The organism is Thiohalobacter thiocyanaticus (assembly GCF_002356355.1).
In the GTDB taxonomy this organism is placed as follows: domain Bacteria; phylum Pseudomonadota; class Gammaproteobacteria; order Thiohalobacterales; family Thiohalobacteraceae; genus Thiohalobacter; species Thiohalobacter thiocyanaticus_A.
Genome location: NZ_AP018052.1, coordinates 452875 through 508579, shown reverse-complemented (window position 1 = coordinate 508579; position 55705 = coordinate 452875). Strand labels below are relative to the sequence as shown.

The 55705-nt window shown below is 66.0% G+C and carries 56 protein-coding genes (2 of these 56 running past the window's edge); 24 read left to right on the top strand and 32 right to left on the bottom strand.

The genetic code is table 11. The annotated features are described in order from the left end of the window. On the bottom strand, window positions 1-768 hold the 5' portion of the coding sequence (locus tag CFK21_RS02405; protein ID WP_096364384.1) for a form I ribulose bisphosphate carboxylase large subunit. Its footprint begins 654 nt before the window's first position; 768 of the gene's 1422 nt are visible here — the first part of the coding sequence; its start codon is at window positions 766-768; its stop codon lies beyond the left edge, outside the window. A gap of 388 nt (window positions 769-1156) precedes the next feature. Here CFK21_RS02405 and CFK21_RS02400 point away from each other — a divergent pair, with 388 nt between their 5' ends. From CFK21_RS02400 to CFK21_RS02355, 10 genes are all read left to right on the top strand, one after another. Further along, the gene (locus tag CFK21_RS02400) at window positions 1157-2056 is read left to right on the top strand and encodes a phosphate ABC transporter substrate-binding protein (protein ID WP_096364382.1); all 900 of its coding nucleotides are present in this window, start codon (window positions 1157-1159) and stop codon (window positions 2054-2056) included. A 390-nt stretch (window positions 2057-2446) separates the two neighbouring features. Further along, window positions 2447-5278, top strand: coding sequence for a molybdopterin oxidoreductase family protein (locus tag CFK21_RS02395; RefSeq protein WP_231971581.1), 2832 nt, complete (start codon window positions 2447-2449; stop codon window positions 5276-5278). Window positions 5279-5478: 200 nt separating this feature from the next. Next, entirely contained in the window at window positions 5479-6210 is a 732-nt protein-coding gene (locus CFK21_RS02390; RefSeq protein ID WP_096364378.1) for a 4Fe-4S dicluster domain-containing protein, read from the top strand. Between the two features lie 322 nt (window positions 6211-6532). Beyond that, window positions 6533-7522, top strand: coding sequence for a dimethyl sulfoxide reductase anchor subunit family protein (locus CFK21_RS02385; RefSeq protein ID WP_096364376.1), 990 nt, complete (start codon window positions 6533-6535; stop codon window positions 7520-7522). 181 nt (window positions 7523-7703) lie between these two features. Continuing rightward, window positions 7704-8687 carry a GTP 3',8-cyclase MoaA gene (moaA, locus tag CFK21_RS02380; RefSeq protein ID WP_096364374.1) on the top strand — a complete coding sequence of 328 codons (984 nt, stop codon included), beginning with the start codon at window positions 7704-7706 and terminating at the stop codon, window positions 8685-8687. A gap of 258 nt (window positions 8688-8945) precedes the next feature. Beyond that, the gene (gene pdxS / locus CFK21_RS02375) at window positions 8946-9851 is read left to right on the top strand and encodes a pyridoxal 5'-phosphate synthase lyase subunit PdxS (RefSeq protein ID WP_096364372.1); all 906 of its coding nucleotides are present in this window, start codon (window positions 8946-8948) and stop codon (window positions 9849-9851) included. Beyond that, on the top strand, window positions 9841-10404 hold the full coding sequence (gene pdxT / locus CFK21_RS02370; RefSeq protein WP_197702980.1) for a pyridoxal 5'-phosphate synthase glutaminase subunit PdxT: 564 nt from the start codon (window positions 9841-9843) through the stop codon (window positions 10402-10404). The genes pdxS and pdxT overlap by 11 nt, the downstream gene beginning before the upstream one ends. Then, window positions 10401-10877, top strand: a complete 477-nt coding sequence (gene ubiT / locus CFK21_RS02365; protein ID WP_096364370.1) for a ubiquinone anaerobic biosynthesis accessory factor UbiT — start codon at window positions 10401-10403, stop codon at window positions 10875-10877. The genes pdxT and ubiT overlap by 4 nt, the downstream gene beginning before the upstream one ends. 120 nt (window positions 10878-10997) lie before the next feature. Then, the gene (locus CFK21_RS02360; RefSeq protein ID WP_096364368.1) at window positions 10998-11381 is read left to right on the top strand and encodes a PA2779 family protein; all 384 of its coding nucleotides are present in this window, start codon (window positions 10998-11000) and stop codon (window positions 11379-11381) included. After that, window positions 11381-12352: a PA2778 family cysteine peptidase gene (locus CFK21_RS02355; protein WP_096364366.1), complete on the top strand. Its 972-nt coding sequence runs from the start codon at window positions 11381-11383 to the stop codon at window positions 12350-12352. Before CFK21_RS02360 ends, CFK21_RS02355 begins: the two co-directional genes overlap by 1 nt. 83 nt (window positions 12353-12435) lie before the next feature. On the opposite strand, the gene CFK21_RS02350 is transcribed toward CFK21_RS02355, so the two are convergent. Genes CFK21_RS02350 through CFK21_RS02335 form a run of 4 tightly spaced genes read right to left on the bottom strand, consistent with a single transcriptional unit; the run spans window position 12436 to window position 15727 of the window. Next, window positions 12436-12897: a cytochrome c gene (locus tag CFK21_RS02350; protein ID WP_096364364.1), complete on the bottom strand. Its 462-nt coding sequence runs from the start codon at window positions 12895-12897 to the stop codon at window positions 12436-12438. 5 nt (window positions 12898-12902) lie between these two features. After that, window positions 12903-13802 (bottom strand): ubiquinone anaerobic biosynthesis protein UbiV, encoded by a 900-nt coding sequence (gene ubiV / locus CFK21_RS02345; protein ID WP_096364362.1) that lies wholly within the window; start codon window positions 13800-13802, stop codon window positions 12903-12905. A 7-nt stretch (window positions 13803-13809) separates the two neighbouring features. Next, the gene (gene ubiU / locus CFK21_RS02340; RefSeq protein WP_096364360.1) at window positions 13810-14805 is read right to left on the bottom strand and encodes a ubiquinone anaerobic biosynthesis protein UbiU; all 996 of its coding nucleotides are present in this window, start codon (window positions 14803-14805) and stop codon (window positions 13810-13812) included. After that, window positions 14780-15727, bottom strand: a complete 948-nt coding sequence (locus tag CFK21_RS02335) for a TIGR01212 family radical SAM protein (RefSeq protein ID WP_096364358.1) — start codon at window positions 15725-15727, stop codon at window positions 14780-14782. Before CFK21_RS02335 ends, ubiU begins: the two co-directional genes overlap by 26 nt. Before the next feature lie 346 nt (window positions 15728-16073). On the opposite strand from CFK21_RS02335, the gene CFK21_RS02330 reads away from it, so the two are divergent. Further along, on the top strand, window positions 16074-17270 hold the full coding sequence (locus tag CFK21_RS02330) for an NnrS family protein (protein ID WP_096364356.1): 1197 nt from the start codon (window positions 16074-16076) through the stop codon (window positions 17268-17270). 199 nt (window positions 17271-17469) lie between these two features. Here CFK21_RS02330 and CFK21_RS02325 read toward each other — a convergent pair whose 3' ends face one another. From CFK21_RS02325 to CFK21_RS02290, 8 genes are all read right to left on the bottom strand, one after another. Beyond that, a complete protein-coding gene (locus CFK21_RS02325; protein ID WP_096367449.1) occupies window positions 17470-19305 on the bottom strand; it encodes a nitric oxide reductase activation protein NorD in 1836 nt (611 codons plus the stop codon). Window positions 19306-19573: 268 nt separating this feature from the next. Then, window positions 19574-20590, bottom strand: coding sequence for a 4Fe-4S binding protein (locus tag CFK21_RS02320; RefSeq protein ID WP_172844229.1), 1017 nt, complete (start codon window positions 20588-20590; stop codon window positions 19574-19576). A gap of 47 nt (window positions 20591-20637) precedes the next feature. Continuing rightward, window positions 20638-21009 (bottom strand): hypothetical protein, encoded by a 372-nt coding sequence (locus CFK21_RS02315; protein WP_096364354.1) that lies wholly within the window; start codon window positions 21007-21009, stop codon window positions 20638-20640. A gap of 244 nt (window positions 21010-21253) precedes the next feature. Beyond that, entirely contained in the window at window positions 21254-22069 is an 816-nt protein-coding gene (locus tag CFK21_RS02310; protein ID WP_096364352.1) for a CbbQ/NirQ/NorQ/GpvN family protein, read from the bottom strand. A gap of 33 nt (window positions 22070-22102) precedes the next feature. Further along, complete coding sequence (locus CFK21_RS02305; RefSeq protein ID WP_096364350.1) at window positions 22103-22366, bottom strand: cytochrome C oxidase subunit IV family protein; 264 nt, start codon at window positions 22364-22366, stop codon at window positions 22103-22105. Window positions 22367-22376: 10 nt separating this feature from the next. Beyond that, entirely contained in the window at window positions 22377-23006 is a 630-nt protein-coding gene (locus CFK21_RS02300; RefSeq protein ID WP_096367447.1) for a cytochrome c oxidase subunit 3 family protein, read from the bottom strand. A 36-nt stretch (window positions 23007-23042) separates the two neighbouring features. Next, a complete protein-coding gene (locus CFK21_RS02295) occupies window positions 23043-24458 on the bottom strand; it encodes a cbb3-type cytochrome c oxidase subunit I (RefSeq protein WP_096364347.1) in 1416 nt (471 codons plus the stop codon). Window positions 24459-24478: 20 nt separating this feature from the next. Then, window positions 24479-24913, bottom strand: coding sequence for a c-type cytochrome (locus tag CFK21_RS02290; RefSeq protein ID WP_096364345.1), 435 nt, complete (start codon window positions 24911-24913; stop codon window positions 24479-24481). A 112-nt stretch (window positions 24914-25025) separates the two neighbouring features. Here CFK21_RS02290 and CFK21_RS02285 point away from each other — a divergent pair, with 112 nt between their 5' ends. Further along, a complete protein-coding gene (locus CFK21_RS02285; protein ID WP_096364343.1) occupies window positions 25026-25706 on the top strand; it encodes a Crp/Fnr family transcriptional regulator in 681 nt (226 codons plus the stop codon). A 14-nt stretch (window positions 25707-25720) separates the two neighbouring features. Here the strand turns inward: CFK21_RS02285 and CFK21_RS02280 are convergent, their stop codons facing one another. The 13 genes from CFK21_RS02280 to CFK21_RS02220 all read right to left on the bottom strand — a co-directional run bounded on the left by CFK21_RS02280 (window position 25721) and on the right by CFK21_RS02220 (window position 39170). Then, entirely contained in the window at window positions 25721-27049 is a 1329-nt protein-coding gene (locus CFK21_RS02280; protein ID WP_096364341.1) for an ATP-grasp domain-containing protein, read from the bottom strand. A 313-nt stretch (window positions 27050-27362) separates the two neighbouring features. Then, window positions 27363-28949: a cytochrome D1 domain-containing protein gene (locus tag CFK21_RS02275; RefSeq protein ID WP_096364339.1), complete on the bottom strand. Its 1587-nt coding sequence runs from the start codon at window positions 28947-28949 to the stop codon at window positions 27363-27365. Between the two features lie 207 nt (window positions 28950-29156). Then, window positions 29157-30413 carry a heme d1 biosynthesis radical SAM protein NirJ gene (gene nirJ / locus CFK21_RS02270; RefSeq protein ID WP_096364337.1) on the bottom strand — a complete coding sequence of 419 codons (1257 nt, stop codon included), beginning with the start codon at window positions 30411-30413 and terminating at the stop codon, window positions 29157-29159. A gap of 70 nt (window positions 30414-30483) precedes the next feature. Beyond that, window positions 30484-31026: a siroheme decarboxylase subunit beta gene (gene ahbB / locus CFK21_RS02265; protein WP_096364335.1), complete on the bottom strand. Its 543-nt coding sequence runs from the start codon at window positions 31024-31026 to the stop codon at window positions 30484-30486. After that, window positions 31019-31483, bottom strand: coding sequence for an Lrp/AsnC family transcriptional regulator (locus CFK21_RS02260; protein ID WP_197702979.1), 465 nt, complete (start codon window positions 31481-31483; stop codon window positions 31019-31021). Before CFK21_RS02260 ends, ahbB (CFK21_RS02265) begins: the two co-directional genes overlap by 8 nt. After that, window positions 31480-32022: a siroheme decarboxylase subunit beta gene (gene ahbB, locus CFK21_RS02255; RefSeq protein ID WP_197702978.1), complete on the bottom strand. Its 543-nt coding sequence runs from the start codon at window positions 32020-32022 to the stop codon at window positions 31480-31482. The genes CFK21_RS02260 and ahbB (CFK21_RS02255) overlap by 4 nt, the downstream gene beginning before the upstream one ends. Then, the gene (locus CFK21_RS02250; RefSeq protein WP_096364333.1) at window positions 32019-32507 is read right to left on the bottom strand and encodes an Lrp/AsnC family transcriptional regulator; all 489 of its coding nucleotides are present in this window, start codon (window positions 32505-32507) and stop codon (window positions 32019-32021) included. Before CFK21_RS02250 ends, ahbB (CFK21_RS02255) begins: the two co-directional genes overlap by 4 nt. 8 nt (window positions 32508-32515) lie before the next feature. Continuing rightward, the gene (locus tag CFK21_RS02245) at window positions 32516-33646 is read right to left on the bottom strand and encodes a cytochrome D1 domain-containing protein (protein WP_096364331.1); all 1131 of its coding nucleotides are present in this window, start codon (window positions 33644-33646) and stop codon (window positions 32516-32518) included. A gap of 228 nt (window positions 33647-33874) precedes the next feature. Next, window positions 33875-34189: a c-type cytochrome gene (locus CFK21_RS02240; RefSeq protein ID WP_096364327.1), complete on the bottom strand. Its 315-nt coding sequence runs from the start codon at window positions 34187-34189 to the stop codon at window positions 33875-33877. Then, complete coding sequence (gene cobA / locus CFK21_RS02235) at window positions 34176-34973, bottom strand: uroporphyrinogen-III C-methyltransferase (RefSeq protein ID WP_096364325.1); 798 nt, start codon at window positions 34971-34973, stop codon at window positions 34176-34178. Before cobA ends, CFK21_RS02240 begins: the two co-directional genes overlap by 14 nt. Window positions 34974-35030: 57 nt before the next feature. Further along, the gene (locus tag CFK21_RS02230) at window positions 35031-36764 is read right to left on the bottom strand and encodes a nitrite reductase (protein WP_096364323.1); all 1734 of its coding nucleotides are present in this window, start codon (window positions 36762-36764) and stop codon (window positions 35031-35033) included. A 240-nt stretch (window positions 36765-37004) separates the two neighbouring features. Continuing rightward, on the bottom strand, window positions 37005-37796 hold the full coding sequence (locus CFK21_RS02225) for a sulfite exporter TauE/SafE family protein (RefSeq protein ID WP_197702977.1): 792 nt from the start codon (window positions 37794-37796) through the stop codon (window positions 37005-37007). Window positions 37797-37805: 9 nt separating this feature from the next. Further along, window positions 37806-39170, bottom strand: coding sequence for an NAD-dependent succinate-semialdehyde dehydrogenase (locus tag CFK21_RS02220; RefSeq protein ID WP_096364321.1), 1365 nt, complete (start codon window positions 39168-39170; stop codon window positions 37806-37808). 220 nt (window positions 39171-39390) lie between these two features. Between CFK21_RS02220 and CFK21_RS02215 the strand changes: the two genes are divergently transcribed. The 11 genes from CFK21_RS02215 to CFK21_RS02165 all read left to right on the top strand — a co-directional run bounded on the left by CFK21_RS02215 (window position 39391) and on the right by CFK21_RS02165 (window position 50555). Then, window positions 39391-41337 carry a transglycosylase SLT domain-containing protein gene (locus tag CFK21_RS02215; RefSeq protein ID WP_096364319.1) on the top strand — a complete coding sequence of 649 codons (1947 nt, stop codon included), beginning with the start codon at window positions 39391-39393 and terminating at the stop codon, window positions 41335-41337. A gap of 178 nt (window positions 41338-41515) precedes the next feature. Then, a complete protein-coding gene (locus tag CFK21_RS02210; RefSeq protein WP_096364317.1) occupies window positions 41516-41998 on the top strand; it encodes a Na+/H+ antiporter subunit E in 483 nt (160 codons plus the stop codon). Window positions 41999-42018: 20 nt separating this feature from the next. Then, window positions 42019-42297, top strand: coding sequence for a monovalent cation/H+ antiporter complex subunit F (locus tag CFK21_RS02205; RefSeq protein ID WP_096364315.1), 279 nt, complete (start codon window positions 42019-42021; stop codon window positions 42295-42297). Further along, window positions 42284-42583, top strand: coding sequence for a monovalent cation/H(+) antiporter subunit G (gene mnhG / locus CFK21_RS02200; protein WP_096364313.1), 300 nt, complete (start codon window positions 42284-42286; stop codon window positions 42581-42583). Before CFK21_RS02205 ends, mnhG begins: the two co-directional genes overlap by 14 nt. Then, window positions 42580-43512: a Na(+)/H(+) antiporter subunit B gene (locus CFK21_RS02195; protein WP_096364311.1), complete on the top strand. Its 933-nt coding sequence runs from the start codon at window positions 42580-42582 to the stop codon at window positions 43510-43512. The genes mnhG and CFK21_RS02195 overlap by 4 nt, the downstream gene beginning before the upstream one ends. Further along, complete coding sequence (locus CFK21_RS02190) at window positions 43509-43829, top strand: cation:proton antiporter subunit C (RefSeq protein WP_096364309.1); 321 nt, start codon at window positions 43509-43511, stop codon at window positions 43827-43829. Before CFK21_RS02195 ends, CFK21_RS02190 begins: the two co-directional genes overlap by 4 nt. Beyond that, a complete protein-coding gene (locus CFK21_RS02185; RefSeq protein WP_096364307.1) occupies window positions 43826-45307 on the top strand; it encodes a complex I subunit 5 family protein in 1482 nt (493 codons plus the stop codon). The genes CFK21_RS02190 and CFK21_RS02185 overlap by 4 nt, the downstream gene beginning before the upstream one ends. Then, a complete protein-coding gene (locus CFK21_RS02180) occupies window positions 45304-46803 on the top strand; it encodes a complex I subunit 5 family protein (protein WP_096364306.1) in 1500 nt (499 codons plus the stop codon). The genes CFK21_RS02185 and CFK21_RS02180 overlap by 4 nt, the downstream gene beginning before the upstream one ends. Beyond that, window positions 46796-48043 (top strand): proton-conducting transporter transmembrane domain-containing protein, encoded by a 1248-nt coding sequence (locus CFK21_RS02175; RefSeq protein ID WP_096364304.1) that lies wholly within the window; start codon window positions 46796-46798, stop codon window positions 48041-48043. Before CFK21_RS02180 ends, CFK21_RS02175 begins: the two co-directional genes overlap by 8 nt. Window positions 48044-48175: 132 nt before the next feature. Continuing rightward, on the top strand, window positions 48176-49144 hold the full coding sequence (locus tag CFK21_RS02170; protein ID WP_096364302.1) for a complex I NDUFA9 subunit family protein: 969 nt from the start codon (window positions 48176-48178) through the stop codon (window positions 49142-49144). 184 nt (window positions 49145-49328) lie between these two features. Then, window positions 49329-50555 (top strand): multifunctional CCA addition/repair protein, encoded by a 1227-nt coding sequence (locus tag CFK21_RS02165; protein ID WP_096364300.1) that lies wholly within the window; start codon window positions 49329-49331, stop codon window positions 50553-50555. Between the two features lie 24 nt (window positions 50556-50579). Here CFK21_RS02165 and CFK21_RS02160 read toward each other — a convergent pair whose 3' ends face one another. The 5 genes from CFK21_RS02160 to folB all read right to left on the bottom strand — a co-directional run bounded on the left by CFK21_RS02160 (window position 50580) and on the right by folB (window position 53998). After that, the gene (locus CFK21_RS02160; protein ID WP_096364298.1) at window positions 50580-50822 is read right to left on the bottom strand and encodes a hypothetical protein; all 243 of its coding nucleotides are present in this window, start codon (window positions 50820-50822) and stop codon (window positions 50580-50582) included. 225 nt (window positions 50823-51047) lie between these two features. Next, window positions 51048-51845, bottom strand: a complete 798-nt coding sequence (locus CFK21_RS02155) for an undecaprenyl-diphosphate phosphatase (RefSeq protein WP_096364296.1) — start codon at window positions 51843-51845, stop codon at window positions 51048-51050. Between the two features lie 85 nt (window positions 51846-51930). Further along, window positions 51931-53130, bottom strand: coding sequence for a class I SAM-dependent methyltransferase (locus tag CFK21_RS02150; RefSeq protein ID WP_096364294.1), 1200 nt, complete (start codon window positions 53128-53130; stop codon window positions 51931-51933). Between the two features lie 15 nt (window positions 53131-53145). Beyond that, a complete protein-coding gene (folK, locus tag CFK21_RS02145) occupies window positions 53146-53634 on the bottom strand; it encodes a 2-amino-4-hydroxy-6-hydroxymethyldihydropteridine diphosphokinase (protein WP_096364292.1) in 489 nt (162 codons plus the stop codon). Continuing rightward, window positions 53627-53998, bottom strand: coding sequence for a dihydroneopterin aldolase (folB, locus tag CFK21_RS02140; RefSeq protein WP_096364289.1), 372 nt, complete (start codon window positions 53996-53998; stop codon window positions 53627-53629). The genes folK and folB overlap by 8 nt, the downstream gene beginning before the upstream one ends. A gap of 214 nt (window positions 53999-54212) precedes the next feature. Here folB and plsY point away from each other — a divergent pair, with 214 nt between their 5' ends. Further along, a complete protein-coding gene (plsY, locus tag CFK21_RS02135) occupies window positions 54213-54812 on the top strand; it encodes a glycerol-3-phosphate 1-O-acyltransferase PlsY (RefSeq protein ID WP_096364287.1) in 600 nt (199 codons plus the stop codon). Between the two features lie 188 nt (window positions 54813-55000). On the opposite strand, the gene tsaD is transcribed toward plsY, so the two are convergent. After that, on the bottom strand, window positions 55001-55705 hold the 3' portion of the coding sequence (gene tsaD / locus CFK21_RS02130; protein ID WP_096364285.1) for a tRNA (adenosine(37)-N6)-threonylcarbamoyltransferase complex transferase subunit TsaD. 309 nt of this gene lie beyond the right edge of the window; 705 of the gene's 1014 nt are visible here — the last part of the coding sequence; the start codon falls outside the window, past its right edge; the stop codon is at window positions 55001-55003.

Below are 55705 nucleotides of genomic sequence, written 5' to 3'. Positions count from 1 at the left end.
CGGTGCGCCGATTTCCTTGGCGTATTCGGCGCGCTTGAACATCTCGTCCGGGGTCGGGGCGGTAACGTTCAGGTAGTGACCCTTGCGCTCGCCGGTTTCGGCCTCGGCCTTGTGGATGGCCTCCATGACGAAATCGAACCGCTGACGCCAGCGCATGAAGGGCTGGGAGTTGACGTTCTCGTCATCCTTGGTGAAGTCCAGACCGCCGCGCAGACCTTCGTAGCAGGCGCGGCCGTAATTCTTGGCGGACAGGCCCAGCTTGGGCTTGATGGTGCAGCCCAGCAGCGGACGCCCGTACTTGTTCATGATGTCGCGCTCGACCTGGATGCCGTGCGGCGGACCGTTGCAGGTCATGACGTAGGCGATCGGGAAGCGAACGTCTTCCAGACGCAGGGCGCGTACAGCCTTGAAGCCGAACACGTTGCCCACCAGGGAGGTGAAGACGTTGACCACAGAGCCTTCCTCGAACAGATCGATCGGGTAGGCAATGAAGGCGTAGAAGGCTTCGTCGTCACCGGGCACGTCCTCGATGGCATAGGCACGGCCCTTGTAGTGATCCAGATCGGTCAGCAGATCGGTCCAGACCGTGGTCCAGGTCCCGGTGGAGGACTCGGCGGCCACGGCGGCGGCGGCCTCTTCACGCGGCACGCCCGGCTGCGGAGTGATCTTGAAGCAAGCCAGCAGATCGGTGTCCTTGATCGGGTAATCCGGTTCCCAGTAAGTCTCGCGGTAGTCCTTGACGCCCGCGCTGTAGGTTTTTCCAGCCATGCCCTAACTCCTCTTTGAAAAATTGCCAGTCGTTGTGCCGTCCCCGCCACGCCTGATGGACGTGGACAGCGAAATTCGTCTGTGCGACGCACCCGGATCAGCCATCCGGACGGGCAATATAGCGCCGGCAACCCATCGATAAAATTCAATAATTATGATGGGAACAATAAGGAACGCTTATCGTCACAATGACTAGACTAAGTCTTGATTATTATAAAACCGTTTCCATCACTCATATATATAGTTCGGATCTGTGTCGGTTTCTGTGACCGGGGGAATAGTTCGCAGTCCAGCAACATCCTTATAGTCAGGGCATACACAATCACAACAGCCCGCCTTTCGGCGTCGCCGGAGACAACTATCTGATTTTTAACGAGGGAGCCATACCATGATCCGATTACTGTACCGCCCTTTGGGGCAGGCCCTTGGTCTGTGCCTGTTTGCCGCCTCTGCCCTTGCCGCATCTGGCGGCCAGAGCCTCAGCCTGAATTGGGTCGGCTGCGGCATCAGCAAGAAGGCCTACATGCAGGAAATTGCCACGCTTTACGAGAAAAAGACGGGAATTCATATTGATATCGCCGGCGGCGGCGCCACCAAGGGGATCCGGGAAATTTCCGCCAACAAGGTCGACATCGGCGGCTCGTGCCGCTTCCGGCTGCCGAACAACAGCGCCGAGAGCGACGCCGTGATGGTACCCGTGGCCTGGGATGCCCTGGTCATCATCACCCATCCCGACAACCCTGTCGGCGATCTCACTCTGGATCAGCTGCGGCTGATCTACACCGGCAAACTCACCAACTGGAATGCGCTCGGCGGCCCTGACGCACCGATCAATGTCTATGTCCGCCAGGGCAACCTTTCCGGGGTTGGCTACAAGCTGCGCGAACTGGTCTTCGCCAATCCCGATCAGACATTTGCGGCAACCGAGGTCTTCCCTTCTTCCGGCCCGCTGGAGCAGGCCGTTGAGACCGACGTCCATGCCATCGCGGTCAGCGGCATCAGCAGCGCCCGCAAGCGCAACGTCAAGCTGATGCAACTGGAGGGCAAGGACCCGACCTATGAAAACATCCGCGACGGCGAATATCTGCTGTATCGGCCGTTGTACCTGGCCTACAACCGGGACGGCGAGAATGCCGAGGAGGTCAAGAAGTTCATCCAGTTCGTCCACGGACACGAGGGTCAGGCCGTGCTGCGGCACAACGGCACTGTGCCCTACCTGGAGGCGATTCACCTGGTACGCAAGAAGCTGGAACAGTCGAAGCGGGCCCGGGAGAATGCGGGACTCTGAGGCCGCCCTACCTTAATATACAGACATCAGATCAGGGCATTCCCCTCGCCCAACCATTGACAGGGCCGGCGCTGGAGCCGCCGGCCCTGCCGCCCGCCAGTCCTGACCCGCCAGCCTCCATAAAATAAATTTATTATCTTTCTTAAAACCAACCCATTGATTTTCAAGTGTCATAAAATTTATGATTATTAGAATATTATAATATTTTATGACAATTTCAGAAAAGCTAATTGGCAAAAAGCAGGCTATTCTAATACATTCGCTCGTCCCCGAATTGACATGCATCAACCACGGCCAGCAACCATGCGCGAAGACAACGTTATCCACAATCCGCTGGACAAGTCCACGGACCAGAACGCCCGCATCGAGACCAAAAACACCACCTGCTACATGTGTGCCTGCCGCTGCGGCATCCGCGTGACCCTGCGTGACGGTGAGGTCCGCTACATCCAGGGTAATCCGGACCATCCGCTGAACAAGGGCGTGATCTGCGCCAAGGGCGCCTCCGGCATCATGAAGCAGTACTCCCCGGCCCGGCTGACCAAGCCCCTGAAGCGCAAGGAAGGTGCCGACCGCGGCGACGCCCAGTTCGAGGAGATCTCCTGGGACGAGGCCTTCGCCGTGATGGAGGAGCGCCTGAAGAAGATCCGCGCCACCGACCCGAAGAAATTCGCGCTGTTCACCGGCCGTGACCAGATGCAGGCCCTGACCGGTCTGTTCGCCAAGCAGTACGGCACCCCGAACTATGCCGCTCACGGCGGCTTCTGTTCGGTGAACATGGCCGCAGGCATGATCTACACCATCGGCGGCTCCTTCTGGGAGTTCGGCGGCCCCGATCTGGAGCGGGCCAAACTGTTCGTGATGATCGGCACCGCCGAAGACCATCACTCCAACCCGCTCAAGATGGCGATTTCCAAGTTCAAGCGCCAGGGCGGCAAGTTCATCTCCATCAACCCGGTGCGCACCGGCTACTCGGCCATCGCCGACGAATGGGTGCCGATCAAGCCCGGCACCGACGGCGCCCTGATGCTGGCGCTGACCCACGAGATCATCAACCAGGGCCTGTACGACCGCGAATTCCTGGTCCAGTACACCAACGCCGCCCAGCTGGTGAACATGGACGAGAACAGCACCGAGTACGGCATGCTGGTACGCTTCGAGGTACCGCCCGAGGAAGGCTGCTTCGATCCGCAGAACAAGCTGTGGTGGGATCGGGAGTTGAACCGCCCCATCTCCACCCACACCCCCGGCGCCGACCCCTACCTGCTGGGCGAGTTCAAGCTCGACGACGGTACGCCCGTGAAGCCCTCGTTCCAGCTGCTGGTGGACCGGGTCAAGGACTACACCCCCGAGTGGGCCGCCGAGATCACCGGCATCCCGGTCGAAACCATCAAACGCCTGGCGTATGAAATGGGCGTGACCGCGCGCGATCAGAAGATCGAGCTGCCCATCGCCTGGACCGACACCTGGGGCAACGAGCACGAGTCCGTGACCGGCAACCCGGTGGCCTTCCACGCCATGCGCGGCCTGGCGGCGCATTCCAACGGCTTCCAGACCATCCGTGCGATGTCGATCCTGATGTCCATCCTGGGCACCATCGACCGCCCCGGCGGTTTCCGTCACAAGGCGCCTTTCCCGCGCCCCATCCCGCCCTGCGCCAAGACCCCGAAGGGGCCCGGGGACGTCAAGCCCAACACCCCGCTGGGCGGCATGCCGCTCGGCTGGCCGGCCGAGCCGGACGACCTGTTCGTCGACGACCAGGGCAAGCCGGTGCGCCTGGACAAGGCGTTTTCCTGGGAGCATCCGCTGGCCGTGCACGGCCTGATGCACAATGCCATCACCAACGCCTGGCGCCAGGATCCGTATCCGATCGACACCCTGCTCATCTTCATGGCCAACATGGCCTGGAACTCGTCCATGAACACGGCCGAGGTCCGCAAGATGCTCAACGACAAGGACGACAACGGCGAGTACAAGATCCCGTTTCTCATCGTCGCCGACGCCTTCGAGTCCGAGATGGTCGCCTATGCCGACCTGGTGCTGCCGGACACCACCTACCTGGAGCGCCACGACTGCATGTCCATGCTGGACCGCCCGATCTCCGAATTCGACGGCCCGGTGGATTCGGTGCGTATCCCGGTGGTGCCGCCCAAGGGCGAGTGCAAGCCGTTCCAGGAGGTCATCGTGGAGCTGGGTTCACGCCTGAAGCTGCCCGCCTTCGTACGCGAGGACGGCAGCCGCAAGTTCCGCGACTATCCCGACTTCGTGGTCAACTACGAGACCGAGCCCGGCTCCGGCATCGGCTTCCTGTCCGGCTGGCGCGGCAAGGGCGGGGAGAAGTTCCTCAAGGGCGAGCCCAATCCGAAACAGTGGGAGATGTACGAGAAGAACAACTGCGTCTTCCAGTACCATCTGCCCAAGTCGTACCAGTACATGCGCAACTGGAACCAGGGCTATCTGGAGTGGGCGCAGGACAACCGCCTGACCCGCTATGCCGAGCCGATCCTGATTCACATCTATTCCGAGGTGCTGCAGAAGTTCCGCCTCGCGGCCCAGGGCAAGTGGGACGGCAAGCAGCCGCCGGATCACCTGCGCAAGCGCATCGAGACCTACTTCGATCCGCTGCCCTTCCATTACGAGCCGCTGGAATCGCAGCAGACCGACCTGCACACCTATCCGCTCAACGCGGTCACCCAGCGTCCGATGGCGATGTACCACTCCTGGGATTCGCAGAACGCCTGGCTGCGCCAGATTCACACCTACAACTATCTGTACGTGAATCCGGTCACCGCCCGCGCCCAGGGCATCGAGGACGAGGACTGGATGTGGGTCGAGTCCCAGTGGGGCCGGGTGCGCTGCCTGTGCCGCTACTCCGAGGCGGTCGAACCCGGCACCGTCTGGACCTGGAACGCCATCGGCAAGGCCTCCGGCGCCTGGGGCCTGGACGCCGATGCCAACGAGTCGCGCAAGGGCTTCCTGCTCAACCACGTCATCAGCGAGGAGTTGCCGGCCAGCGAGTACGGCGAGCACCTGTCCAACTCCGACCCGGTCACCGGCCAGGCCGGCTGGTACGACGTGCGGGTGCGCATCTACAAGGCCGCCGAGGGCGAGCCCGAAATCAGCTACCCGCAGTTCGACCCGATGCCGACCCTGCCCGGGCAGGACACCTCGCGCAAGAGCAAGTGGCTGAAATTCTTCGCCGGCGGCAAGAAGGCGGGCTGAGCCGTGAGAGATTAAACGCAAAGGCGTTTATGCCCTTCGGGTGCAGAAACGCAGAGGACGCAAAGGGATAAATAGTCCGTAGGTCGGGTTAGCGCAGCGTAACCCGACATGCCACGGCCGCGTCGGGTTACACCTTTCAGGCTAACCCGACCTACATCACTTGGCGTCTTGGTGGTCAACGAAATACTAAGGTTATAGCAATGACACAGTTAGCACTGGTAATCGATCTGAACGTCTGCGTGGGCTGCCATGCCTGCGTGACCAGCTGCAAGGAGTGGAACACCTCCGGCACGGCGGGCTACATGTCCGACGAGAACCCCTATGGACAGGACCCGACCGGCACCTTCTTCAACCGGGTGCAGACCTTCGAGGTGGGCGTATACCCGAACACCGAGACGGTGCACTTCCCCAAGAGCTGCCTGCACTGCGAGGATCCGCCCTGCGTGCCGGTCTGCCCGACCGGGGCCAGCTACAAGCGCGATTCCGACGGCATCGTGCTGGTGGACTATGACAAGTGCATCGGCTGCAAGTACTGCTCCTGGGCCTGCCCCTACGGCGTGCGCGAGATCGACGAGCAGCAGAAGGTGATGAAGAAGTGCACCCTGTGCGTGGACCGTATCTACGACGAGTCGCTGCCCGAGGCCGAACGCCAGCCGGCCTGCGTGATGGCCTGCCCGACCAACGCCCGACTGTTCGGCGACGTGCATGACGCCGAATCCGAGGTCTCGGTGGCCATCCGCGAGCGCGGCGGCTACCAGCTGATGCCCGAGTGGGGCACCAAGCCGGCCAACCACTATCTGCCGCGCCGCAAGGCCCGTATCCAGATCCACGAGGACGAGCTCGAGCGCGTCGACAACCCGCTGAAGAAGGAAGGCATCCACAAGGGCCGCGTCATCGACGAACCGACCCTGGATGACGTCACCAGCTGGTAAACCCCGTTTGCCGCCGACTGCCGGACCTGGGCTGCCGGTGGAACCCTCCGGGTTCGCGCAACGCACCGAATGCGCACCCGGCAGCCGGCGGCACCTTTATTTTTGAAGATCAAGGTCAAGAGCGCCACGGAATACACGGAAAGCACGGACAATACAAATTGAGAACAAAGCCAGCAGGCCGGGTTGGCGCAGCGTAACCCGGCATTGCCCTGGCATGTTGGGTTACGGCGCGAAGCGCCTAACCCAACCTACATTCATTCCGTGTTTTCCGTGTATTCCGTGGCGCATTTGAATTTTGTAGTTACAAATCGGAGCGAAATACATGCATCCCGCATTTTCCGTCATCTTCCTCACCACCCTGAGCGGCGTCGGCCAGGGGCTGTTCCTGGCGCTGTACACCGGCCAGGTCTATGCCGTGGCCAAGGTACTGCCGGGACATGCCGACACCGCGGCCTTCTATGGTTTGGGCAGCCTGATCGCCCTGCTGTTCCTGGGCGCCGGCCTGCTCGCCTCCTTCTTCCACCTGGGCCACCCGGAACGCGGCTGGCGCGCCATCGCCCAGTGGCGCACCTCCTGGCTGTCGCGCGAGGTCATCATCCTGCCGGCCTTCATGGGTCTGGTGTTCCTCTACGGCCTGGTTCACTACACCGGCTGGAATCCGGTCTTCTTCGAGATCGGCCAGCAGGCCAACATCGCCATCGACCTGTCCATGATCGTGGGCGCGATCACCACCGTGTTCGCCTTTGCCCTGTTCATCGCCACCGGCATGATCTACGCCTGCATCAAGTTCCTGCAGGAATGGGCCTCGCCGCTGACCGTGATCAACTACACCCTGCTGGGCAGCGCCTCCGGCTTCACCCTGGCGACCGGTTATGCCGCCTACCAGGGCGCTCCGGGCCTGCTCAAGTTCTACGGTGCCTGGGCCATCATCCTGACCGTGGCCTCGCTGATCACCCGCGGCGCCTCGCTGATCCGCAACGCCCGCATCAAGTACAAGTCCACCCTGCAGACCGCCATCGGTGTGCGCCACAGCAACATCCAGCAGAAATCGCAGGGCTTCATGGCCGGCTCCTTCAACACCCGCGAGTTCTTCCACCACAAGACCGCGGCCTTCATGAAGAGCATCAAGTGGATCTTCCTGGTGCTGGTGTTCCCGGTCCCGGTCGCGCTGCTGGCCCTGGGCCTGTCCTCGGCCGCGCTGGGTCTGCTGGCCGCCGCCTTCGTGGTGCAGTACCTCGGCCTGATCGCCGAGCGCTGGTTCTTCTTCGCCCAGGCGAACCACCCGCAGAACCTGTACTATCAGACGATCTGACTTCTGCGGCGTTAACACAAGGGTTATCCGTCATTGCGAGGCGCGAAGCGCCGTGGCAATCTCCAGACAAAATCCGGTTGCTTTACGAGATTGCCACGCTTCGCTCGCAATGACGGGGTGACCCAAAACCCCACATCCCGCGGCATTGCCGACCGCCGCAACTCCTTCTATAGTCATTCCCATGTCCAATCAGCTCACAGACCGCTTCGGCCGCAATATCGAGTACGTCCGCCTGTCGGTGACGGATCGCTGCGACCTGCGCTGTTTCTATTGCATGCCGAAGGGCTTCCGGGATTTCGAGGAGCCGGCGGAGTGGCTCACCTTCGATGAGATCGAGCGCCTGATCGGCGCCTTTGCCCGTCTGGGCACGCGCCGGGTGCGCCTGACCGGCGGCGAGCCGCTGGTACGGCGCAACCTGCCGGAACTGGCCGGGCGCCTGACCCGGGTCGCCGGCATTGAGGACCTGTCCATGTCGACCAATGCCACCCGGCTGGACAAACACGCCGAGGCGCTGCGCGCCGCCGGCGTATCGCGGATCAATGTCAGCCTGGACACCCTGAAACCGGAGGTGTTCAAGCAGATCACCGGCGGCAAGCTGGAGAAGGTCATGGGCGGCCTGATGGCCGCGAAGGCCGCCGGCTACCATCCCATCAAGATCAACATGGTGGTGATGAAGGGCGTGAACGAGGACGAGGTCGAGGACATGGTCGACTTCTGCATCGAGCACGATTTCACCCTGCGCTTCATCGAGACCATGCCGGTGGGCGATACCGGCCGCGAGGCCAGTGGCCAGTATGTCGACCTGCAGGAGGTCAAGGCGCGCCTGAGTGAGCGCTTCGAACTGCTGCCCGGCGTGATGCCCGGCGGCGGCCCGGCCCGCTATGTCCAGGTCGCCGGCACCGATCTGCGTATCGGCTTCATCACCCCCATCTCCCAGCACTTCTGCGAAACCTGCAACCGCGTGCGCCTGGCCGTGGACGGCACCCTGTACATGTGCCTGGGCCAGGAGCACAGCTATGACTTCAAGCCCCTGCTGCGCAACGGCGCCGGCGAGGCGGAGCTCGAAGCCGCCATCCGCGCGGCCATCGAACTCAAGCCCGAGCGGCACGAATTCCGCGAAAAGCCCGACCAGGTGATCCGGTTCATGTCCATGACCGGCGGATAAACCTTATTACGGCGACATTAACGCAGAGGGCGCAGAGGCGCGGAGACGCAAAGGGAATAAATTATTCAAACACCTTTTGCTTGAACAACCCGGCTTGACGACATCCATCTCAACATTCTTTTCGATATTGGTATTTCTCTGCGCCCTCTGCGTTCCCAGCGCCGAACGTCACCCCCTCCCGCTTGACCAATATCAAACCATTCCCGCCCGCAGCGCCGATAATGGCTGATTGAATCAGTCCATTTACGGGTATATCCGATGACCTGGAACCTGGCCTCACGCTTCGAGGCCGATGACTTTCAACTCAAGCGCGGCCTGGCAGAGATGCTCCGCGGCGGCGTGATCATGGACGTCACCGATGCCGAACAGGCGCGTATCGCCGAGGCCGCCGGCGCGGTGGCAGTGATGGCGCTGGAGCGCATTCCGGCCGACATCCGTCGCGATGGCGGGGTGGCGCGCATGTCCGATCCAGCCCTGATCCAGTCCATCCAGGCGGCGGTGTCCATCCCGGTCATGGCCAAGTGCCGCATCGGCCATTTCGCCGAGGCTCAGATACTGCAGGCCCTGGCGGTGGATTTCATCGACGAAAGCGAAGTGCTCACGCCGGCCGATGAGGAACACCATATCCACAAGTGGGATTACGCCATTCCCTTCGTCTGCGGCGCCACCGACCTGGGCGAGGCGTTGCGCCGCATCGGCGAGGGTGCGGCCATGATCCGCACCAAGGGCGAGGCCGGCAGCGGCAACATCGTCGAGGCGGTACGTCACCAGCGTCGCATCCAGACCCAGATACGTGAACTCACTCAACTCGACCCGGGCCAGCTGATGAGCCGGGCCAAGGCGCTGGGGGCGCCCTACGAACTGATCTGCCAGGTGGCCGAACAGGACGCACTGCCCGTCCCCAACTTCTCCGCCGGCGGCGTGGCCACGCCGGCCGACGCCGCGCTGGTCCGCCAACTGGGGGCAGAAGCGGTCTTCGTCGGCTCCGGCATCTTCCGCTCCGAGGATCCCGCCGCGCGGGCCGCGGCCATCGTCCGCGCCACCACCCACCACCAGGATCCGGCCGTGCTGGCGGCGGTCTCCCGCGGCCTCAAGGGCGCCATGCCCGGGCTGGAGCTCGGCGGACTGCCGGACGCTCAGCGCCTGGCCAAGCGTGGCTGGTAGCCCGCCCATCGGCGTCCTCGCGCTGCAGGGCAATGTGCAGGCGCACGCCCGCATGCTGACACAACTCGGCCGTGCGGCCCGCCCGGTGTTCCGACCCGCCGATCTGGACGGCCTGGCCGGGCTGATCCTGCCCGGCGGCGAGTCCACCACCCTCAGCCAGCTGCTGCAGCACGCGGGCCTGGACCGCGCCATTGCCTGTTTCGCCCAGCGACACCCGCTGCTCGGCACCTGCGCCGGTCTCATCCTCATGTGCACCCATACGAATGACGCCCGCGTCAGCCCACTGAGACTGCTGACGGCCGAGGTCGATCGCAATCACTACGGCCGCCAGCGCGAGAGCTTCATTGCCAGTCTGGAAGGCGGGCAATTCTCCGGCATGCGCGCGGCTTTCATCCGCGCCCCGGCCATCCATGCCCGCGCGCCCCTGGAGGTGCTGGCAACGCATGCGGGACGGCCGGTGGCGGTACGCCAGGGGCGCCACGTGGGCTGCGCCTTCCATCCCGAACTGGGGCGGGACGCCCGGGTGCACGAATACTGGCTGAGGCTGGCATGAGCCGCCCCCCGCTGCCGGTCATCGCCTTGAGCCGACTGCCGCGGCCGCTGTGGACCCGGCCGAGCCTGGCCGTCCTGAACCTGGCCTTCGCCAACGCATTGCACCGGGGCGAACTCGATTTCATGCAGGGTCGGATGGTGGTCATTGCCCTGGCCGAAACGCCGCTGCGGCTCGCACTCAGCGGTGACCGGAGGCGACTGGTCAGCCCGGGCTCGCCGCGCCGGCCGGATCTGCTGATCGAGGCCGACCTGGCGACCTATGTCACGCTGTTGCAGCGCGAGACCGACCCCGACACCCTCTTCTTCCAGCGCCGCTTGCGGCTGCGCGGCGACACCGAACTGGGCCTGGAGGTGAAGAACTTCCTGGCCGGGTGGGAGCCGGACCCGAGCCTGCAGCGGCTGCTCGAGCTGGCGCGACGCGGTCTGCCGCAGATGTTCAATCCCGCCCCTGAACCGCGGAATTTCCGGCAATAAGCCTTCGCTTTGTCTATAGTTACGGATGATCCATGCGGGTTTCGTGAAGTCGCGCACATACCGCCCGCATGCCAGCCAATAGGATAGGCTCAAACCAACAATAGTGACTGGAGGTACCCCATGGATACGACGCGCTGGAAACGTGCGGGCATTCTCGCCCTGATCCTGAATTTCCTTTTCGCCACCTTTCCCGCTGCGGCTCAGACCGGGCTGGTGGGCACCGGGGAGATGCTTGCGGCCGAGGCCCGTGCCCTGCACCTGGCCGAGGTCCGGGCCGGACTGAATCGCGCGGATGTCCGCCAGCAGATGCTGGAACTCGGGGTCGATCCCGCCAAGGTCGAGCAACGGCTGGGCGGGCTGACCGCTGCCGAGTTGCAGCGGCTGGCAGCCAATATGAAGCAGCTGCCCGCCGGCGCCGGCGTCATCGAAGTGGTCGGTATCGTATTCGTGGTCCTGCTCATCCTCGAACTGCTCGATGTCACGGACATCTTCACCGGCATCTGATGCCGCGCCGCCCCGTCTGGCTGGCCGCCGCCCTGCTGCTGGCGGGCTGCGCCGGCCAGCCGTCCCTCACTGAACGGCCGGGGCCGACTCCGGTCGAGGTCGAACTCGCCGCGGTCCCCTTTCATCCCCAGCAGGCCTATCAATGCGGCCCCGCCGCACTGGCCACGGTGCTCAACAGCGCCGGGGTGGAGACCGGGCCGGGGGAATTGACGCCGGAAGTCTACCTGCCGGGCCGGCACGGCAGTCTGCAGGCCGAACTGGTGGCCGCGGTACGGCGCCACGAACGCCTGCCCTATCAGCCCGACCCCGACATCGAGGCGCTGATCCGGCAGCTGCAGGCCGGCCATCCGGTACTGGTGCTGCAGAACCTGGGGGTCGCGGCACTGCCGCGCTGGCACTATGCGGTGGTGGTCGGCTACAGCGGCGAACGGGACAGCTTCATCCTGCGTTCCGGCACCGAGCGGCGCAAACTCGTGGACCGCGACCTGTTCCTGCGCACCTGGCGCCGCGCCGGGCACTGGGCCCTGGTCGTCCTGCCGCCCGAGCGCCTGCCCGCCGACCCCGACCCGGACCGCTACCTCCAGGCCGCCGCCGACCTGGAGTCCACCGGCCGGATCGACACCGCCCGTCGGGCCTACGCCACCGCCAGCCGGCACTGGCCGCAGCGCCCCGCGGCCTGGTACGGCCTGGGCAATACGCACTATCTCGCCGGCGAGTATGAGGCTGCGGAAGCGGCCTATCGCCAGGCGCTGGAACTCGATCCCGACAACGCCGCCGCCCACAACAATCTGGCCCGGGCGCTGCTGGCGCAGGGCTGCGCGGATGCCGCCCGGCAGGTGGTTGAGACAGGCCTGCGACTGAAGGGCGTCACGCCCGGCATTCGCGAGGCATTGCAGACGACGCGGAGGGAAATCGGTAGGAATAATCAGTCTGATCAGGAAGAATGCGGACCAGGGATTATCCAGCAATGAATCGAGCAGGCTGCTGTGAATTCATCCGGCATCGCCATGACGGCTAATGTACACTGCGCAGATTGATTGCATCCGCCCCGGACTCACTCCCCCACCTCCAGCCGATAGGTCGCATGGCAGGCGACGCAGTTCTGCATCAACCGGCCCAGCTGCTGCAGGCTGTGGGCCGGATCGCCCAGTTGTTCGGCATCCAGCGCCAGCTGGTCGAACTGCTGGTGGGTTTCCAGGCCCAGCTGCTTGAAGGCCAGCGGCAGCTTGCCCATGAGCGGGGCGGGCACCTGCTGCTGGGCCGCGCGGCCCGATTTGCGCGCGGCCTGCACCACCGCCTCCATGTCCTCGCGTCCCAGGCCCTCGGTGATCTGCTGGATGCTGTCGACGAAGCCGCGCATCTCGGTCAGGATCAGTGCCCGCTCGCCGGGCGCGAGCACGATGGCGGTGCGGCCATCCGCCGCCGGCCGCACACTGCCCTGCCAGACGAAGACATATGCCATACCCCCGGTCAGCAGCAGCAACAGCACCACCAGTCCCCAGCAGAATCTACACATCGTCCTCACACCTCATGCCCAATAATCATCTCCATCCCCGCCCCGCCCCGGTAAAAGCCGTTGCACAGCCCGATCGGCGCCAGATGCGCCAGCCGCCGGCGGGCCTCGGTGGCGTCCAGGTCACTCCGCCGGACCCGGTCGAACAGGCCGATCACCTCGCCCATGCCCTGTGCCTGGGGTATCAACCGCAACACATCCACGTCCAGGGCCTCCAGCGCGGGCAGTTCGCCGATCAGACACTGACTCAAGGCCGACTGGGTCTGGATACCGTTGAGGTTGAGAAAGGGCTCCCCTTCCCGGGTCTTGAGCAGCAGACCATCGGGATAGTCCCGGCAGCGGAACCGGCAGTCATCCTTGGGCAGGCCATGGGCGCGGGCGGTGAAGCAGCGGGCGGCGTGCGCCAGCGGCAGCCTGCCCCAGGCCAGCACCTCGGTCTCGACCCCGGCCGGGCGCAGTCGCTGCAGATCGGCCAGGGCCTGGTGATCCAGTTCCACCGGCAGCACCCAGCGCCGCAGCCCCAGCCGGGCCAGCCGCGACAGGGCCAGATGATTGTAGACATTGATCCCGGTGCCGGCCACGAAGTCGCGGCCCTGCAGCAGCTGGATGGCGGCCATGTCATTGGCCTCGACCATGAAGGGGGCGTCGGCACACAGCCGGCGCAGCGCGCCGAGCTCGGACTCGGCCTCGATCAGGGTCAGGGTGGACAGCACCACCTGCTTGCCCGCCGCCGCCAGGCCTTCGCACAGCATCAGCCAGTCTTCGAGGGCAAGCTGGCGACGCTTGGCGCACACGGTCTCGCCCAGGTAGATGATCTCGGCCGGGGCCTGTGCCATCTCCTCGTAGAAGCGCAGGACCTCGTTGCGCGGCCAGAAATAGGGGACGGGACCCAGCGCGAGCTTCAGCATGCCGACCTCACTGCCAGGGCCGGTGGTAGGCACCGGGGGTGGTGCGCGCCCCCTCGGCCACCTCGTCGAGGGCGGCCATCCATTCCGGACGCGGCCGGTAGCCGGCCGGGTCGCGCCGGCAGGCATCGATGGCCTCGCGCCAGACCCGGCTGATCCGGGCCACATAGGCCGGGCTGCGCTGACGGCCCTCGAGTTTCACCGCCGCCACGCCGGCGCCGAGCAGGCGCGGCAGCAGGTCCAGGGTATTGAGGCTGGTGGGGGACTCGATGGCATAGCCGACCCGGCCGCAGACATCGAAGCGCCCCTTGCACAGGGTCGGGTAGCCGGCCTGTTCCTCGGGCAGGAAGCGGTCGATCAGGATGCCGTTGAGACGGGTATGCAGCCCGTCGGCCTGCTCCTGCCAGTCCACGAAGCGGGCCGGCGAACAGGCGCCGCAGGTATTGGGCGACTCGCCGGTGACGTAGGAGGACAGATAGCAGCGGCCCTCGACCATCACGCACAGGCTGCCGAAGCCGAACACCTCGATTTCCACCGGACTCTTCTCCACCAGTGTCTCGACCTGGCGCAGCGACAGCACCCGCGGCAGGACGGCACGGCGTACGCCGAACTGTTCATGATAGAAGCGCAGCGCCTCGACACTGGTCGCCGAGGCCTGTACCGACAGGTGCAGCCGTTGTTCGGGATAGCGCTGCGTGGCGTACTCCAGTACCCCCATGTCGGCGATGATCAGCGCATCCACCCCCAGCGCCACCGCGCGATCCACGGCCTGCTGCCAGCGCATCCAGCCGTCCGGGCGGGCATAGGTGTTGATCGCCAGCAGCACCTGGCGGCCGCGGGCATGGGCATAATCCACCCCCTCGCGCAGCTGTTCATGGCTGAAATTCAGACCGGCGAAGTGGCGGGCGTTGGTGTCGTCGCGAAAACCCAGGTAGACGGCATCGGCGCCGGCATCCACGGCCGCCTTGAGCGAGGGCAGGTTACCCGCCGGACAGACCAGTTCCATGTTCCACCTCATCAGATATTGCCGGGACCCGGCAGCGGTCTGCCAGGGCGGCTTCGATGGCATTGAGGACCCGCCACTTGCGCGCACACCAGTCCGGCGCCAGCAGGATGCGCGTTGCGGCCGTGGCGGTGACCCGGTGATAAACCACCTCGGGCGGGGTGACCCTGATCAGGTCGGCGGCAATGTCCACGTATTCGGCCTGCGTCAGCGGCCGGTATTCGCCGCGGCGCCATTCGTTGGCCAGCCGCGTGCCCTTGACCACGTGCAGCGGATGCAGCTTGAGCCCGTCCACGCCGAGCGCCAGTACCCGCAGCAGGCTCTGGCGCGCATGCCAGCGCGCTTCGCCGGGCAGCCCGATGATCAGATGGGTGCAGACCGCCAGGCCGCGACTGCGGGCGGCCCGCAGGGTGGCGGCGTATTCGGCCCAGCCATGGCCGCGATTGACCCGCTCCAGGGTGGTGTCGAAGGCCGACTGCAGGCCCAGTTCCAGCCAGACTTCATGCCCCTGGTCGCGGTAGTCCGCCAGCAGATCCAACACGGCGTCGGGGACGCAGTCCGGTCGGGTGCCGATGGCCAGGCCGATCACGTCCGGCTCGGCCAGGGCCTCGTCATACAGGGCCTTCAGACGTTCGAGTTCGCCGTAGGTATTGGTATAGGCCTGGAAATAGGCAATATATTTGCGCGCCCCGGTGCGGCGACGGATCACCCGCCGGCCGGAGGCGATCTGCTCGCGCACCGCGGCGCGTTCCCGCGCCATGGGCGCGAAGGAGACATTGTTGCAAAAACTGCAGCCGCCGATCCCCTTGCTGCCGTCGCGGTTGGGGCAGGTGAAACCGGCGTGCAGGCTGAGCTTGTGCACCCGCTCACCGTGGCGGCGCAGCAGATCCCGGCCCAGGGTGTTGACGTAATCGGACAGTGCCATGGCGCCTCTTCCAGTGAAGCGGCAGGATGGCACAGCCCCGGGGCGGCCGGCTTGATCAAAGTCAATGCCGGCCGGCCCGGCCCGGGGCATGCTGATCCGCGTCCAGAGGCATATCGTGCCATGGTCACCTCGCTATGGTGTCGTCACGACACCTTGATGCCGGCGCAACTGTCGGCATCGGCAATGTTGCCGGGGGCGGGATCTCCCCATCCCGCCCCTTTTTTTCCTTCTGCCCTGCCAACATCCCGCGCAGAACGCGTGGTCGCCCTTGACCCACATCAAGGTCGCGGCCAGACTCGATACCGCAGGATGGCGCTCAGGTAATATTGCCCGCAAGGACACCCCGATGGCATTGACGCAGCTTCACGATCACAGCCGCGACACCCGGCAGCCCGTCTACGCCCCCTTCGCGCTGGGCTTTCGCCCCTTCTTTCTCGCCGCGGGCCTGGCCGGACTGGCACTGATGGCACTGTGGCTCGGCATCTGGACCGGTGTCCTGACACCTGCGCCCTACTTCGATGTTATCAACTGGCATGCGCACGAGATGCTGTTCGGCTACACCGCCGCCGTGATCGCCGGCTTCCTGCTGACCGCGGTGCGCAACTGGAGCGGGGTGGACACCCTCAACGGCGCTCCGCTGGCGGCCCTGGCCGGACTGTGGCTGCTGGGCAGGACCCTGTTCTTCGTTCCCGCCCTGCCCGCCTGGACCATCGCCGCCGTGGATCTCGTCTTTCTGCCGGCCCTGGCCCTGAGCCTGGCCGGCCCCATCTTTGCCAGCCCCAACAAGGCCAACCGGGTACTGCTGCTACTGCTCGGAGTGATGTTCACCGCCAACGCCCTGATGCACCTCCAGGCCCTGGGCCTGACCGCGACCACGGCCCGGCCGGGCATACTGCTGATGCTCGATACCGTATTGCTGCTGATCCTGATGATCACCGGCCGGGTGCTGCCCTTTTTCACCGAAGCGGTGCTGGCCTGCAGCGAGTGCCGGCGCAGCCGCCTGATCGAACTGGCCACCTTCGCCACCCTGCTCGGCATGCTGGCGGCCGACGTGGGCGGCTGGCCCCGGGCCGCAGGGGTGATGGCACTCGCGGCCGCCCTGGTGCAGCTGGTACGGGTCGCCGGCTGGATCAAACCGGGGATCGGCTCGCTGCCGATCCTGCTGGTGCTGTACGTCGCCTATGCCTGGGTCGTCGTCGGTCTGCTGCTCAAGGGCCTGGCCGATCTCGGACTGCTGGCGCCCAACCTGGCGCTGCATGCGCTGACCATCGGCGTGATCGGCGGCTTCACCCTGGGCATGATGGCACGCGTCGCCCTGGGCCACACCGGCCGCATGATGCAGTCGGCCCGGCTGACCAACCTGGGCTTCGTCCTGCTCAATCTTGGCGCCCTGGTGCGGATCTTCCCGCCCCTGCTGCTGCCGGAACAGTACAGCCTGTGGGTGGTGCTGTCGGGTCTGTTGTGGATCGGCGCCTTCGCCGCCTTCGTGTGGGTGTATGCCCCGGTGCTGGTGCGGACGCGGGTGGACGGCAAGCCGGGGTGATCAGGGCATTCAAGCGCGCCATGGAAGTCACGGAAATACATCCGGGATGCAAAACCCTGTACGGTTCTCGCCCGCAGACCGGGACAAGAGGCGTCAGCCTTGCAGGTCGGGTTAGCGCAGCGTAACCCGACACCGGCCGCGGCGCCGTCGGGTTACGCCCTCCCGGGCCAACCCGACCTACATTAACTCTTTCCCCTGATCAGGCCCCGGTCAGGCGCGAATACAGCATCGGCAGGGTGCGCGGCAGCTGTGCCGGCCGGTGGATGACGGCATAGCCGCGCCGGCCGAACAGGTAGGGCAGGTAGTCGTTGCCCCTGGAATCGATGGTCACGCAGAAGGGCTGCAGGCCCTGCGACCGGGCTTCGATGATGGCCTTGCGGGTGTCCTCGATACCGTAGCGGCCCTCGTAACGGTCCAGGTCGTTGGGCTTGCCGTCGGTCAGCAGCAGCAGCAGTTTGGTCTCGGTGGCCTGGCGCTCCAGTTCCCGGGTGGCATAACGGATGGCCGCGCCCATGCGGGTGTAGTAGCCGGGCTTGATGGCCTGGATCCGGGCCCGGGTGCGACCGTCGTAGCGGCTCCCGAAATCCTTGAGCTGATGCACCCGCACCGGATCGCGTTTGCGCGAGGAGAAGCCGTACAGGGCAAAGGGGTCACCGACCGAGCTCAGGGTCTCGGCAAACAGGAACAGGGCGTCGCGGATCACGTCGATCACGCGCATGTCGTTATCGATCCAGGTATCGGTCGACAGCGACAGGTCTGCCATCAGCAGGCAGGACAGGTCGCGGCGATTCTGGCGCAGATCCCGGAACAGGCCATCGGCATGGGCCTGGATGCCGGCCCGGCGGTCACCGGCATAGCGCAGGTAGGCATCGAGATCGATCTCGGAACCGTCGGGCTGGGCCCGCAGCCACTGCCGGCCCGGCGTGAGCAGGGAGAACTGGTTGCGCAGCCGCCGCGCGGTCGGCCGCAGGTGTTCGGGCAGTTCGATCGGCACCGCATCGAGCGCGCTCATCAGGCTGATCCGGCAATGGTCCGGGACCAGCACACCCTTGCGATGATCCCACTCCGGCAGCAGCAGGCCGTCGTTCAGTACGCTGTCGTCATTGGCCTCGGCGGGCAGATCGAGATCGAATTTCAGCCGTCCCCTGGCCGGTTTGTCGTCACGGCTCACGGACAGGGTGTCCATGTCGCGGGCGGCGTCGGCCGCCTGGTCCAGATCCTCCTCGTCATCGGTGCTGCGATCGACCTTGACGTACTCGCTCCAGCTGAAGATGTTCTCCATGCGGATGGTGACCAGGCCGCGGTCCTCCTGCGGCTTATCCACCCGCTCGGCGCGGCGCCGGCCCTCGTTCTCCAGTTCCTTCTGGCCGCCCTCGTGGGCATTGTTCCCCTCGCCCGGGTCGGCTGCAGTCGCGGCGGCGACCAGCGGTGGCGATGGGTGCAGCCACAGGGGCACCGGCCAGGGTTCACGGCGCGCCGTCGGAAAGGTGCCGACCGCGCCCGGTTCGCGCAGGGCCTGCTGCAGGAGCCGTTCCTGCTCCGCCTCGGCAGCAGGCAGACGCCCGGGATCCGGCCGCTGCGCCAGATGGGCCTCGAGCAGACGCCGGTAGCGGGGGCGCAGGCCCGGAAAACGCTGCAGGGCCACCCGGCACAGCTGCTGGTTGCGCAGCACCCAGTGACTGGTGAGGTCATGCGGGGTGGCCGCCAGCGCGGCCAGCCAGAAATACAGGTCGCGGTTCAACGCCGGCGTATCGAACCAGTCGATGGCCGGCGGCAGGCGCAGGGCCTGTTCGTCGCGCCAGGCCAGGCGCACCTTGCGCTGGCTGCCCGCCACCCGCTGCAGCAGGCTGCGCCGGCCGCGGTAATCGGTGGCCTCGGCCGGCTGCACCTGCAGGCCGCCGTCGCCGCCCAGGGCGCGGAAGAACACACCAATCGGCGTGGCGACCTCGTCCAGCGCCACCGCGGCCTGCGGATGGCGCTGCTGGGCGGCCCGGGTGATCAACCGGTGCCAGAGCTGGCCGACATGTTCTTCCATCAATGGGCTCCGATGCGTGTATGGCTACAAGTCTGGTCCGGACCGGTTGCAACCGCCTTGATGTGTCTTAAATGCAAAGAAACATCTGATTTATTCGTCATTGCGAGCAAAGCGTGGCAATCTCGTAATGCAGGACCAGTCGGTTGGAGATTGCCACGCTTCTCCCATAGAATCCCTTCGGGTTTCATGATGGGTACCCCACCCTTCGGGTCTGGGCATCGCAATGACGGGTATTTTGTAATTAATCAGAAGTTCCTTAACCATCAATTCAGCCTCCGCAGGCCCCGGAGCCGCAGCAGCTGTCGGTTTCCATCCGCCCGGGGGCAGGTGCCGGGGGCCTCGTTTTCGGCTGCGCCGGCCGGCCCGTGACCACCTGCAGGGCCGCCTCGTCACTCACCCATTGCAGCAGCGAGGGCTGGCCCTTCGGCGCCTGCACCTGGGTGCAGGCGGAGATGCACTCGGCGCACTGGGTGCAGGTGAACATCTTGCGCTTCAGTGTGCGCGGGTTCAGTCGCATGGGACAGGCGTTGTCGCAGGCGTTGTTGCAGTCCTGGCAGCTCTTCGCGCGGCGGGTATCGAAGCCGACCACCATGGCCTTGTTATTGCCCATCCAGGCCAGGCTCTGGAACAGGCCGACGGCACAGCCGAAGCGGCAGAACAGGTGTCGGGCGAAGATGAATTCGATGCTGAACGCGGTGGTGGCCGCGGTCAGGAAGATGAACTGGCTGCGGGTCAACTCCGCATGCAGCAGGTTGTGATAGATCTCCTGCGGCGGCAGCAGGTAGGTCAGCAGGGTCAGGGCCCAGATGAAGGCGAAGGCCACGGCCGTGACCAGGGTCGGCGGCCAGTAGCGGCTGTTCGGGCTGATCCGGGTGCCGTTGGGCAGCCACTCCGGCAGTTTGCGCTTCTCGTACAGATTGGGCCTGCCGCTGGCCCGGCGCATCAGGCCGTTGACCAGTTCCACCACCGAATAGTGCGGGCACAGCCAGCCGCAGTACAGCCGACCCCAGCGCCAGGCGATCCAGATGAACAGGGCCGCGCCGCCGAACAGCGGCAGGAAGCCGCGCAGAAACATATTGAGCACGGCCTCGCCCGGGCCGATCAGGCCCTCACGGAACTCGGCGATGCCCAGGGTCCAGGGCTGGCCGAAGAGGATGAAATGGCCCAGGGTCAGGTCGAAGCGGAAGATGTCCAGCGGCGGCGCCAGGATGAACAGCACGAAGAAGCCGACCTGGGTCAGGGCCCGGCGGCGCTGGTAGTTCGTTCTGGGCAGTAACGGTTTCATGTCAGGTCAGTCGCAACTCTCACAAGTCCTCGCGGGCAGATGGCATGTCAACGGAACGGCCACCCCACCAGCGGATAGCGCCATGCCTTGCCGGACAGGGCCCGCGCCAGGCCCAGTACGCCCAGCAGCACCAGGGTGGCGTGCATGCAGACCAGGTAGATGATGCCCACCACCCAGGTGATCATGCCCTCGATATCCCCGAGCAGCACAATGGCGCCGCCGACCCCGATCAGCAGCACCCCGGCCCAGCAGCTGGCGGCAAAGGCCTGTTCCAGGTGGTTGCGCGCCAGCGCGCCTGTCCCGCCGCGACGCAGGAACAGCACCGCCAGCACCAGGAAGGCCAGCCCCGGCACCAGCAGCAGGTTCACCAGGTACAGGGCCTCGGCGGCGATGGCCAGGCGCTGGCCGCCCTCAGCCATGGTTTCTGTCCGGCCGGGTGATATCAACGCAGAGGCGCGGAGACGCAAAGAACATCAATGATGTGTTGTTCGCATTCGGCATGTTTCGGCCTCGCCAGACAATCATGTAGGTCGGGTTAGCCCACAGGGCGTAACCCGACGTCCTCCGCAGCCCTGTCGGGTTACGCTGCGCTAACCCGACCTACACCAATCATTCTCTGCGTCTCCGCGTCTCCGCGCCCTCTGCGTTATTCACCGCCAGACCTCACCGGGGCAGACTCGCGTCCACCACCTCCATCAGGGCGGTGATGGTGTCCTCGTCGTCGCTCAGCGGCTCGACCAGGGCGGCACGGCAGGCCGCGCGCACATCGAAGCCGCCCTGCATCAGGGTGGCGGCATAGACCAGCAATCGGGTCGAGGCAGCCTCCTCCAGGTCATGGTCCTTGAGCGCACGCAGGGCGCCGGCCAGGCGCACCAGCAGACCGGCGTCCTTGCTGTCGATGCCGGTCTCGCCCTGGATCACGGCCTGCTCCGCCTCCGGCGCGGGAAAATCGAAACTGGCCGCCACGAAGCGCTGGCGGGTACTGGGCTTCATGCCTTTCAACAGGTTCTGGTAGCCGGGGTTGTAGGAGACCACCAGCATGAACTCCGGCGGCGCCTGCAGGGTCTCGCCAGTGCGTTCGATGGGCAGGATGCGGCGATCGTCGGTCAGCGGGTGCAGCACCACCGTGGTGTCCTTGCGCGCCTCGACCACCTCGTCGAGATAACAGATGGCTCCCTCGCGCACGGCGCGGGTGAGCGGCCCGTCGCTCCAGAAGGTGCCGCCATCCCCGATCAGGTGGCGCCCGACCAGGTCGGCGGCAGTCAGATCGTCATGGCAGGCCACGGTATAGACCGGCCGCCCCAGTCGCGCCGCCATGTAGTGCACGAAGCGGGTCTTGCCACAGCCGGTCGGCCCCTTGATCAGCATGGGCAGCCGGTGGCGGTAGGCATGCTCGAACAGGGCGACCTCGTTGCCCTGGGGCAGGTAGAAGGGCAGGCCGTCATCGGTGGAGATGTTGGCGGCGACTTGTGTGTCCATTGGCATTACCTCGGCTTGGTTTTATCGTGAATTTCAGCGTGCGGCCAACACGAAGGCCAGCGCGATCAGCCCGCCCGGGAGCAGCAGCCACAGGGCGATCACCCAGCGCCAGAGACCGCGCACCCGTCTCAGCCCCATGAAGAAATCGCCGACCAGGTGACCCTTGACCAGGGCCACGGCCAGGAGCCCCAGCGAGACAGCCGGGCCGTTCAACCCTTCCTGGCCGACACCCCAGGTCAGCAGGGTCAGGGCCACCAGCAGCAGCCACACCAGGGTCTCGGGGCGGATTGCGCTCATATCGCTGTCCTCACATCACATAGACCAGCGGGAACAGGATCAGCCAGACCAGATCCACCATGTGCCAGTAGGAGGCCCCGGTTTCCACGCCGGTATGCTCCCCGCGGCCGTAATGGCCCTGTGCGGCCTTCACCGCCACCGCGGCCAGGATCACCATGCCCATGACCACGTGCAGGAAGTGAAAGAAGGTCAGGGACAGATAGAAGGTGTAGAAGGTGTTGGTCGACAGCCGCACCCCTTCAGCGAACAGGTGCGCATACTCGAGCGATTTCACGCCCAGGAAGAGCCCGCCCAGCACCAGGGCACCGATCAGCCAGCGGATACAGCCGCCGGCATCGCCAATCCGGATCCGACCCACGGCCCGCACCACGAAATAGCTGCTGGTGATGAGCGCCAGGGTGTTGATCAGCGCCAGGTTCGTGTCCAGGGTCTGCTGATAGGCGACGAACAACTCCAGTTCCCCCATCCGGGCGAAGGCGTAGGCGGCGAAGAAGATCGCGAACACCGCCAGTTCGGCCAGGATGAAGATCCAGATCGCCAGATCACCCGGAGGCCAGGTCGTCCGCTCCGGCGCCTCACCGACGGCACTTCCCTGTGCCTGTTCGTCCGGAAGTACAACCCTGCCCGGTCTTCCGATCATGGCCTGTACTGCGGCATTCACCTGCGCCTCCCCACCTCAGGCCTCAGCCGGTGTCACGGCCGGCAGCGGCTTGGCGCTGGCATCGGGCTCACGCTGGCCGACAAAGAAGTGAGCGACGTACAGAATCAGCCCGATGAAGAAGACCACGCCGGCCACCTCACGCATCCAGTAGAAGAGCTCGATCTTCTCCTGTACCACCATGAAGGGCAGCGGATCGCTGCTGTAGCGCTGCAGCCAGACCTGCAGGATGCCGGCCCCGGTCAGGAACAGGGTGATGAACACCATGGACACGGTCATCAACCAGAAGGACCACATCTCCACCACCTGCGAGCGGTTGCTGTTGGCCGTCTCGCGGCCGCGCAGCAGGGGCATGGCGTAGGAGATGATGGTGAGCACGATCATCACATAGGCGCCATAGAAGGCCATGTGGCCGTGCGCCGCGGTGATCTGCGAGCCGTGGGTGTAGTAGTTCACCGGCGCCAGGGTATGCAGGAAGCCCCACACGCCCGCCCCGAGGAAGGCCATTACGCCCGTGCCCAGCGCCCACAGCATGGCCGCCTTGTTGGGATGGTTGCGGCGGCGGCGGTTGACCATGTTGAAGGCGAACACCGTCATCATGAAGAAGGGCAGCGGCTCCAGGGCCGAGAAGATCGAGCCCCACCACTGCCAGTACTCGGGCGTGCCGATCCAGAAGTAATGGTGGCCGGTGCCGATGATGCCGGTGATCAGGGCCATGGCGATGATGACATAGAGCCACTTCTCGATCACCTCGCGGTCCACGCCGGTGAGCTTGATCAGCACGAAGGCCAGGATCGCCCCCATGATCAACTCCCAAACGCCCTCGACCCACAGATGCACCACCCACCACCAGTAGAACTTGTCCTTGACCAGGTTCTCCGGATTGTAGAAGGCGAACAGGAACAGTACCGCCAGACCGACCAGCCCGATCAGCAGCACCAGGCTGACCACCGTCTTGCGGCCCTTGAGGATGGTCATGCCGATGTTGTAGAGGAAGGCCAGGGCCACCACGACGATGCCGATCTTGGTGATGGTGGGCTGCTCCAGGAACTCGCGGCCCATGGTCGGCCAGAGGTGATTGCCGGTCATCTGGGCCAGGCTGGCATAGGGCACCAGCAGGTAACCCAGCACGGTCAGGGCCCCGGCGACCAGGAACACCCAGAACATCAGGATCGCCAGCCCCGGGCTGTGCAGCTCGGTCTCGGCCTCCTCGGGGACCAGGTAATAGGACGCCCCCATGAAGCCGAACAACAGCCAGACGATCAGCAGGTTGGTGTGGACCATGCGGGCCACGTTGAAGGGGATCTCGGGAAACAGAAAGTCTCCCACCACGTACTGCAGCCCCAGGATCAGACCGAACAGGATCTGCCCGACGAACAGGCCAATGGCCGCGATGAAGTAGGGCTTGGCAACGGCTTGTGATTTGTATTGCATGGCTCGGCTCTCCTACCTGATTAACCTTGGATATTCGGGGGCCAGTTGGCGGTGTTGATTTCCGAGGTGTACTTCAGAAATTCCGCCACCGCCTCCAGTTCTTCCTCGCTGAGGTTGAACTGGGGCATGCTGCGCCGGCCCGGGATTCCGTCCGCGGGGCGGCTGGCGATGAAGGCCTTGATGGCCTCCTTGCTCTCGCCGAAGCGCTTGTACACATTGCCCAGTTCGGGGGCGTAATAGGCCCCTTCGCCCAGCAGGGTGTGGCAGCCCAGGCAGTTGTTTTCCTCCCAGACCGCTTTACCCAGCGCCACCTTCTCGGTAAGGTTCTGTCGATTATCCCGCTCAGGCAGGGCCTGACTGGTATCGAAGGTGAGCGCCAGAAACAGCAGGATGAAGAACACGCTGCCACCATAGAAGATGTTGCGCGCCATCGCCTTGGTGAAGACTTGTGACATTGAACTGGCCTCCTGGTTGGTCGATCCTGAGCAAATTAGACGGTTATTTCAGATTGAGAACATTGACATTCATCAAGCAACACTACCTTAAAGTGGCAAAGGAAATACAGGTTTGAGCGAGGAACTCAAGCAACATCTGTCCCGGCACCTGCTGTTCGCCCGCCTGACGCCGGCCCAGCTGGACCGGGCCGCCCAGCGCGCCCGCCTGCTCCGGCTGGATGAGGGCCAGCCCCTGTTCGCCCAGGGCGATCCGGCCGACCGCTTCTTTTATGTGGTTTCCGGTCAGATCAAGCTCTCCCGACTCTCCCCCGAGGGCAACGAGAAGGTCATCGACATCGTCAGCGCCGGCAACACCTTCGCCGAGGCCCTGATGTTCCTGGAAGGGCCGGCCTATCCGGTCAACGCCACCGCCCTGGGGGCATGCGAACTGGTTTCCATCGACTCGCGCGACTTCGCCGCCATGCTGCGCGACTCCATCGACACCTGCTTCCTGCTCATGGGCGATATGAGCCAGCGGCTGCGCGGCCTGATCGCCGAGATCGACAACCTCAGCCTGCAGAGCGGCACCTGTCGGGTGGCCAGCTATCTGCTGAAGATGGCCCCCGAGGACCAGGATGAATTCCGGCTGGACATCCCCAAGGGGGTGATGGCCTCGCGCCTGTCGGTCAAGCCCGAGACCTTCTCGCGCATCCTGCGCAATCTGCAGGACAGCGGCATCCTGAGCATCAAGGGCGCCCAGGTCACCATCCACGACCGGGATGCGCTGGAGGATCGGGCCGAGGGCCTGACCTGAGTCCCCGTCGGATCTCACTGCACAGCGATTCCGGGGACTGCCGGCGCCTTATCCTCATCCGCACCCACTGGCGCGAACTCGAAATGCAGCGCCTCCAGGATCCGGTTGAACTTCTCCAGCAGTTCCTTCTGGTTCCTCGCCCCGGTGTGGATGTGGGCGATGTCGTAGCTGTAACTGTCCTGCTCGATCAACTCGGACAGGCGCATGCCCGGTTTTATCTTCAGCTCGATCAGGGTGCCCGGAAAGCGTTGGCGGATCTGCTCGAGCTCATTCCCGTCCGGCACATGGGTCGCGATACCGTCCTCGAACACCCGCACATGGAATTTGGCGGCACAGCCGTAACGGCCCTCGCGGACGGGAAAATCCGGGGGCTGCCCGAGCGCCAGTTCGGCCATGATCTGTAAATTGGAGGCCCCATCCACCTTTTCGAACATGTCGCTGTGCGACTGCGACAGCCGTGGATTGATCTCCAGCAACACCAGTTTCTCCGTTTTCGGCTGGTAGAAGTATTCGACATTGTAGGTGGCATTGTCGTAGCCGATGTGCTGCATCAGTTCCCGCGTCGCCTCGACGGCACGATCCTTGACCCGCCGCGGCAGCCGCGAGGGATACTGGTAACGCAGAAAGGAGGACGACTGCGGATAGTTGATGGAATCGATGATGCCGTGATGGTGCACCTCGCCGTCATGCACATAGCCCTCGACCGTGCACTGGCGGCCGGGGACCAGCTCCTCGACGATGCAGTGATGACCCTTTACGGGCACGATCTCCTCCGGCAGCCGGGCATGCGAAAGGATGTGATCGAAGGGCTCGGCGATGCGATGGATCTCGCGGCGGATGGCCGCGATGCTGCTGCGCAGGTCCTCGCGGTTCCTGACCTTGAATGCCAGCAGCGAGTCCGTGCCCTTGACCGGCTTGATCCAGAACGGATACGGCAGCTCGATGTTATTGATCTCGTCGTCGCTGAAGGGGTCCACCTGGGTGAAACCCGGGGTGAATTCCGGAATCGCGCGGCACTGCTCCAGCCGGCTCCAGTACTTGTGCTCGCAACGCAGCACGCTCTCCAGCGTGGGCGTGGTCAGGCCGTGACGCCGGCACAGGATGGCGGTCATGGCGGTCACGGGGAAGTCCCAGTAGCCGACAATGGCATCGATGCTGCCGTCGAAGGCCGCCAGCCGCTGCTCGGCCAGCGCCAGGCAGTCCTCCACGGGGTAATAGCCGCCGCCCTTGACCTCGTCGAAGCTCAGCAGTTCGTGGATGCGATGGTCGACACCGAGATTCAGCCGGCGCACCTTTTCCATATTGAAGGGGTCGGCGCCGACGACGAAGATGTTACTGCTCATACCTCCTCCCGCGTCATTGCCTCGAATATAGCCGGGGCTGGCGGGATGTCGAGGGCGGACTGTGCGTCAGGAAATCAACACCCTGGCGAATTGCGCCGCGGCTGATTCGGATCAACCGGGCGGCGCAAAGCTCCCGCAGGTTGGGCTGAACAACGTGAAGCCCAAGCTACTGCCTGCCTTTCAGGTAGGTCGGGTTAGCGCAGCGTAACCCGACATGGATGGCTGTCTATGTCGGATTACGCACTGCGTGCCAATCCGACCTGCGGGCTGCGATCCGACCTGTCTCTTGTATCTGTTGGACAAGGCTCAACTCTCAATGACTGGTCCCGGCGGAGCGACTGATCTTGTTGTGGACGTTGTACTTGCCCGAGGGCTTGACCATGGGCAGGCGTTTGACCTCCTCGAAGGTCTCGGCGTCATATACAATCACTGCCCCGTCCATGTCCCAGATACTGAGCAGGGCATGTTCGCCGCTGCGGTCGAACTCCACATGTGCGGCCGTCTTGCCTGGCACCGGCTGCAACGTCTTCACGATCTTCAGGGTGCGCTTGTCGATGATGTGCACCTTGTCCCGGTTCGGACCGAAGAAGACATCCACCCAGGCGTAGGGCGTGTTCTCGTGACTGCGCATGAAGAAGCCGGGGCCGTCGGTCCTGATCCGCTTGATGGTCTTCCAGTTCTGCATATCGATGACGCTGACCTCGCCTTTCTTCAGATGCGGCGTGGCCAGCACGGGGCGGCCCTCGTATTCCCAGGTGATGCCCGAGCCCAGATGCGGCAGGCCGTCCAGCTCCAGCTCGGCGATCTTTCTGCCCACATCGAGATGCACCACCTGGCCGTTGCTGGCGTTGCGGGCCGCGCCGATCAGGTGGGTATAGCTCTGATCGAAGAAGAAGTCGTCGAGGTAATCGTCCAGCCTGATGCGCCGCACCGGGAAGGGGCCGCGGTCGACCGCGCCCTCCTCCATGCGGTAGTCGTGCATCAGGCCCTTGTACACCGGCAGCGGATTGTCGGCATAGCGGATCTCCCAGACCTCGGGGATATCCTTGAGCGCGGCGATGAAGCTCTGCCGCGGCGGGGCGTCGTAGACCGCACTCACCCGCGAGCCGTTGCCGTGATCGTCGGCCACCTCGAAGACCCTGAGCAGACGCAGGTCACGGGCATCCAGCAGCACCAGGGTATTCGGCAGGTAATTGGCCACCATCACATAGCGGCCGTCCCCGGACACGGCCAGGTTGCGGGTATTGATGCCGGCCCGCACCTCGGCCACGTACTGCAGGCTGTACATGTCGAACTTGGCGATCCAGCCATTGCGCGAGGCGAAATACACGAAGCGCCCGTCCGGTGAATACTTGGGCCCGCCGTGCAGGGCGTAGCGGGTGGGCACGCGCTTCAATACCTCGAAGCTGTCGCCATCGAGGATACTGGCATGATGATCACCCAGCTCCACCACCACGAACATGTTGAGCGGGTCGGCCTCGTGCACAGGCCCGGCCGGCAGCGCATCCCGTTGCACCCGCAGCCGGTGCGTGGCCTCGATGTCCGGCTCAGCCCACGCCGGTGTAGTCGCCGGCGGCGTGAAGATGTGGTCGACCAGGACCTGGATATCGGTCGTCGACAGCTTGTCGCCGTAAGCCGGCATCTGCGTCGCCGGCCGCCCCTGCGCTATCACGCCCACCGCCTGCCCGGGCTCGAGCCGGCGCATCACATCCGGCAGCAGCGCCGGCCCCATGCCGCCGAGGCGGTTGTCGCCATGGCATTCGGCGCAGTGCTGCTGGTAGAGCTGCCGTGCGGCGGGTTCCGCTGCGAGGACGGCCGGCGGCAGCAGTGCCAGCAGCCACAACAAGCAGAGGCGGAGAGTGGCCACGGATGAACGCGGATGAACATGGATGAAATTCATTTCTGCAATCCACCAAGACCGGCATTGCCGTCAATGCTGTGCTTATCCCGGCTCGCTGTCACGGCTACACAGCGTCATCCCCGCGCAGGCGGGGATCCAGTAGCCGCGGCGGTATATGGATTCCCGCCTGCGCGGGAATGACGGTACTCTTCACAGCAAAATTCAATCCTTGATCCGTGTTCATCCGTGGATTCAATACCACAACGCTCAAACCGGCTCGACCGGGATGTACACCTTCCCCTTCCTGTATTCCTTTGCGACCTCTGCGTCCCTGCGTCTCTGCGTTGCACGTTTATAAGGCGTCACCGCCAGCCGCTCGCCGCCGGCCACGCCGATCTCGTCATCGTCCAGGTAGCAGGCCGGGTCCTCGGCCCAGGGATTGCCGGTGAGCTGCCAGGCGCGCACCCGGGTGTTGCCGCCGCAGATGCCGCGGTAACGGCACGCGGCGCAACGACCCTCCAGCGGTCGCTCCTTCTGTTTCAGGCCCGCCATCAGGGGATCGGAGGTATCCTGCCAGATGGCCGAAAAGGGCCTGTCCTTGACGTTGCCCAGCGGATAATCCCACCAGAAGGTATCAGGGTGGACCTCGCCCAGGTTGTCGATGTTGGCGATCCAGCGGCCCGAGGCGTTGCCGCCCCAGTCACGCAGACGTCGTTCCATATCGGCGGCCTGCTCGGGGAAGCGGCGCTGCACCCAGCGCAGCAGCCAGGCGCCATCGGCATCGTTGTTACCGGTGACGAACTCGCGCGGCGTGCCGGCCTCGATGTAGTCCCAGCAGGTATCGAACAGATAGTCCATGGCCTCGCGGGTCATGCGATGATGGGCGTCGTCCTTGCGGTTGCGGTTGCCGCGCCCGCCGTAGTTGAGGTGCGAGAGATAGAACTTCTCCACTCCTTCGGTTTCCATCAGCCGCACCACCTCGGGCAGCTGATGGGCATTGTCGCGGGTGAGCGTCATGCGCATGCCGACCTTGATGCCGGCCTCGCGGCACAGGCGGATACCGCGCAGCGCCTCGGCGAAGGCGCCCTGCTTGCGCCGGAAATAATCGTGGGTCTCGCCGATCCCGTCCAGGCTGATGCCGACATAGTCATAGCCGACCTCACGGATCGGCCCGATCATGTTCTCGTCGATCAGGGTGCCGTTGGTGGACAGGCCCACATAGAAGCCCATGGCCTTGGCGCGCCTGGAGATATCGAAGATGTCCGGCCGCAGCAGCGGCTCGCCGCCGGACAGGATCAGCACCGGCACGCCGTAGGCCCGCAGGTCATCCATCACGCTGTAGACCTGCTGCGTATCCAACTCGCCGGGGAAGTCGGTGTCCGCGGAGATGGAGTAGCAGTGCTTGCACGCCAGGTTGCAGCGCCGGATCAGGTTCCAGATCACCACCGGGCCGGACGGATCGCCGGTCGGGCGGAAGGGCCTGGGGTCTTTCAGGGCCTGCAGATAGCGTGTGATCCGGAACATTTCGTTCACCTATTGAGCTGAATGTCATTAACGCAGAGGCGCGGAGGCGCAGAGATGGCAATAATGAAATTCATTCCTCTGCGTCTCCGCGCCTCTGCGTTTTTGTCGCCGCACTCCGATAACCTGTCTTCTTCAGCACCTCGGTGCTGAACAGGACGTCGTAGTGCTGCACCCGTTCGCCCAGCATATCGGCAATCCGTGCGACCTGGTCGTACACGGCGTCGTGGTTGCGGCCGTGAACCATGGCGAACAGGTTGTAGGGCCAGTCCGGCAGGGCGCGGGGACGGATGTAGCAGTGGCTGACAAAGTCCAGGGCGCCGATCTCGCGTCCGGCCTCGCGGACCAGGCCGTCGGGGATATCCCACACCGACATGCCGTTGCCGCGGAAGCCCAGGCGGTAGTGGTTGGGTACGGCGGCGATGCGGCGCACCACCCCGCTCGCCTGCATACGTCGGAAGGCCTCCATCACCTCGCCGGCCGTCACGTCGAGCCGGTCGGCCAGCTGATGATAGGGATGCGGCACCAGCGGCAGACCTTGCTGAGTCAGCTCGATCAGACGCCGTTCGAGTGCTGCGTCGTCCGGCGAAACCGTGGCGGCCAATGCCTCAGACATCGAATTTCAACCTCAGGTAGAACTCTTCCTGTTTGGGAAAGTTGTAGACCTCGAGGCCGGTCGCCGCCTTGATGCGGCTCAAGACGCGGGCGATATCGGCAGCATCCGCCACCGCGATCACGAACCACATGTTGAAGGCATGGTCGCGCCGGTAGTTGTGCGCGACTTCGGGGAAGGCATTGACGATAGCGGCGACCTCGTCGAAACGCGCCTCTGGCACCCGCAGGGCGGCCAGCGTAAAAGCACCCCCCATGCGCTCGACGTTGTACATGGGCCCGATACGGCTCAGGTAACCGGCGGCCTTCAGCGCCTGGAGCCGCTGGAGCAGCGTCGTCTCATCGGTGCCGAGTTCAGCGGCCAGTTCGGCATAGGGGGCTTCGCACACCGGGATACCGTCCTGCAGCCGGTTGATGATGGCCCGGTCCAGCGCACTCAGTTCCTGCATGGCGGCAGTCATGCCGTGGCCTCCTCATGCACACGGGCGGGTTCCACCGACTCGCCCGCCGTGCAGTAGCGCGCCCCGCACTGTTTGAAGCGGCGGCGGCTGAACAGGATTTCGTGCGGGATATCATCCAGTCCGCATTCACCGATCACCTGGGCCAGCTTGCCGCACACGGCCGCGCGCGACTGGCCGTGAATCATGGTGAACAGATTGTAGGGCCAGTGCGGCAGGCGCCGCGGCCGGCGGTAACACAGGGTGATGAAGGGGTAGCGGGCCAGGCAGTTGCCCAGTTCGGCAATCTCCGCCTCCGGCACATCCCACACCACCATGGCATTGGCGCGGTAGCCCAGTTCACGGTGGCGCACGATCACGCCGAAGCGCTTGATGGCGCCGGACAGGCGCAGTTTGTCCATTCGCTGCATGACCTCGTCCTCGGCCATGCCGATGCGGCGCCCGAGTTCGGCATAGGGGCGCGGGACCAGCGGCAGGCCTTTCTGGATCAGGGCCACCAGGGCCCGGTCGCGGTCGTCCAGTTGGAGCGGATGCATCTTCATTGCCGCCTCCCCTGTGGAGCGAAGTTCAGGTCGAAGCCCAGGTCGATGAAGTAATCCTCCAGCATGGGCAGGTCCAGCACCGGGCAGCCACTCCAGGCCTCGATCTGGTCGAGCACGGCATCCAGTTCGTCGCGGTCCGCGGCCGTGACCACGAACCAGAGGTTGAACTCATGCTCGCGCTCGTAGTTGTGATTGACCTGCGGCAGCCCATTCACCCAGGCGGCCACCCGCTCGAGGGCATGCGGCGGGACGGCCAGGGCGGCCAGGGTGCTCACGCCGATACTGTTGGGCCGGAACACCGGGCCGACCCGACTGACTGCGCCGCCAGCCTGCAGTCCGGCCAGCGTCTCCAGCACGGTCTGCTCGTCCACGCCCAGGCGCGCGGCCATATCGGCATAGGGCGTGGGCGACAGCGGCAGATCCTGCTGAAAATCGTTCAGCAGGCGCTGCTCCAACTCAGTGTACTGTCCGCTCGATTCGCTCATATCCCACCTCACAGACCGACCCTGTGTGCGCGGTCGGTAAAGAAGATGCCGCTGGGTTTGGCCGCCTCCAGCCGGGTGCGTTCCTCCAGGCTGGCCGTGTCATAGATCACCAGGGCGTCGGCGTCGCGTACCGACACCCAGACCTCGCTGCCGCGCGGGGTGAACTCCATGTGCAGCACACCGGGGCCGGGCTGCAGCGTCGCCATGAGGGTGCGCTCGCGGGTGTCGATGACCTGGATGCGGTCATTGTCGGGGTAGGCGAAATTGACCCAGACCTGTCGCCCGTCGGGGCGGGCCATGACGAACACCGGCTGCCCATGCACCGGGATGGTGTCGACCTGCTCCCAGGTATTCATGTCGACGACCAGCACCGCGTGGCGTCCGACGGCGGGCACGAAGGCCAGGTCGCCGGCCACCGCCCAGCCTTCCAGGTGCGGCATTTTGTACACCGGCAGCTTCTCGTCACCCCTGCCGTAGTCGGGCAGGATGCGGCGCACGCCTGCCTCCAGGTCCCACAGGTCCAGCAGCGCCATGCCGTCCTCGCCGAACAGGCCGGCAAGGTACCAGCGTCCGTCGGGGGTGAGCAGGGCGTCATAGGGCAGGCGGCCGATGCCGGTGAATTTATGGATGACGGGGTTGCCGGGATCGGCGAATTCCACCACCCAGGTCTGGCCGGCCTCGTACAGGCTGAACACGAACCGCTGGCCGGGGGCGTCAACCAGGCCGATGACCTTGGAGCGTTGGCCATTGCCGTACTCGGCCGGGATGTCGGCCACCAGTTCCAGGGTACGGGCGTCGAAGATGCGCACCCCGCCGGGTTCGTAGTTGGACACCGCCACCCAGCGCCCGTCCTGGGAAATGGCCCCGCCGATGGCGTTGCCGGCCTGGACCGTGCGGCCTGCGATCTCGTTCCTGAGGATATCGACCCGGGTCAGACCGCCGTCGCGACCGAAGACGTAGGCGTAGCGGGCATCGCGCGAGAACACCGCCGACGCGTGCGACAGATCGCCCAGCCCGGTGATGCGCGCGAGCTTCTCACGCGCGGTGGTATCCACCACCAGCACCGAACCGGTGGCGCGCTCGATTACCAGGCCCAGATCGCCGGTGCCGCGCAGCTGGGGGGTCGCACAGCCGCTCATGACGAGAATCAGGCCCAGCAGAACGAACCACAGGGTCCCGTCATACCGGCGCAGGCCGGTATCCAGGGTTGTGGACCCGTTTGGCGTTCTGGATTCCGGCCTGCGCCGGAATGACGGAATTCGGAAACCGGCTTCGGTCTGTTTACCTGTATGCGGCATGTGCATTCGGTCATCTCGCATGATTTATTTTTTGTGTGCTTTGCATCCTTCGTGGTGAAGGCTCTTGAATCAGAATCCGGACCGCAGCCCCTCCACCAGCCAGCGCACTTCGTCTTCGGTGAGGATGCCGCGCCAGGGCGGCATGGGGGTGCCGGGGCGGCCGTCGAGGATGGTGTTCACGTAGAGCTCCTGCGGCAGCCGCTGCATGGCCTGTTGCGTGAGCGCCGGCCCCAGACCGCCCTTCAGGGTAAGGCCGTGGCAGGAACCGCAGTCCTGTTCCAGCAGGTGGCGCAGTTCGGCCTGGCGCGCGGCACCGGGCTCTGCCTGCACCGCACCCGCCGCGACCAGCAGTACGAGCAGCCACGGGCATTTAGGCACTCGCATAATGGCTCATCCTGTCGGGCACCGCTGCGGCGAGTTGGGCGCCGAACCAGTCGAGGCTTTCCGCCAGCGCCACCACCGCACCGATGACGATCAGCGCCGGCGAGGCCAGGCCGGCCTGGCGGACGTCCGCAGGCAGGTGCGCGAGATCCGACAGCACCCGGCGCTGGCGCACGGTCGTGCCGTGCTGGATCACGGCCGCGGGTGTCGCAGCGGGCATCCCCGCCTCCACCAGGTGGCCGCAGATGGCGTCCAGCCGGCCCAGCCCCATGTAGAACACCAGGGTGGTCTGCGCTTCGGCCAGCTTGTCCCAGTCCCAGTCCAGCGCCTCGTCGTCGCGGAAATGCCCGGTGACGAAACGCACGCCGCGTGCCAGGCCGCGGTGCGTGAGCGGGATGCCGGCGTAGGCGGCGACGGCGGTGGCCGCGGTCACGCCCGGCACCACCTCGAAGCCGATACCGTGCGCGAGCAGATGCAGCGCCTCCTCACTGCCGCGGCCGAACACATAGGGATCACCGCCCTTGAGCCGTACCACGCAGCGGCCGGGAGCGGCCAGCTCGACCAGGATGCGGTTGATCTCCTCCTGCGGCAGGGTGTGCCTGCCCGGCGCCTTGCCCACGCACACGCGGGTCGCGGCTTCGGGCACCAGCCTTAGAATCTCTCTTGAAACCAATCGGTCATAGACCAGTACGTCGGCCGCCTGCAGCAGCCGCAGCGCCTTGACCGTGAGCAGATCCGGGTCGCCGGGACCCGCACCCACCAGATAAACCTTTGCCTCGCCTTTCATTGTTGTCCTCCACAGCGGGAGTGAGGGACGGGCGGCGCTGCCGCCCGTCCGACGGCCTCAGTACACGTCATGCATGGTGTTGTAGACATTGAACTTGCCAGTCGGCGTGACCAGCCGCTCATCCTTGATGACATGCTTGAGCTTGCGGGTCTTGTCATCGACGACCACAAGGGCCGAGGTCTGATCCTTGCCGTTCCAGACCGAGAACCACACCTCGTCGCCGGCATAGTTGAACTCCGGCTGTACCACCCGCTTCGGCCCTTCGCCCAGCTCGGCCCAGTCGGCGATCGGCAACACCTTGTAACCCGCATCCAGATTATTGATGTCGTAGACCGCCACCGACTGGCTGATCTTCTCGTCCGGGTTCAGCGCCGTGTCCACATACAGGTTGCTGGACTTGGGATGGGTCTTGATGAACAGCGAGCCGCCGCCCTGACCCTTGATGGAGTCGACCATCTTCCAGGCGTTGTCCGGATGCCCCTCCGGATCGGTACCGATCAGGGCGATGGATTCATCACCCAGGTGGCTGGTCGCCCATACCGGGCCGAACTTCGGATGCTTGAAGTTGGCGCCGCGCCCGGGGTGCGGAATACTGCCAACATCGACCAGGGCCTCCAGTTCACGCTCCTTGGAATCCACCACCGCGATCTGATCCGACTTGTTGGCCGCCGACATGAAGTAACGCATACTGGAATCCCAGCCGCCGTCATGCAGGAAGCGGGCGGCGTCGATGCTGGTGATCTTCATGGCATCCAGATCTTCATAGTTGGCCAGCAGGATCTTGCCGGTTTCCTTGACGTTCACGATGAACTCGGGATGTTGATGCGAGGCCACGATGGCAGCCACGCGCGGTTCCGGATGGTATTCCTGCGTATCCACCGTCACGCCGCGGGTGGAGACGATCTTCTTCGGCTCCAGGGTGTCCCCATCCATGATGACGAACTGCGGCGGCCAGTAGGTTCCGGCCACGGCATACTTGTCCTCCCAGCCCTTGTACTTGGAGGTCTCGACCGAGCGCGCCTCCATGCCGACCTTGATTTCGGCCACGGTGGCGGGCGTCTCCATCCACAGGTCGATCAGATTGATCTTGGCGTCACGCCCTATAACATAAATATAGCGACCTGAAGCGGACAGGCGCGAGATATGCACGGCATAGCCGGTATCGACCACGGCCGCAATCTCCTTGCTGTCGCCGTCGATCAGCGCCACCTGTCCGGCGTCGCGCAGGGTGACCGAGAACAGATTCTTCAGATTGATGTCGTTCATCTGTTTCGTCGGGCGCTTCTCCGGCGGCACCAGGACCTTCCAGGTCGCCTTCATGTCAGCCAGGCTGTACTCGGGCGGCACCGGCGGATCGTGCTGCAGAAAGCGCGCCATCAGATCGACCTCCTCGGGGCTGAGATCGCCCGAGGTGCCCCAGTTGGGCATGCCTGCGGGGGAGCCGTAGTCGATGAAGGCCTTCAGGTAGGCCGTGCCGCGCTCCTGGGTGATATCCGGTGTGAGCGGTTTGCCGGTCGCGCCCTTGCGCAGCACGCCATGGCAGCCAGCGCAACGCTGGAAATATATCTTCTTGGCATGGGCATATTCCGTTTCCGTCATATCGGGGGCGCCCGGGGTCACCACCCGCCTGGACTCTTCGCCCGCATGCGGCGCGCCCTGATAGCGCAGTTCGCCCGGGGATGTATCCGGGTGTTCAGTCTCCTGGGCTGCAGCCGCCAGCGGAGTCCCCGCCAGAACCAGACTGATGGCGGCGGACAACAGCCCGATCCGATGTTTGTTTACCTGTTTCATAACACTACCTCTCTCTCCTAGCCGACTGATGAAAAAACTCGCCTCCGTGCGAAACATTTCTAGGTTTATAGAGGGGTTTCCGCCTTGATCAATGTCAACCCCCCCGACAGCGAAACCAAACCTTGAGCCAGATCAATAAAATCGGACCGGATCACCCGGATCCGGCAGATTTGAATGTTTAAATACGGTTATGAAGGGCAGGCCGGCGAACACCGGCACGAAGGAAGCGGAGAAGCAGGCTCAACTCAGCATGTGCACACCGACCAGGATCAGTACCAGGGCGAACAGCCGGCGCAGCCGGCGGGCGGGCAGGCGGTGCGCCAGGACCGCGCCCAGACGCGCCCCGGGGATACTCAGCAGCACCAGCCCCAGCACCGCCGGCCAGTAGACATAGCCCAGGCTCGCCGGGGGCAGCCCGGCGGCGTCGCGGCCGATCAGCACGAAGCCGAGCGTACCGGCCAGGGCGATGGGCACGCCGCAGGCCGCCGCCGTCCCCACTGCCGTGGTCATGGCCGCCCCCAGCCACAGCAGCAGGGGGACGGTGAGGGTCCCGCCGCCGATCCCGAGCAGTACCGACAGGGCACCGATACCGCCCCCCGCCGGCAACAGCAGCAGCGGCCGCGGCGCCGTCACCGCTGTCCCGGGCTGCAGTTCCAGTGCCAGTTTGGTTGCCACCAGGATGAGAAAGCCGCCGAACAGGGCGCGCAGGGTCTCCCCCTCCAGCCGCCCGGCGAGAACGCTGCCGAGTGCGGCGCCGAGCAGGATGCCAAGCGTCAGCCAGCCGGCCAGGCGCATATCCACCGCCCCGCGGCGCAGATGGGCTTGGGCCGAGGCGGTACCGGTGAAGACGATGGCGGCCAGCGAGGTACCCACGGCCAGGTGCATGAGGTGGGCGGGCGCAAAGCCCTGCAGGTCAAAGATCCACAGCAGCGCCGGCACCATGACCAGTCCGCCGCCCAGGCCGAACAGGCCGGCCAGCAGACCGGCCAGGGCGCCGGTCAGCGGGTAGATCAGCCAGAACAGCGGGCTCAAGGGAGGCGGTCAGCGGACCCAGACGGTCTTGGCGTTGACGAACTCGCGGATGCCCAGCAAGGACAGTTCGCGACCATAGCCGGAGCGTTTCACCCCACCGAAGGGCAGCCTCGGGTCGCTCTTGACCAGGCTGTTGACGAAGGCGCAGCCGCACTCGAGCCGGCGCGCCACCTGCTCACCGCGCGCGGCGTCCCGGGTCCAGACGCTGCCGCCCAGGCCGAAGTCGGAAGCATTGGCGATGCGCACCGCATCGGCCTCGTCCGCGGCCCGGATAACGATGGCCACCGGGCCGAACAGTTCCTCGCTGTAGGCCCGCATGCCGGGCTCTACCCGATCCAGGATGGAGGCCTGGTACCAGGCGCCGTCACCGGGCTGAGGCATGCAGCCGGTCACCGCCACCGCCCCTTTGGCCAGGGTATCGACCACCTGCTGATGCAGATCGTCGCGCAGGTCGAAGCGGGCCATGGGCGCCAGCCGGGTGGCCTCGTCCATGGGATCACCGCACTGCAACTCCTCGACCTTGGCCCGGAACCGCTCCACAAATTCATCGGCAATGGCGGTTACCGGAATGAAGCGCTTGGCGGCGATGCAACTCTGGCCGGCATTGAGAAAGCGGGAGGCGACGGCCTGATCCACCGCCAGCTCCAGATCGGCATCCTCCAGGATCACGAAGGCATCGGAGCCACCCAGTTCCAGCACACTCTTCTTCAGGTGCTGGCCGGCGGCCGCCGCCACCGCCTTGCCGGCCGGCTCGCTGCCGGTCAGGGTCACGGCGTGCACGCGCGGGTCCCCGATCACGCGCGCGACCATGGAGGAGGGAATCATCAGGCTGGTGAACACCCCGGCCGGTACGCCCGCCTCCAGAAAGACCTCCTCCAGCAACTGGGCGCAGTGCGGCACGTTGGAGGCATGCTTGAGCAGACCGGTGTTGCCCACCGCCAGCGCCGGGGCGGCGAAGCGCATCACCTGCCACAGGGGGAAATTCCAGGGCATGACCGCCAGCACCGTGCCCAGCGGCTGGTACGCCACCAGACTGCGGCTGGCATCGGTCTCGATGGACTCGTCGGCGAGGAAGGCGGGGGCGTTGTCGGCGTAGTAGTCGCAGACCCAGGCGCACTTGTCCACCTCGCCGCGCGCCTCCTTGATCAGTTTGCCCATCTCCCCGGTAACGGTGCGCGCAAGTTCCTCCCTGCGCGCGCGCAGCACCTCGCCGACCCGGGTCAGCAGCCGGCAGCGCTCCGCCAGCGGCAGCGCCCGCCAGTCCGGTGCGGCGGCGGCGGCCTGTTCCAGGGCGGCGTCGAGTTGCTTCTCGGTCCAGGAATCCACGACCCTGAGCACTGTGCCATTCGCCGGATTGACGACCTTGAAGCTCATATTGCACCTCGCGCGGCTGGGAAACAGGCCCGGCACGCAGGCGGTACTGCAGACCGGGGCTGTGCCGTGTCAGGCACAGCACAGCCCCCGCAGATTAAGCCCATCCAACAGTCATGGCAAACCGCCGGAACCCTCATGACCGGAAGTGATCCAATCGGCTATCATCAGGTTTGCACAACATTGGGACGGCCCCGGATGCAGCAGCGCCACAGGATGCAGGATGATGAATAAGCGACTGCAGCTGGCAGCGGCAATCCTGTTGTCCCTCCCGTGGCCGGGCGCCGCAATTGCCCTGTCCGACCCCTTCACCGACGAACGCGCACGCTTCCAGGAAGCATTGCACGCACTCGAGCGCGGCAACCTGCAGCGCTTCGACGCCCTGGTCGCCTCGCTGCAGGACTATCCGCTGCAGCCCTATCTGCAGGATCGGCGGCTGCGGCGTGATCTCGCCCGCGCCAGCGACGCCGATATCGCCGCCTACCTGGAACGGTACGCCGACACCCCGCTGGCCGATCGTCTGTATGACGACTGGCTGGAACACCTGGGGCGCACCCGTCAGTGGTCGCGGTTCGAACGCTTCTACCGCGGCGACGGCGATGCGGAGCTGCGCTGCTACCACCTGCGCGCCACCCGCACAGCCGGGGAACGCACGGCCTGGCTGGACGCAGCGATGACACTGTGGCGGGTCGGACACTCCCAGCCCGATGCCTGTGATCCGGTCTTCGACGTGCTCTACGATTCGCACCGCATCGACAGCGATGCCCTGTGGGAGCGCATCGCCCTGGCCATGGGCGAGGGCCGGCTCAGCCTCGCCGCCTATCTCGGGAAAAAGCTGCCCGCCGCCGAACGCGAGCTGGTCGAATTCTGGCGCCATGCCCACCGCCGCCCGGCGGCCGCCCTGAACGATGCCAGGCTGCAGGCAGACGACGACCGCGTCCGGCGCATCCGCCTGCACGCCATCCAACGCCTGGCCCGCAGCCAGCCCGATAGCGCCTACGCGGCGTTGCAGGCCCGGCGCGACCAGCTGTCCGGAGACGACTATCACGCCACCCTGAAATACGTTGCCCGCTATGCCGGCATCCGCCGCAGCGACAACGCCTACGCCATCCTCAAGGCTGTCCCCGGCGACTGGCGCGACGCCGAGATCGAGGAACTGCAGGCGCGCATCGCCCTGCTGACGCGCGACTGGGCGGCGTTGCTGGAGACCATCGAGGGCTTCCGGCACCAGGATTCACGCTTCAGCGAATGGCCCTACTGGCAGGCCCGGGCGCTGGATGCGCTGGGCCGCAGCGAACCGGCCCGACAGCAGCTGCTGGCATTGTCCGGCGAGCGGTTCTTTCATGGCTTTCTCGCCGCCGACCGGCTGAACCGCCCCTACCGGCTCAACCACCGGCCGATCGAATATGACGAGTCAGACCTGCTGGCGCTGCTGCAGCGCCGCCCCGGCCTGTGGCGGGCCGGGGAGCTCCACCGTCTGGGGCGGACCTGGGCCTCGCGGCGCGAGTGGTACCATGCCAGCCTGAAGCTGTCGCCGCCGGAACTGGAACTGGCCGCGGCCCTGGCCCACGAATGGGACTGGCACGACCGCGCCATCTGGACCGCCGCCCGGGCCGGGCGCTGGGACGATGTGCAGATCCGCTTCCCGCTGGCCTACCGCGATCAGATCGAACAGGTAGCCGGGCAGTTCGACCTCGATCCGGCCCTGATCTTTGCGGTCATCCGCCAGGAAAGCGCCTTTATGGCCGACGCCCGCTCCTCGGCCGGCGCGCTGGGACTGATGCAGCTGATGCCGGCCACCGGCCGGCAGACCGCGCTGCATCTGCGCCTGCCCAGGCCTTCGCGCGCCACGCTGCTCACAACCAGCGCCAACCTGCGCCTGGGCAGCGCCTACCTCAAGCGCATGCTGGAGCGCTACCACGGTCACCCGGCGCTGGCCGCCGCGGCTTACAACGCCGGCCCGCACCGGGTCGATCGCTGGCTGCCGGATGACGGCGAGTTCGAGCCCGACCACTGGATCGACACCATCCCGTTCCGTGAAACCCGCGGTTATGTCCGCGGCGTGCTGGCCTTCACCGCCGTCTACGACATGCGCCTGAACGGCGAGGCGGTGCCACTGGCACGGCGCCTGGCGCGGGTGGTGAATGTCGACGGAAGTTCGGGCGGCTGACGGGTCCCCTGTAAAGAGGCAACCAGTTCAACGCAGAGGCCATTTTCTTCAGGAACCCTGTGCTTATTCGTCATTGCGAGCCAAGCGTGGCAATCTCGGAAACGATGCTGCCCGATGGACGATTGCTGCGGCGCGCATGCGCCCCGGCAGGACGGATACAACCGAGTGATCCGAAACCATGCACAGTCGTAACCGCCTGATCGCCGCCCTGCCGCGGCTGCTCGTCTTCGCCCTGGCCTGGTGGCTTATCACTGAAGGTGCCGCTGCGAGCTGGAGCATCGGCGTCCCGGCGGTCGTGCTCGCCACCCTGATCAGTGCCCGGCTGCTGCCTCCGCAGCGGCTGACGCCCTCCGGACTCCTGCGCTTCCTCGGCTTCTTTCTCCACCACTCCCTGCTCGGCGCAGTGGACGTGGCCCGGCGCGCCTTCCAGCCGTCGTGTCCGCTCGACCCGGCGGTGATCGACTATCCGCTGCAACTGCAACCCGGCCCGGCGCGGGTGTTCATGCTCAATACCGTCTCCCTGCTGCCCGGCACCCTGAGTGCGGACCTGGAAGCCGACTGCCTGCGGGTGCATGTGCTCGATGCCGACCAGGACAACCCAGCCCAGCTGGCACAGCTGGAAGCACGGGTCGCGGCCCTGTTCGGCCTGACCCTGCCATAACACCAATCAAACTGAAGCGAATGCCGGATCTGTATCACGCCCTGACCCTGTTCCTGCTGCTCAACCTCGGCGCCGGCCTGTGGCGGGTGGTGCGCGGTCCCACCGCGGCCGACCGCATGCTGGCCGCACAGCTGTTCGGCACCACCGCCGTGGCCATCCTGCTGGTACTGGCCCAGGCCGGAGGCGTCGCGGCGCTGCGCGACGTCGCCCTGGTCTTTGCCCTGCTGGCGGCGGTGGCGGCAGTGGCCTTCGTGCGCCGGGCCTGGCCGCAGCCGGAGGACGACCATGACCGGCCCTGATTACCTCGCCGTCCTGCTGCTGCTGGCCGGGGCCCTGTTCTTCCTGGCCGGCACCCTGGGGCTGCTGCGGTTTCCGGACGTCTATACCCGGCTGCACGCCCTGACCAAGGCCGACAATGTCGGCCTGGGCCTGATCGTGCTGGGGCTTTCCCTGCAGTCCGGCAGCTGGCTGGTCGCGGGCAAGCTGATCCTGATCTGGCTGCTGGTGCTGCTGGCCGGGGCCAGCGTCTCCCACCTCATCGCCCGCGGGGCGCGCCAGCGCGGGATCCCGGAGTGGCGCCGATGAGCCTGCTGCAGACCGGCATCGACGCCCTGCTCGCCCTGGGCCTGGTGTGGCTGGCCTGGCGCGCCCTGGCCTGTCCCGACCTGTTCCGCGGCATCGTGCTGTTCATCGCCTTCGGCCTGCTGATGGCGCTGGCCTGGGTACGGCTGGAGGCGCCCGACGTGGCCCTGGCCGAGGCGGCCATCGGGGCCGGCCTGACCGGCGCCCTGCTGCTGGCGGCCCTGGCGCGGCTGCACCGCATCGCCCCGGCCGGAACCCGGGCCGATACCCGCGAGGCCTGGCGCAACGGACCGGCGCTGCTGCTGGTACTGGCCGGGGCCGGTCTGGGGCTGGCCGTTCTCAGTCTGCTCCCGGAGCCGGCCGGGCTGCAGGCGCAGGTGGCCGCCGAACTCGGACGCAGCGGGGTGAGCAACCCGGTCACGGCGGTACTGCTCAATTTCCGCGGCTACGACACCCTGCTGGAGGTCCTGGTGCTGCTGCTGGCCCTGCTGGCGGCCTGGTCACTGGAGGCTGAGCCGCCCCGGCGCGAGGCCCCGCCCGGGCCGGTGCTGGACCTGCTGCTGCGGCTGCTGCTGCCCGTGCTGGTACTGGCCGCCGCCTATCTGCTGTGGGCGGGCGCCCACGCCCCCGGCGGCGCCTTCCAGGCCGGCGCGGTGCTGGGCGCGGCGGGCGTGCTCGCACTGCTGGCCGGCTGGCGGCTGCAGCCGCGCCTGACCGGTCTGCCCCTGCGCCTGGCCATCGCAATCGGCCCCGGCGGCTTCCTGCTGGTGGCCTGGGCACTGCTGCTGGCCGGCCGGCCGCTGCTGGAATATCCACCGGCACTGGCCGGCGCGCTGATCCTGCTGATCGAGACCCTGGCCACCCTGTCCATCGCCGCCACCCTGGCGGTGCTGTTCCAGGGCTCACGGCCCGGCGCGGAGCCGCCGGCATGAGCGGCGCCGGACTCTATGCCCTGGCCGGTGTGGCCCTGGTCATGCTGGGGCTGTACGGGCTGGCCGTGCAGGCACACCTGCTGCGCAAGCTGCTGGCGGTGAACATCCTCGGCAGCGGGGTGTTTCTGGTACTGGTCGGGCTGGGCGGACCGGCGCAGGCGGGCCCGGACCCGGTCCCCCATGCCATGGTCATCACCGGCATTGTGGTGGCGGTCTCGGCCACCGCGCTGGGCCTGGTGCTGATGCTCAAGCTGACCACGACCGGCGGCCGGCCCACCCTGGAGGACGACACGCCGGGGGAGGACCCCGAGGCATGAGCCCGGTTCTGCCCGAACTGCCCTGGGCGGCCCTGCTGATCCTGCTGCCCCTGAGCGGCGCGACGGCGGCGGCCCTGTGGCCGCCTGCCGCCCGGGCAATCGGTCTGCTGACCACCGCCGCCGGCCTGCTGCTCGTGGCCGGGCTGGGCGCCATGGTCGCTGATGCGGACACCCTGCGCCATCCCGTCGGCGGCTGGGGTGCGCCGCTCGGCATCGAACTGCGCGCCGATGCCATGAGCCTGGTGTTCCTGGCCGCCACCGCCCTGGTCGGCCTCGGCGTCGCCGTTTACGCCGACAGCTATTTCGAGCGGGCACAGGCACGCGGGTTCTGGCCCCTGTGGCTGTTCCTGCTGGGGGCGTTGAACGCCCTGTTCCTGTCGGCCGATCTGTTCAACCTCTACGTCACCCTGGAACTGATGGGTCTGGCGGCGGTGGCGCTGACCGCACTGAGCGGCGGCCGCGCCGCCCTGAGCGGGGCGATGCGCTATCTGCTGGCCACCCTGCTCGGCTCGCTGGTCTATCTGCTGGGCGTGGCGCTGCTCTACCACGCCACTGGCACGCTCGACTTCACCCTGCTGGCCGAGCGCCTGGAGCACGGCCCGGCCAGCCGCACCGCCCTGGGTCTGATGGGGGCGGGACTGGCACTCAAGACCGCCCTGTTGCCGTTTCACTTCTGGCTGCCGCCGGCCCACAGCAGCGCCCCGGCCCCGGTCAGCGCCCTGCTCTCGGCGCTGGTGGTCAAGGCCTCCTTCTACATCCTGGCGCGGCTGTGGCTGGAACTGTTCGCACCCCTGTCCGGCCTGGAGGGGGCCGGCACGGGCGAGGTACTGGGGTGGCTCGGCATGGCGGCCGTCCTGTGGGGTTCCTGGCAGGCCCTGCGCCAGTCGCGGATCAAGCTGCTGGTGGCCTACTCCACCGTGGCCCAGATCGGCTACCTGTTCCTGGCCTTTCCCCTGCTCACTGCCGCCGGGCTGCCCGACCCGGCGGCCTGGCGCGCGGTCCTGTGGCTGGTACTGGCGCACGCCCTGGCCAAGGCCGCCATGTTCCTGGCCGCCGGCAATCTGCTGCGCTTCGGCGGGCATGACCGCATCCCCGATCTGGACTGCGTGGCCCAGCGGCTGCCGCTGACCGTGGCCGCCTTCGCCCTGGCCGGGGTCAGCATCGCCGGGCTGCCGCCCACCGGCGGCTTCATCGGCAAGTGGCTGCTGCTGGAAGCGGCGCTGCTCCAGGGCCGCTGGGACCTGGTGGCGGTGATGCTGCTCGGCGGCCTGCTGGCAGCCGGCTATGTGTTCAAGGTGGTCGGGCACTTCTTCACCCCGGCTGCCACCGGGCACGCGGCCCGGCCCGTGCCCCCGGCGATGGAATGGACCGCCCTGAGCCTGGCGATACTGGCCCTGCTGCTGGGACTGGCACCGGCCTGGCTGCTGCCGTGGCTGGATCTCGCCGCCGCCCCCGGGCCGGCGGAGGCAGTGCCGTGAGCCCGGGCAGCTGGATCCTGCTGGCGGTGCTGGCCAGCTCGCTGCTGCCGGGCCTGGTGATCTTTGCCATCGCCGAGCGGCGGGTCGCACTGCGCACCAGCCTCAACCTGCTGGGCGCGGTCTCCAAGCTGCTGCTGGTCGGCTGGATGCTGTGGGGCGTGGCCCATGGCCACGCCTTTGAGCTGCGGCTGGCCCTGCTGCCGGGACTGGATTTCGTGCTGCGGGCCGGGCCGCTGGCACTGCTGTTCGTCACCCTGTCCTCGGCCCTGTGGCTGCTGACCACCCTGTATGCCATCGGCTACCTGGAAGGCTCGCCGCACCGCAGCCGCTTCTTCGGCTTCTTCAGCCTGTGCGTGACCGCCAGCGTCGGCGTGGCCCTGGCCGGCAACCTGCTCACCTTCCTGCTGTTCTACGAATTGCTGACCCTGTCGACCTATCCGCTGGTGGTCCACCGCGGCACCGAGGCGGCGCGCCGCGCCGGCCAGCGCTACCTGGCCTACACCCTGACCGGCGGCGCCCTGCTGCTGATCGGCACGCTCTGGCTGTACAGCCTGGCCGGCACGCTGGAGTTCACCGCCACCGGTTTCGTCCACGGCCTGGTCGACAGCCACCGCGGCGCACTGACCCTGATCTTCTGGCTGCTGATTGCCGGTGTCGGGGTCAAGGCCGCGCTGGTGCCGCTGCACGGCTGGCTGCCGCAGGCCATGGTCGCGCCGGCGCCGGTCAGCGCCCTGCTGCATGCTGTGGCCGTGGTCAAGGCCGGCGCCTTCGGCATCGTGCGCATTGTCTACGAGGTCTACGGGGTGGAACTGGCCGCGGACCTGGGTCTGGCCCTGCCACTGGCGGTGCTGGCCAGCATCACCATCCTCTACGGCTCGCTGCGGGCGCTGTACCAGGACGACCTCAAGCGCCGCCTGGCCTTCTCCACCGTCAGCCAGGTGTCCTACATCGCACTGGGCGTGGCCATTGCCGGACCCATCGCCACCATCGGCGGGCTGGTGCACCTGGTGCACCAGGGCCTGATGAAGATCACCCTGTTCTTCTGCGCCGGCAACCTGGCCGAGACGGTACACATCCATCGCATCAGCGAGATGGATGGCGTGGGCCGGCGCATGCCCTGGACCATGGGGGCCTTCACCCTGGCCGCCTTCGGCATGATCGGGCTGCCGCCGATGGCCGGCTTCGTCAGCAAGTGGTACCTGGGGCTGGGCGCGATGCAGGCCGGCCAGGACTGGGTGGTACTGGTGCTGGCCGGCAGCAGCCTGCTCAATGCAGCCTATTTCCTGCCCATCCTGCATCGGGCCTGGTTCCGCGCCCCGGCCGGGAACGGCTTCGCTCCGGCCGCCGGCGGCCGCGAAACCGGCTGGCTGCTGTTGTGGCCGCCGGTCATCACGGCGGCCATGTCGCTGGGCGCCGGCATGCTGGCCTTCATCCCCTTCAGCCCGCTGGAGTGGGTCCAGTTCATCGCCCGCCAGGAGTTCATCGGCTATGACTGAACTGCTGCAGGATATCGGACTCTGGCTGATCCTGGCCTGGCCCCTGCTGGTGGCCCTGCCGGGCGTGTCCCGGCATCTGCCCCAGCCCTGGCTGCTGGCGCTGGCGCTGGCGCCGGCCGCGCTGATACTGATCACGCCCGGGGCAGCGGCACTGGACATGCCCTGGATCGTGTTCGGCAGCGGCCTGGAACTGGATGCCGGCCGGCGCTGGCTGCTGGGCATGAGCCTGCTGCTGTGGCTGGCGGCGGGCCGGCTGACGGCCCGGCTCGATCCGCTGCAACGGCCCGCCACCTACACCCTGCTGTTGATCACCTTCAGCGGCCAGACGGGGATGATACTGGCCAGCGAACCGGTGGGCTTTCTGTGCTTTTCCACCCTGCTCGGCTACGGCTTCTTCGGCCTGCTGGTCCAGGGTGGCGGGGCCGGCGCGCTGCGCGCGGCCCGCCTGTACATCGTGGCGCTGATCCTGGCCGACCTGCTGCTGTTCGAGGCCCTGCTGCTGGCGGCCTACCTGCAGGAGACACAGCGCTTCGCGGGGTTCGACTATCGTCTCGAGGGTGACCCGGCCACGCTGTACAGCGGCCTGGTGCTGCTCGCCTTCCTGCTCAAGGCGGGGATCTGGCCGCTGCACATCTGGGTCACGGCTGCCCTGCGCACGGCCGCGCCGCCGGCACGGCTGCTGCTGATGGGCGGACCGGTGGTCATGGCCCTGCTGGGGCTGTGGCGCTGGCTGCCGGCCGGCCAGGGGCTGGAAATCGCGGGGCAGGTCTGCCGCGGTCTGGGCGCGGCGGCCCTGGTCTACGCCCTGGTCCAGGCCCTGCGGCAACCGCAGCCGGTGCGCCGGCCCGGCTGGCTGGTGCTGGCCCTGGGCGGCGCTCTGCTGCTGGGCTTCGGCCAGTTCCTGATAACGGCGCCCGGCCGGGCGGGCGCCGCCGGGCTGGCCCCGGTGCTGCTGGCCCTGGCCGGCCTGCTGCCGGCCCTGCTGCTGTGGCGCCAACCGGTCACGCCGGCGGAAACGCTTGATGAGGAACCGCCCTGGACCTGGCTGGCACGCCTGCAGCCGCGGCTCGGGCATCTGCACCGGCGGCTGCTGGACGGCCTGGCGCAGCTGCGCCCGTCCCGGCCGCTGCCGGGCATCACGCTCACCCCGCTGCCGGGGCCCGGGACCCGGGTCGCCCGCTGGCCCTGGGTGATCATGGCGCTGGCACTGCTGGGACTGGTGCTTGGCCTGCTGGCCTGAAACGACAGCTGCAACGATGGCCGGATCTCACCCTGTTGGATTGCGCCTCGCTTCACCCATCCTGCTGTGCCGGCTTGACCGGCTCCGGCAGTCTCGCCACTATGGCAGGGTTGCCTTACCAAGGGGGGCTGAATGCATACAACAACAAAAACCGTCTGCATCTTCGGCGGTACCGGATTTGTGGGCCGACACCTGGCCCAGCGACTCACCCGTGACGGACACTATGTCCGCATCCCGACCCGGCACCGCGAGCGCCACCGCGAACTGCTGGTCAATCCGCGCATCAAACTGATCGAGACCGATGTCTACGACACCCGCGCCCTGCGCGAACTGATTCAGGGCGCAGACGCGGTCATCAACCTGGTCGGCATCCTCAACGAATCCGGCAGCGACGGCAGCGGCTTCGAGCGTGCGCATGTGGAACTGCCGCGCAGGATCCTCAGCGCCTGCAATGTCACCGGCACCCGCCGGCTGCTGCACATGAGCGCGCTCAATGCCCACCCGCGCGAGGAACACAGTCATTACCTGCGCACCAAGGGCGTGGCCGAGGATCTGGTCCATGCCGCCGCCAGCGACGGCATGCTGGTGACCAGCTTCCGCCCCTCGGTGATCTTCGGCCCCGACGACAGCTTCTTCAACCGCTTCCACAGCCTGCTCGGACTGACACCCTGGCTGTTTCCGCTGGCCTGTCCGGATGCGAAGATATCGCCGGTCTACGTCGGCGACGTGGTCGAGGCCTTTGCCCGCAGCCTGCAGGATCCGGCCACCATCGGTCGGCACTGCGACATCTGCGGCCCCGAGACCCACACCCTGCAGCAGCTGGTGGAATACACCGCCCGCGTCGCCGGACTCAGGCGCCGGGTGCTGCGGCTGGGCAACACCACCTCCTGGCTGCAGGCGCGGCTGCTGGAATTCGTGCCCGGCAAGCCCTTTTCGCGCGACAACTTCTGGTCGCTGCAGAAGGAGGGCATCTGTCACGAGAACTGTCTGCTCGATCTCGGTATCACTCCCACCGCCATTGCCGCGGTGGTGCCGGGCTATCTCGGCAACCGCGCCTCGCGCCGGCGCTATCAGGGGTTCCGGGCGCAGGCGCGGCGGTGAACAACAATCGCCACGAAAGCACACGGAAAGACACGAAATCATAAAGCCCGCAGGTCGGGTTAGCGCAGCATAACCCGACAACCCGCGACATGTTGGGTTACGGTATTGCGCACCCAACCCAACCTACATTCTATTCTGTGTTTTTCCGTGTATTCCGTGGCCATCCCAACACAAAGGATATGGCATGGAGATCTATCTGGTCGGCGGCGCCGTGCGCGACAAGCTGCTGGGACTGCCGGTCAGGGAGCGCGACTGGGTGGTGGTCGGCGCCACGCCGCAGCAGATGCTGGATCTGGGCTACAAACCGGTGGGCAAGGACTTCCCCGTATTCCTGCATCCCGAGACCGGGGAGGAATACGCCCTGGCGCGCACCGAGCGCAAGACCGGCCCGGGCTATACCGGCTTCGCCTTTCATGCCGCGCCCGATGTCACGCTGGAGGAAGACCTCAGACGTCGCGACCTCACCATCAATGCCATGGCCGAGGACGCCGCGGGCAACCTGATCGACCCCTTCAACGGACGCGAAGACCTGGACGCAGGCCTGCTGCGTCACGTCTCCAGCGCCTTCGCCGAAGACCCGGTGCGTATCCTGCGTCTGGCTCGCTTCAAGGCCCGCTTCGGCAAGTGGGGCTTCAAGGTCGCGCACGGCACCCACGCCCTGATGAAGCGCATGGTCGCTTCCGGCGAGGTCGATGCCCTGGTGCCGGAGCGGGTATGGGCGGAAACGCTGAAGGCACTGGGCGAGGACCGGCCGGGGGAGTTCTTCGACGTGCTGCGCCGCTGCGGTGCACTGGCCCATGTCTTCCCCGAACTGGATCGGCTGTTCGGGGTGGAGCAGCCCGCGCATGCCCATCCCGAGATCGACACCGGCGTGCACTGTCTGCTGGTGTTGGAGCAGGCCGCGCGTCTGAGTCCCGATCCGCGGGTGCGCTTCGCCGCCCTCGTGCATGACCTGGGCAAGGGCGAGACCCCGGCCGATGAGTTGCCGCGGCATATCGGCCACGAAGCGCGCAGCGTCGAACTGATCGAGACGATGTGCGCGCGACTGAAGATCCCCAACGAGTACCGCGACCTGGCCCGGCTGGTCGCGCGTCACCACACCCAGTGCCACCGCGCGCTGGAACTGCGCCCGGCCTCGGTGCAGGACCTGTTCGATTCGCTGGATGTCTTCCGCCGTCCGGAACGGCTGGAGTTGTTCCTGCTCGCCTGCGAGGCCGACCACCGCGGCCGAGCCGGGCGCGCGGACGCCCCCTATCCACAGGCCGACTATCTGCGCGCGGCCTTCGCCGCGGCCGCTGCCATCAATGCGCGCGAACTGGTGGCACAGGGCCTGACCGGTCCGGCGGTGGGGGAGCGGTTACGGGAAAAGCGGATCGTGGCGATCCGGGAGGTGAAAACCGGTTTCGTGTAGGAGCGGGAAAACCGATCCGGGCGGTTATACCCGGCCGCGCGCCTTCCCGACCACCAGCACCAGCCCCAGCAGACCCGAGGCCATCAGGATCAGCGGCAGGGGCGACGGCACGGCTTCGCGGTCGGCGAAGCTGGCCGCCGGGGCGGACAGGGGCACGGAGCGCGCCGGCATCTCTTCCACCACCAGCCAGCCGGTGGCAGCCGACACCCCCATACTGAGCATGAGGCCGAAGAGGAAACCGAGGCACTGGCAGCGAAAGCGGAGCATGGCGCACACCCGAAAATCAGTAAATAAGTAATCGCTAATAGGCAGGATGCGTGCCAGAACTCACTGTTTCTTTCAAAAACAGTCGGTTAGCAATAAAAATACCCTGTTTTAACCATGCCTATCCGCCAATACGTAAATCTGACCGACAGGCGGCAGGATTACTTTTTGTTTTAATTCAGTAAGTTAATAAATTTCAGTGTTTGTTAATATTCCTGACAACGCCGGTCAGGCGAACACCCAGAACAGGTAGGCCCCCAGCAGCAGCCGATAGATCACGAAGGGCGTCAGGCCGATGCGCGCGACCAGCTTGAGGAAGAAGTGAATGCACAGGTAGGCGCTGACAGCCGAGACCAGCGTACCGACGCCCAGGGCCCGCCAGTCCACCGGCCCGGCCTGCTGGAACAGCTCGTGGGTCTCGAAACCACCGGCCAGCAGGATCACCGGGATCGACAGCAGAAAGGAAAAGCGCGCCGCGCCCTCGCGGCTCAGCCCCAGCATCAGGGCCGCGGTCATGGTGATACCCGAACGCGAGGTACCCGGAATCAGGGCCAGCGCCTGGGCGCAGCCGATCACCAGCACATCCCTCCAGTTGAGACTGTATTCATTCCGGCGACGCGCGCCGCCGCGGTCCGACCACCACAGCAGCAGACCGAACAGCACGGTGGTCGTCGCGATCACCAGCGGGCTGCGCAGGTGCAGTTCGATGGCATCGGCGAACAGCAACCCGGCCAGGCCCACCGGGATGGTGCCAAAGCCCACCGCCCAGGCCAGGCGGCTGTCGGCAGTCTGCCCGCCGCCGGCCAGCGAGCCCAGCCAGTCACCCAGCATGCGCCGCAGTTCAACGCGGAAATAGGCGACCACCGCCAGCAGGGTGCCCACGTGCACCGCCACGTCGAAGGCCAGACCCTGATCCTCCCATCCCAGCAGCACCGGCAGCAGGATGAGGTGCGCCGAGGAGGAGATCGGCAGGAATTCGGTCAGGCCCTGCAGCAGGGCCAGGGCCAGGGTCTGGATCAGGTCCATGGAGTTGCCTTGTTGATGTTGTAATTCATGTTATGCAACTTCGGGAGGCGGCATTCCCTGCACCCCACCTCCCTGGGCGCTCATCTTACAGCCGGTTGCGCAGATCCTGCTGCCGGAAGCCGGGCACCGCCGCATCGCAATCACGCGTCAGCAGCATCGCCTTGAAGCGCTCGCCCATCTCCCCGGGCAGCATCAGCTGGCGCACCTGCTGGGCCAGGCGCATGCCGGCGACCGGATCCTGTCCGGAGACCTCGGCCATCCGTTCCTCGATGCCGGTATCGATCAGGTAATGCGCCTGATCGGTGAAGCCGGCGACCCGCAGCCCGGCCGCGTCGGCCGTCTCCGCCACCGCGGTGAAATCCACATGGGCGGTGATGTCCTGCAGCCCCGGCAACCGCAGCGGGTCGGGGTGGGCGCGGTGCCGGTAATGGCACATCAGGGTGCCGCTGGCGCGCTGGGGATGATAATACTCCCCGCGCGGATAGCCGTAATCGATGAACAGCATCGCGCCCCGCGTCAGACCAGCTGCCAGCTCACCCAGCCAGCCGGACAGCCAGGCCGCGCGCTCCGAGTGATAGTCCGGCGGCCAGGCATACTGCCCGGCCAGGTGCCGGACCTGTTCCGCCAGGCCGGCATCGGCGGGCGCGTCAGTCCAGCCGAAGCCGCTCCCTTCCCACTGCACCCGGCGCAGCCGCACCTCGCTGCCGTCCCAGTGAAACAACTCGACCGGCAGCGCATCCAGCACCTCGTTGGCGACCAGCACGCCGGCAAAGGCTTCCGGCGGCCGATCCAGCCAGGTCACGCGATCGAGCAGCGTCGGCAGTTCCTGTTCCAGACGCTGGCGCTGGCGCTGGCGCAGGTCCGCGCTGGGCTCCAGAATCAGATAGCTTTCGGGCAGCCGCTTCTGCTCCTGCAGACTGCGCAGCACCTCCACCGCCAGCGTGCCGCTGCCGGCGCCCAGTTCCAGTACAGCGCCATGGGGCAGGGCCTCCAGCACAGCCGCGCAACTGGCGGCCACGCACTGCGAAAACAGGGGCGACAGTTCCGGCGCGGTGATGAAATCGCCCGCTTCGCCGAACTTGCGTGCGCCGGCGCTGTAGTAGCCCAGGCCGGGCGCGTACAGGACGATGTACATGTAGTCGGCGAACGCCAGGCTGCCACCGGCCTCGTTCATGCGTGCGCGCAGCACCTCGACCAGGCGTTCGCTGACGTCCAGGGCTTCGGGCGCCGGCGCGGGCCAGTCGGCCGGGATCCGCCAGGGAGAAAGGCCCTCAGATCCCGCCATTAGGTACACGCAGCATCAGAACGGGAAGGGAACCTGATGCAGGTCGGATTCGTTGTGATCGAAGGCCTGCCAGAGTTCGTTGTAGGTCCGGCCGAGCACCGGGTGACGGCGTTCGCCGGCGATGTCGGCCAGGGGCTTGAGCACGAAGGCCTGTTCGGTAATCTCCCTGCGCGGCAGCGTCATCGACCCGGTTTCGCGCACTTCGTTGTCATAGAGCAGCAGATCGATGTCCAGCGTACGGGAAGCGAAGCGGGGACCGCTGCGATCGCGGCCGCAGGCGTCCTCGATCCGGTGCAACTCGTCATTGATGACCTCGACCGGCGCGTCAGTGGTGAAGGCGGCGACCAGGTTGTAGAAGTTCTCGCCGTCGAAGCCCACGGCACGGGTCTCGTATACAGGCGAGAGCCGCAACTCGCCGTAACGCGCGCGCAGCAGTTCGATGCCGCGCGCCACGTTGCGCTCACGGTCGATATTGCTGCCGATGCTGACGAAGACCTCAGCCACCGCCCTTCCCGTCAGTATCACCCCGTTCGATGATCACGCCGACGTCGCGTGCCCCGCGCACCGCACCGGTCTTGTTCACGGTCAATCGCAGCCAGGGCACGCCGAACTCCTGCATCACGATTTCGGCCACGCGTTCGGCCAGGGTCTCGACCAGCTGAAAATCGCTGTTGCCGACATACTCGATCAGACGCTTGGCCACCGCCTTGTAGTTCAGGGTGTCCTCGATGCTGTCGCTGGCCGCGGCCCGGCGGATGTCGGTGGCCATTTCCAGATCGAAGCTGATGGTCTGCCGGATGCGGCGTTCCCACTCGAATATACCGATGACGGTCTCGATGCGCAGGTCGCGCAGAAAAATGATGTCCATTGCGACAAGATACAAGGTGCAGGATACAAGATACAAGATACACGTCTGAGAAGACCGGGCGCTCCTCCCCCTTGATGAGGGAGGTTGAGAGGGGGTGATTCCGAACCGTGTCACCCTCCCCAACCGCTTTATGCCCTATGGGTGCTCCCATCAAGGGAGGGGACTCAGGCTATTCACTTGACCCGCCGCGTCGAAAGCCGTCCAATAGCGCGCCATGATCACTGCCGCTGTACTGATTATTGTCGCCTATCTCCTGGGTTCTCTCTCCACCGCCGTCATCGTCGGCCGGCTGCTGGGCGCGGCCGATCCGCGCACCCAGGGCTCGGGCAACCCGGGTGCGACCAACATGCTGCGCGTGGCCGGCAAAAAGGCCGGGGTGCTGACCCTGCTCGGCGACATGCTCAAGGGCCTGGTCGCCGTGCTGATCGCCCGCGCCTTCACCGACGAGCCGGCCGTACTGGCGGCGGTGATGCTGGCGGCCTTTCTCGGCCATCTGTATCCGGTGTTCTTCGGCTTCAGGGGCGGCAAGGGTGTGGCCACCGCGCTGGGCGTGCTGCTGGGGCTCTCAGGCTGGATCGGCCTGGCGGCGGTGGTGACCTGGCTGCTGGTGGCGGTGATCACGCGCATCTCCTCGCTGTCGGCGCTGGTCACGGCCGCCGCTGCGCCCCTCTATACCTTTTACTGGCTGGGCGAGCCGGTACTGGCCGGCGCGGTGACACTGATGGCGTTGCTGCTGTTCTGGCGCCATCGCAGCAATATCCGCAATCTCATGGACGGGACCGAAGGCAGGATCAACCTGGGTAAACGCTCGTAGGATGGGTGGAGCGAAGCGCAACCCATCAGCCACCGCGATGGGTTACGGCGCAAAGCGCCTTCACCCATCCTACGCCTGTTTTTATGCAGAGTTTTTGACCCCCCTGATTCCTGGATTCCGGCCTGCCCCGGAGTGAAACAATATTCTCTGCGCCTCCGCGCCTCTACGTTACTCCTGAAACACTCAAATCAAACCGCCGGCAGTTCCTCCAGCGGCCAGCGCGCGCGTACCTCGATGGCCGGCGTCTCGACCTGCCCGGCCTGCAGCCGCAGACAGCCGGCGAAGGCGATCATGGCGCCGTTGTCGGTGCAGAATTCCAGCCGCGGGAAATACACCCGGCCGCCGCGTTTCTCCAGCATCGTCTCCAGGCCCTGGCGCAGGGCGCGGTTGGCGCCGACGCCACCGGCGACCACCAGCCGGTCCAGGCCGGTCTCATCCAGGGCCCGCCGGCACTTGATCAGCAGGGTATCGACTACGGCGTCCTGGAAAGCGCGGGCAATGTCGGCCCGGGCCTGTTCCTCGTCCCGGTGCGCCTGCCAGGTATTGAGGGTGAAGGTTTTCAGCCCGCTGAAGCTGAAATCCAGCCCCGGGCGGTCGGTCATGGGGCGGGGAAAGCGAAAGCGGGTCGGATCGCCCTGCTCGGCCAGGCGCGCTACCGCCGGCCCGCCGGGGTAGCCGAGTTCCAGCAGTTTGGCGGTCTTGTCGAAGGCCTCGCCGGCGGCATCATCCAGGGAATCTCCCAGCAGCGCATAGCGGCCCACCCCCTCGACCCGCACCAGCATGCTGTGCCCGCCCGAGACCAGCAGGGCGACGAAGGGGAATTCCGGCGGATCGGCTTCCAGCAGCGGCGCCAGCAGATGCCCCTCCATGTGGTGCACCCCGACGGCGGGCAC

Bases quoted from the DNA above. Each gene is read 5' to 3' on its own strand.
- mnhG (WP_096364313.1), top strand. From the start codon at position 42,284: ATGACCGGCCCTGATTACCTCGCCGTCCTGCTGCTGCTGGCCGGGGCC.
- CFK21_RS02300 (WP_096367447.1), bottom strand. From the start codon at position 23,006: ATGATCGGAAGACCGGGCAGGGTTGTACTTCCGGACGAACAGGCACAG.
- CFK21_RS02355 (WP_096364366.1), top strand. From the start codon at position 11,381: ATGCCGCGCCGCCCCGTCTGGCTGGCCGCCGCCCTGCTGCTGGCGGGC.
- CFK21_RS02245 (WP_096364331.1), bottom strand. From the start codon at position 33,646: ATGAGCGGCTGTGCGACCCCCCAGCTGCGCGGCACCGGCGATCTGGGC.
- ubiV (WP_096364362.1), bottom strand. From the start codon at position 13,802: ATGCTGAAGCTCGCGCTGGGTCCCGTCCCCTATTTCTGGCCGCGCAAC.
- folB (WP_096364289.1), bottom strand. From the start codon at position 53,998: ATGGACATCATTTTTCTGCGCGACCTGCGCATCGAGACCGTCATCGGT.
- CFK21_RS02165 (WP_096364300.1), top strand. From the start codon at position 49,329: ATGGAGATCTATCTGGTCGGCGGCGCCGTGCGCGACAAGCTGCTGGGA.
- moaA (WP_096364374.1), top strand. From the start codon at position 7,704: ATGTCCAATCAGCTCACAGACCGCTTCGGCCGCAATATCGAGTACGTC.
- CFK21_RS02160 (WP_096364298.1), bottom strand. From the start codon at position 50,822: ATGCTCCGCTTTCGCTGCCAGTGCCTCGGTTTCCTCTTCGGCCTCATG.
- CFK21_RS02155 (WP_096364296.1), bottom strand. From the start codon at position 51,845: ATGGACCTGATCCAGACCCTGGCCCTGGCCCTGCTGCAGGGCCTGACC.
- CFK21_RS02195 (WP_096364311.1), top strand. From the start codon at position 42,580: ATGAGCCTGCTGCAGACCGGCATCGACGCCCTGCTCGCCCTGGGCCTG.
- CFK21_RS02320 (WP_172844229.1), bottom strand. From the start codon at position 20,590: ATGAAACCGTTACTGCCCAGAACGAACTACCAGCGCCGCCGGGCCCTG.
- ahbB (WP_096364335.1), bottom strand. From the start codon at position 31,026: ATGTCTGAGGCATTGGCCGCCACGGTTTCGCCGGACGACGCAGCACTC.
- CFK21_RS02350 (WP_096364364.1), bottom strand. From the start codon at position 12,897: ATGTGTAGATTCTGCTGGGGACTGGTGGTGCTGTTGCTGCTGCTGACC.
- CFK21_RS02290 (WP_096364345.1), bottom strand. From the start codon at position 24,913: ATGTCACAAGTCTTCACCAAGGCGATGGCGCGCAACATCTTCTATGGT.
- cobA (WP_096364325.1), bottom strand. From the start codon at position 34,973: ATGAAAGGCGAGGCAAAGGTTTATCTGGTGGGTGCGGGTCCCGGCGAC.
- CFK21_RS02280 (WP_096364341.1), bottom strand. From the start codon at position 27,049: ATGAGCAGTAACATCTTCGTCGTCGGCGCCGACCCCTTCAATATGGAA.
- CFK21_RS02240 (WP_096364327.1), bottom strand. From the start codon at position 34,189: ATGCGAGTGCCTAAATGCCCGTGGCTGCTCGTACTGCTGGTCGCGGCG.
- CFK21_RS02260 (WP_197702979.1), bottom strand. From the start codon at position 31,483: ATGACTGCCGCCATGCAGGAACTGAGTGCGCTGGACCGGGCCATCATC.
- CFK21_RS02330 (WP_096364356.1), top strand. From the start codon at position 16,074: ATGGCATTGACGCAGCTTCACGATCACAGCCGCGACACCCGGCAGCCC.
- nirJ (WP_096364337.1), bottom strand. From the start codon at position 30,413: ATGTTCCGGATCACACGCTATCTGCAGGCCCTGAAAGACCCCAGGCCC.
- CFK21_RS02170 (WP_096364302.1), top strand. From the start codon at position 48,176: ATGCATACAACAACAAAAACCGTCTGCATCTTCGGCGGTACCGGATTT.
- pdxS (WP_096364372.1), top strand. From the start codon at position 8,946: ATGACCTGGAACCTGGCCTCACGCTTCGAGGCCGATGACTTTCAACTC.
- CFK21_RS02335 (WP_096364358.1), bottom strand. From the start codon at position 15,727: ATGGCACTGTCCGATTACGTCAACACCCTGGGCCGGGATCTGCTGCGC.
- CFK21_RS02310 (WP_096364352.1), bottom strand. From the start codon at position 22,069: ATGGACACACAAGTCGCCGCCAACATCTCCACCGATGACGGCCTGCCC.
- CFK21_RS02190 (WP_096364309.1), top strand. From the start codon at position 43,509: ATGAGCGGCGCCGGACTCTATGCCCTGGCCGGTGTGGCCCTGGTCATG.
- CFK21_RS02230 (WP_096364323.1), bottom strand. From the start codon at position 36,764: ATGAAACAGGTAAACAAACATCGGATCGGGCTGTTGTCCGCCGCCATC.
- CFK21_RS02295 (WP_096364347.1), bottom strand. From the start codon at position 24,458: ATGCAATACAAATCACAAGCCGTTGCCAAGCCCTACTTCATCGCGGCC.
- CFK21_RS02175 (WP_096364304.1), top strand. From the start codon at position 46,796: ATGACTGAACTGCTGCAGGATATCGGACTCTGGCTGATCCTGGCCTGG.
- CFK21_RS02305 (WP_096364350.1), bottom strand. From the start codon at position 22,366: ATGAGCGCAATCCGCCCCGAGACCCTGGTGTGGCTGCTGCTGGTGGCC.
- CFK21_RS02250 (WP_096364333.1), bottom strand. From the start codon at position 32,507: ATGAGCGAATCGAGCGGACAGTACACTGAGTTGGAGCAGCGCCTGCTG.
- ubiT (WP_096364370.1), top strand. From the start codon at position 10,401: ATGAGCCGCCCCCCGCTGCCGGTCATCGCCTTGAGCCGACTGCCGCGG.
- CFK21_RS02210 (WP_096364317.1), top strand. From the start codon at position 41,516: ATGCACAGTCGTAACCGCCTGATCGCCGCCCTGCCGCGGCTGCTCGTC.
- CFK21_RS02400 (WP_096364382.1), top strand. From the start codon at position 1,157: ATGATCCGATTACTGTACCGCCCTTTGGGGCAGGCCCTTGGTCTGTGC.
- ubiU (WP_096364360.1), bottom strand. From the start codon at position 14,805: ATGGAACTGGTCTGTCCGGCGGGTAACCTGCCCTCGCTCAAGGCGGCC.
- ahbB (WP_197702978.1), bottom strand. From the start codon at position 32,022: ATGAAGATGCATCCGCTCCAACTGGACGACCGCGACCGGGCCCTGGTG.
- CFK21_RS02205 (WP_096364315.1), top strand. From the start codon at position 42,019: ATGCCGGATCTGTATCACGCCCTGACCCTGTTCCTGCTGCTCAACCTC.
- CFK21_RS02150 (WP_096364294.1), bottom strand. From the start codon at position 53,130: ATGGCGGGATCTGAGGGCCTTTCTCCCTGGCGGATCCCGGCCGACTGG.
- CFK21_RS02220 (WP_096364321.1), bottom strand. From the start codon at position 39,170: ATGAGCTTCAAGGTCGTCAATCCGGCGAATGGCACAGTGCTCAGGGTC.
- CFK21_RS02390 (WP_096364378.1), top strand. From the start codon at position 5,479: ATGACACAGTTAGCACTGGTAATCGATCTGAACGTCTGCGTGGGCTGC.
- CFK21_RS02185 (WP_096364307.1), top strand. From the start codon at position 43,826: ATGAGCCCGGTTCTGCCCGAACTGCCCTGGGCGGCCCTGCTGATCCTG.
- CFK21_RS02275 (WP_096364339.1), bottom strand. From the start codon at position 28,949: ATGAATTTCATCCATGTTCATCCGCGTTCATCCGTGGCCACTCTCCGC.
- CFK21_RS02385 (WP_096364376.1), top strand. From the start codon at position 6,533: ATGCATCCCGCATTTTCCGTCATCTTCCTCACCACCCTGAGCGGCGTC.
- CFK21_RS02325 (WP_096367449.1), bottom strand. From the start codon at position 19,305: ATGGAAGAACATGTCGGCCAGCTCTGGCACCGGTTGATCACCCGGGCC.
- CFK21_RS02360 (WP_096364368.1), top strand. From the start codon at position 10,998: ATGGATACGACGCGCTGGAAACGTGCGGGCATTCTCGCCCTGATCCTG.
- CFK21_RS02395 (WP_231971581.1), top strand. From the start codon at position 2,447: ATGTGTGCCTGCCGCTGCGGCATCCGCGTGACCCTGCGTGACGGTGAG.
- plsY (WP_096364287.1), top strand. From the start codon at position 54,213: ATGATCACTGCCGCTGTACTGATTATTGTCGCCTATCTCCTGGGTTCT.
- CFK21_RS02215 (WP_096364319.1), top strand. From the start codon at position 39,391: ATGATGAATAAGCGACTGCAGCTGGCAGCGGCAATCCTGTTGTCCCTC.
- CFK21_RS02315 (WP_096364354.1), bottom strand. From the start codon at position 21,009: ATGGCTGAGGGCGGCCAGCGCCTGGCCATCGCCGCCGAGGCCCTGTAC.